At 71.4% G+C, this 46,253-nt stretch carries 41 protein-coding genes and 1 pseudogene; 26 read left to right on the forward strand and 16 right to left on the reverse strand.

The genetic code is table 11. The features are described 5' to 3' along the window. Positions 1-181: 181 nt before the first annotated feature. The 3 genes from AB0F10_RS18110 to AB0F10_RS18120 all read left to right on the forward strand — a co-directional run bounded on the left by AB0F10_RS18110 (position 182) and on the right by AB0F10_RS18120 (position 6,696). Entirely contained in the window at positions 182-2,422 is a 2,241-nt protein-coding gene (locus AB0F10_RS18110; RefSeq protein ID WP_360625694.1) for an ATP-binding protein, read from the forward strand. After that, complete coding sequence (locus AB0F10_RS18115; RefSeq protein ID WP_360625697.1) at positions 2,403-3,254, forward strand: ATP-binding protein; 852 nt, start codon at positions 2,403-2,405, stop codon at positions 3,252-3,254. Before AB0F10_RS18110 ends, AB0F10_RS18115 begins: the two co-directional genes overlap by 20 nt. Positions 3,255-3,381: 127 nt before the next feature. Beyond that, positions 3,382-6,696 (forward strand): fibronectin type III domain-containing protein, encoded by a 3,315-nt coding sequence (locus tag AB0F10_RS18120; RefSeq protein WP_360625700.1) that lies wholly within the window; start codon positions 3,382-3,384, stop codon positions 6,694-6,696. A gap of 62 nt (positions 6,697-6,758) precedes the next feature. On the opposite strand, the gene AB0F10_RS18125 is transcribed toward AB0F10_RS18120, so the two are convergent. Both AB0F10_RS18125 and AB0F10_RS18130 read right to left on the reverse strand, forming a co-directional pair. After that, positions 6,759-8,129: a glutamate decarboxylase gene (locus AB0F10_RS18125; protein WP_360625703.1), complete on the reverse strand. Its 1,371-nt coding sequence runs from the start codon at positions 8,127-8,129 to the stop codon at positions 6,759-6,761. Continuing rightward, positions 8,126-8,842: a hypothetical protein gene (locus tag AB0F10_RS18130; protein ID WP_360625706.1), complete on the reverse strand. Its 717-nt coding sequence runs from the start codon at positions 8,840-8,842 to the stop codon at positions 8,126-8,128. Before AB0F10_RS18130 ends, AB0F10_RS18125 begins: the two co-directional genes overlap by 4 nt. 295 nt (positions 8,843-9,137) lie before the next feature. Between AB0F10_RS18130 and AB0F10_RS18135 the strand changes: the two genes are divergently transcribed. From AB0F10_RS18135 to AB0F10_RS18145, 3 genes are all read left to right on the forward strand, one after another. Next, on the forward strand, positions 9,138-9,584 hold the full coding sequence (locus tag AB0F10_RS18135) for a hypothetical protein (protein ID WP_360625709.1): 447 nt from the start codon (positions 9,138-9,140) through the stop codon (positions 9,582-9,584). Between the two features lie 147 nt (positions 9,585-9,731). After that, positions 9,732-10,283 carry a PadR family transcriptional regulator gene (locus AB0F10_RS18140; RefSeq protein ID WP_360625712.1) on the forward strand — a complete coding sequence of 184 codons (552 nt, stop codon included), beginning with the start codon at positions 9,732-9,734 and terminating at the stop codon, positions 10,281-10,283. Positions 10,284-10,326: 43 nt separating this feature from the next. Continuing rightward, on the forward strand, positions 10,327-12,048 hold the full coding sequence (locus AB0F10_RS18145) for an acyl-CoA dehydrogenase family protein (protein WP_360625715.1): 1,722 nt from the start codon (positions 10,327-10,329) through the stop codon (positions 12,046-12,048). A 30-nt stretch (positions 12,049-12,078) separates the two neighbouring features. Here the strand turns inward: AB0F10_RS18145 and AB0F10_RS18150 are convergent, their stop codons facing one another. After that, positions 12,079-13,653, reverse strand: coding sequence for a methyl-accepting chemotaxis protein (locus tag AB0F10_RS18150; protein ID WP_360625718.1), 1,575 nt, complete (start codon positions 13,651-13,653; stop codon positions 12,079-12,081). Between the two features lie 111 nt (positions 13,654-13,764). Here AB0F10_RS18150 and AB0F10_RS18155 point away from each other — a divergent pair, with 111 nt between their 5' ends. Together AB0F10_RS18155 and AB0F10_RS18160 are read left to right on the forward strand one after the other, a co-directional pair. Then, a complete protein-coding gene (locus AB0F10_RS18155; protein WP_360625721.1) occupies positions 13,765-14,613 on the forward strand; it encodes a transporter substrate-binding domain-containing protein in 849 nt (282 codons plus the stop codon). A gap of 31 nt (positions 14,614-14,644) precedes the next feature. After that, on the forward strand, positions 14,645-16,978 hold the full coding sequence (locus tag AB0F10_RS18160; RefSeq protein ID WP_360625724.1) for a right-handed parallel beta-helix repeat-containing protein: 2,334 nt from the start codon (positions 14,645-14,647) through the stop codon (positions 16,976-16,978). Between the two features lie 43 nt (positions 16,979-17,021). Here AB0F10_RS18160 and AB0F10_RS18165 read toward each other — a convergent pair whose 3' ends face one another. Next, positions 17,022-18,689 carry a cellulose binding domain-containing protein gene (locus tag AB0F10_RS18165; RefSeq protein WP_360625727.1) on the reverse strand — a complete coding sequence of 556 codons (1,668 nt, stop codon included), beginning with the start codon at positions 18,687-18,689 and terminating at the stop codon, positions 17,022-17,024. A gap of 306 nt (positions 18,690-18,995) precedes the next feature. Here AB0F10_RS18165 and AB0F10_RS18170 point away from each other — a divergent pair, with 306 nt between their 5' ends. Then, on the forward strand, positions 18,996-19,181 hold the full coding sequence (locus tag AB0F10_RS18170; protein ID WP_360625730.1) for a hypothetical protein: 186 nt from the start codon (positions 18,996-18,998) through the stop codon (positions 19,179-19,181). 45 nt (positions 19,182-19,226) lie between these two features. On the opposite strand, the gene AB0F10_RS18175 is transcribed toward AB0F10_RS18170, so the two are convergent. After that, a complete protein-coding gene (locus tag AB0F10_RS18175) occupies positions 19,227-20,093 on the reverse strand; it encodes a hypothetical protein (RefSeq protein ID WP_360625733.1) in 867 nt (288 codons plus the stop codon). A gap of 168 nt (positions 20,094-20,261) precedes the next feature. On the opposite strand from AB0F10_RS18175, the gene AB0F10_RS18180 reads away from it, so the two are divergent. The 3 genes and pseudogenes from AB0F10_RS18180 to AB0F10_RS18190 all read left to right on the forward strand — a co-directional run. Further along, entirely contained in the window at positions 20,262-20,999 is a 738-nt protein-coding gene (locus tag AB0F10_RS18180; protein ID WP_360625736.1) for a phosphodiesterase, read from the forward strand. A 4-nt stretch (positions 21,000-21,003) separates the two neighbouring features. Then, the gene (locus tag AB0F10_RS18185) at positions 21,004-22,257 is read left to right on the forward strand and encodes a low temperature requirement protein A (RefSeq protein WP_360625739.1); all 1,254 of its coding nucleotides are present in this window, start codon (positions 21,004-21,006) and stop codon (positions 22,255-22,257) included. An 87-nt stretch (positions 22,258-22,344) separates the two neighbouring features. After that, a pseudogene (locus AB0F10_RS18190) lies at positions 22,345-22,587 on the forward strand (helix-turn-helix transcriptional regulator); the annotation flags it as partial. 126 nt (positions 22,588-22,713) lie between these two features. Here the strand turns inward: AB0F10_RS18190 and AB0F10_RS18195 are convergent. Together AB0F10_RS18195 and AB0F10_RS18200 are read right to left on the reverse strand one after the other, a co-directional pair. Further along, positions 22,714-23,331, reverse strand: coding sequence for an ATP-dependent Clp protease proteolytic subunit (locus tag AB0F10_RS18195; protein ID WP_360625742.1), 618 nt, complete (start codon positions 23,329-23,331; stop codon positions 22,714-22,716). Continuing rightward, positions 23,328-23,948, reverse strand: coding sequence for an ATP-dependent Clp protease proteolytic subunit (locus AB0F10_RS18200; protein WP_360625745.1), 621 nt, complete (start codon positions 23,946-23,948; stop codon positions 23,328-23,330). Before AB0F10_RS18200 ends, AB0F10_RS18195 begins: the two co-directional genes overlap by 4 nt. Before the next feature lie 323 nt (positions 23,949-24,271). On the opposite strand from AB0F10_RS18200, the gene AB0F10_RS18205 reads away from it, so the two are divergent. After that, positions 24,272-24,670: a hypothetical protein gene (locus tag AB0F10_RS18205; protein ID WP_360625748.1), complete on the forward strand. Its 399-nt coding sequence runs from the start codon at positions 24,272-24,274 to the stop codon at positions 24,668-24,670. Further along, positions 24,667-26,928: an FxSxx-COOH system tetratricopeptide repeat protein gene (gene fxsT / locus AB0F10_RS18210; RefSeq protein WP_360625751.1), complete on the forward strand. Its 2,262-nt coding sequence runs from the start codon at positions 24,667-24,669 to the stop codon at positions 26,926-26,928. The genes AB0F10_RS18205 and fxsT overlap by 4 nt, the downstream gene beginning before the upstream one ends. 49 nt (positions 26,929-26,977) lie before the next feature. Here the strand turns inward: fxsT and AB0F10_RS18215 are convergent, their stop codons facing one another. Then, positions 26,978-27,877, reverse strand: coding sequence for a LysR family transcriptional regulator (locus tag AB0F10_RS18215; RefSeq protein ID WP_360625754.1), 900 nt, complete (start codon positions 27,875-27,877; stop codon positions 26,978-26,980). A gap of 141 nt (positions 27,878-28,018) precedes the next feature. On the opposite strand from AB0F10_RS18215, the gene AB0F10_RS18220 reads away from it, so the two are divergent. Continuing rightward, positions 28,019-28,705 carry an SCO6745 family protein gene (locus AB0F10_RS18220; protein ID WP_360625757.1) on the forward strand — a complete coding sequence of 229 codons (687 nt, stop codon included), beginning with the start codon at positions 28,019-28,021 and terminating at the stop codon, positions 28,703-28,705. Between the two features lie 16 nt (positions 28,706-28,721). Here the strand turns inward: AB0F10_RS18220 and AB0F10_RS18225 are convergent, their stop codons facing one another. From AB0F10_RS18225 to AB0F10_RS18255, 7 genes are all read right to left on the reverse strand, one after another. After that, positions 28,722-29,876 (reverse strand): GAF domain-containing sensor histidine kinase, encoded by a 1,155-nt coding sequence (locus AB0F10_RS18225; protein WP_360625760.1) that lies wholly within the window; start codon positions 29,874-29,876, stop codon positions 28,722-28,724. Beyond that, positions 29,873-30,550: a response regulator transcription factor gene (locus tag AB0F10_RS18230; protein WP_360625763.1), complete on the reverse strand. Its 678-nt coding sequence runs from the start codon at positions 30,548-30,550 to the stop codon at positions 29,873-29,875. Before AB0F10_RS18230 ends, AB0F10_RS18225 begins: the two co-directional genes overlap by 4 nt. A gap of 128 nt (positions 30,551-30,678) precedes the next feature. Continuing rightward, complete coding sequence (locus AB0F10_RS18235) at positions 30,679-31,437, reverse strand: HAD-IA family hydrolase (protein WP_360625766.1); 759 nt, start codon at positions 31,435-31,437, stop codon at positions 30,679-30,681. Then, positions 31,434-32,363: a phosphoribulokinase gene (locus AB0F10_RS18240; protein WP_360625769.1), complete on the reverse strand. Its 930-nt coding sequence runs from the start codon at positions 32,361-32,363 to the stop codon at positions 31,434-31,436. Before AB0F10_RS18240 ends, AB0F10_RS18235 begins: the two co-directional genes overlap by 4 nt. Beyond that, complete coding sequence (locus AB0F10_RS18245; RefSeq protein WP_360625772.1) at positions 32,360-33,232, reverse strand: phosphoribulokinase; 873 nt, start codon at positions 33,230-33,232, stop codon at positions 32,360-32,362. Before AB0F10_RS18245 ends, AB0F10_RS18240 begins: the two co-directional genes overlap by 4 nt. Next, the gene (locus AB0F10_RS18250) at positions 33,232-34,305 is read right to left on the reverse strand and encodes a class 1 fructose-bisphosphatase (RefSeq protein WP_360625775.1); all 1,074 of its coding nucleotides are present in this window, start codon (positions 34,303-34,305) and stop codon (positions 33,232-33,234) included. The genes AB0F10_RS18245 and AB0F10_RS18250 overlap by 1 nt, the downstream gene beginning before the upstream one ends. 74 nt (positions 34,306-34,379) lie before the next feature. After that, positions 34,380-35,279: a LysR substrate-binding domain-containing protein gene (locus tag AB0F10_RS18255; protein WP_360625778.1), complete on the reverse strand. Its 900-nt coding sequence runs from the start codon at positions 35,277-35,279 to the stop codon at positions 34,380-34,382. 87 nt (positions 35,280-35,366) lie between these two features. On the opposite strand from AB0F10_RS18255, the gene AB0F10_RS18260 reads away from it, so the two are divergent. The 5 genes from AB0F10_RS18260 to AB0F10_RS18280 all read left to right on the forward strand — a co-directional run bounded on the left by AB0F10_RS18260 (position 35,367) and on the right by AB0F10_RS18280 (position 39,304). Then, the gene (locus AB0F10_RS18260; protein ID WP_360625780.1) at positions 35,367-36,800 is read left to right on the forward strand and encodes a ribulose-bisphosphate carboxylase large subunit; all 1,434 of its coding nucleotides are present in this window, start codon (positions 35,367-35,369) and stop codon (positions 36,798-36,800) included. A gap of 11 nt (positions 36,801-36,811) precedes the next feature. Continuing rightward, the gene (locus AB0F10_RS18265; RefSeq protein WP_360625783.1) at positions 36,812-37,237 is read left to right on the forward strand and encodes a ribulose bisphosphate carboxylase small subunit; all 426 of its coding nucleotides are present in this window, start codon (positions 36,812-36,814) and stop codon (positions 37,235-37,237) included. 14 nt (positions 37,238-37,251) lie between these two features. Then, complete coding sequence (locus AB0F10_RS18270; RefSeq protein ID WP_360625786.1) at positions 37,252-38,166, forward strand: AAA family ATPase; 915 nt, start codon at positions 37,252-37,254, stop codon at positions 38,164-38,166. A gap of 279 nt (positions 38,167-38,445) precedes the next feature. Further along, the gene (locus AB0F10_RS18275; RefSeq protein WP_360625789.1) at positions 38,446-38,853 is read left to right on the forward strand and encodes an SSI family serine proteinase inhibitor; all 408 of its coding nucleotides are present in this window, start codon (positions 38,446-38,448) and stop codon (positions 38,851-38,853) included. Positions 38,854-38,896: 43 nt separating this feature from the next. Beyond that, a complete protein-coding gene (locus AB0F10_RS18280) occupies positions 38,897-39,304 on the forward strand; it encodes a hypothetical protein (protein WP_360625792.1) in 408 nt (135 codons plus the stop codon). 86 nt (positions 39,305-39,390) lie between these two features. Here the strand turns inward: AB0F10_RS18280 and AB0F10_RS18285 are convergent, their stop codons facing one another. Next, entirely contained in the window at positions 39,391-39,861 is a 471-nt protein-coding gene (locus AB0F10_RS18285) for a hypothetical protein (RefSeq protein ID WP_360625795.1), read from the reverse strand. 609 nt (positions 39,862-40,470) lie between these two features. Between AB0F10_RS18285 and AB0F10_RS18290 the strand changes: the two genes are divergently transcribed. The 6 genes from AB0F10_RS18290 to AB0F10_RS18315 all read left to right on the forward strand — a co-directional run bounded on the left by AB0F10_RS18290 (position 40,471) and on the right by AB0F10_RS18315 (position 46,221). Further along, complete coding sequence (locus AB0F10_RS18290) at positions 40,471-40,716, forward strand: hypothetical protein (protein ID WP_360625798.1); 246 nt, start codon at positions 40,471-40,473, stop codon at positions 40,714-40,716. Between the two features lie 491 nt (positions 40,717-41,207). Further along, positions 41,208-42,230 carry an ABC transporter substrate-binding protein gene (locus tag AB0F10_RS18295; RefSeq protein ID WP_360625801.1) on the forward strand — a complete coding sequence of 341 codons (1,023 nt, stop codon included), beginning with the start codon at positions 41,208-41,210 and terminating at the stop codon, positions 42,228-42,230. Further along, positions 42,227-43,057, forward strand: coding sequence for an ABC transporter ATP-binding protein (locus AB0F10_RS18300; protein WP_360625804.1), 831 nt, complete (start codon positions 42,227-42,229; stop codon positions 43,055-43,057). The genes AB0F10_RS18295 and AB0F10_RS18300 overlap by 4 nt, the downstream gene beginning before the upstream one ends. Continuing rightward, on the forward strand, positions 43,050-43,937 hold the full coding sequence (locus AB0F10_RS18305) for an ABC transporter permease (protein WP_360625807.1): 888 nt from the start codon (positions 43,050-43,052) through the stop codon (positions 43,935-43,937). Before AB0F10_RS18300 ends, AB0F10_RS18305 begins: the two co-directional genes overlap by 8 nt. Before the next feature lie 14 nt (positions 43,938-43,951). Then, a complete protein-coding gene (locus AB0F10_RS18310; RefSeq protein WP_360625810.1) occupies positions 43,952-44,866 on the forward strand; it encodes a TauD/TfdA family dioxygenase in 915 nt (304 codons plus the stop codon). Continuing rightward, positions 44,863-46,221 (forward strand): LLM class flavin-dependent oxidoreductase, encoded by a 1,359-nt coding sequence (locus AB0F10_RS18315; RefSeq protein ID WP_360625813.1) that lies wholly within the window; start codon positions 44,863-44,865, stop codon positions 46,219-46,221. Before AB0F10_RS18310 ends, AB0F10_RS18315 begins: the two co-directional genes overlap by 4 nt. Positions 46,222-46,253: the final 32 nt, after the last annotated feature.

Genomic DNA, 46,253 nt, shown 5'->3' on the forward strand with positions numbered 1-46,253 from the left:
GGGCGACCTTGGCGACGCGGGGCGCCCGGCGCGACCTCCGCGGCCTGCGGCTCGCCTGATCCCACGCCCGGCACGCTGATACCGATCCGCACCCCGACGCTCACCGGTTTGCCCTCCGCTACCCGCAGCATTGCCGAGTGGACCTCACCCCCCGGGTCCCGCTCCTGCGAAAGGTCAGCGCATGGGATTTGCGGCGCGCACGCTCGTCGACGCCTTACCCGGTCCGGCGGCGATCGTGGACTCGGACGGCCGCGTCCTGGTCGCCAACGGTCGCTGGCGGCCGGACGGCGACGACGGGTATCCCCACGAGGGCGCCCTGCTGACAGACGGCGAGCACGACTGCCCGGCACACGACCGGATGCTGTCCGCCGCCCTGCTGCTGACCCCCCGGTCGTCGCCGGCCGTGCTGGCCTGCCGGTGCGACTCGCCGGGCGGGGACGGCGTGCGGATCACCCACCTCGAGAGCGACTGCGGCGCGCACCGGCGGCTGGTCACGGTCGAGCACGCCGCGGCCCCGGCCGGCGCCGCCGCGCAGGACGACGGCGCGGCGCAGGCCAAGTCGCAGTTCCTGGCCCTGCTCGGGCACGAGATCCGGACGCCGGTCACCACCGTCGTCGCCGCGGTCGAGCTGCTGCGCGCCCAGCCGCTGAAGCAGGAGGTCCGGGAGGTCGTCGACAGCGTGCACCGTTCCGTGCACGCGCTCAAGGCCCTGACCGACGACCTGCTCGACCTGGCCCGGCTGGAGACCGGCGTGCTGCGGGTGGAGCAGGAGCCGGTGGCGATGCGCCCGGTGCTGGAATCGATCGTCGAGCCGCTGCAGCAGCAGGCCCGCCGCAAGGGCATCCTGCTGCTGGCGGCGCCAGCCCCGGACCTGCCCCCGACGGTGCTCGGCGACGTGCACCGGCTGCGCCAGGTGCTGACCTGCGTGGTCGGCAACGCGATCAAGTTCACCGAGGCCGGCGAGGTCGTCGTCACGGCCGCGCCCGACGGCGACGACGCGTACCAGATCATCGTCTCCGACACCGGGCCCGGCATCGCCGGGCCCGACCGGGCGCGCATCTTCGCCCCGTTCGTGCAGGCGGACTCCTCCGCCGCGCGCCGGCACGAGGGCGCCGGCCTCGGCCTGGCGCTGGCCGCCCGGCTGGTGGAATGCATGGGCGGCACCATCGAGGTGCGGTCGCAGCCCGGCGAGGGCTCACAGTTCCTGATCCGGCTGCCGCTGCGGGCCGCGCCGCAGCCGCCGGGCACGCAGGCGCCGCCGCCGCTGACCCACCGCCGGGTCGCGGTCGTCGCGCCGTCGCCGCGCTCGGTGCTGGCCCTGTCCTGGCTGCTCACGAGCGCGGGCGCCGAACCGGTACCGATGCGCTTCGAGAACCTCGCCGAGCGGGTCCGCGACGTCGACACGGTGCTGTGGTGCGACGACTCGCACGACCCGGAGGCCGTGCGCCGCGCCGACACCGTCATCGAGCTCCTCGGCCCCACCGGCCGGGCCCAGATGATCAGCACCACGGACCCGCGTACCGGCATCGTCCGCAAGCCCGACGTGCTGACCGCCCCGCTGGTGCTGCGCCGCCTGGTCGCCGCGCTGAACCAGGAGCGCACCGGCGTGCGCGGCGCGCCGATCACGGTGCCGCCGCTGAACGGGGGCAGGGTGCTGCTCGCCGAGGACAACGACGTCAACCGGACCGTCTTCCGCCGCATGATCGAGCTGCTGGGCGTCGAGTGCGACACCGCGGCCGACGGTTCCGCCGCGGTGAGCGCGCTGCTCGGCGAGACCTCGTACGACGTGGTGCTGATGGACGTGCAGATGCCGCGCACCGACGGGCTGGAGGCCACCCGGCAGGTCCGTGCGGCCGGCTGCGACACGCCGATCCTGGCCCTGACGGCGACGGCGCTGCGCGGCGACCGGGAACGCTGCCTGCAGGCCGGGATGAACGGGCACCTCAGCAAGCCGATCACGCTGCCCGAGCTGCGTGCCGCGCTGGAGCCGTACCTGACCGCACCCGCGGAGCCCGCGGAGCCGGAACCCGGGCCGGGGCAGGACTTCCCCGCGCCGGACCTGAGCAAGCTGCGCGACCTGGAGGAGCAGCTCGAGGACCGGGCGCTGGTCGTGACCACCGTCAACATGTTCCTCTCGCAGCTCGACGGGCGCCGGTCGGCGCTGGCCGAGGCCCTGCGCAGCCAGGACCACGACAGGCTGCGGGCCACCGCGCACACGCTCAAGTCGTCGAGCGCGCTGCTCGGCGCCGACCCGCTCGCCGAGGCGTGCGCCCAGGTCGAGCGCAACGCGATCGCCGGCACCAGCGCACAGGACCTGACCGCGCTGGTCGCCGACGTGGAGAGCGCCGTCGCCGGCGCGATCCGGGTGATGGCCGGCTATCTCAGCGACGACGAAAGGGCCGATGGTGCGGTACGACGCTGACTCCCCCGGCCCCGACCTGTACGCCGAACTCGAGCGCGAGCGCCTGCGCAACGCCGAGCTGGAGCGCCGGGTCGGCGAGCTGAGCCGTTCGGTGCGGGACCTCGAGGCGTTCGCCCGGGAGATCAGCCACGATCTCAAGGCGCCGCTCGCGGGCATCTGCGGTTACGCGCAGCTGCTCACCTACCTCGACGTCGGCCACCCCCGCCCGGCGGACTACGACGACTTCGTGGCGGAGATCAACCGGGGTACCGACCGGATGAGCCGCCTGATCGACGACGTGCTCGCCTACTCGACGGTCAGCGGCGCGAGCCTGCACCTGACGACCATCGACCTGGCCGCCCTCGTCGACGACGTGGTGGCGGATCACGCCGTGGTACAGCTGCAGCCCAGCGCGTCGGCCCGGCCGGCGCCCCAGATCACCTGGGACTTCCTGCCCGCGGTCCGCGGCGACCACGGCATGCTGCGCCGGTTGCTGGAGAACCTGCTCGGCAACGCGATCAAGTACGTCCGGCCCGGCGAGCCGGCCCGGGTGCACATCGCCGCGCGTACCGGCGACGACGGGTTCGTCATGGTCGAGGTGACCGACGAGGGCGTCGGCGTGCCCGACGGGCAGCACGAGGCGATCTTCGGCGAGCTGCACCGGGCGCACGCGGACGCCTACCCCGGCACCGGGCTGGGCCTGACCATCTGCCGCCGCATCGTGCAGCGGCTCGGCGGCTCCATCGGCGCCGACCCGCACCTGCGCCGTGGCGCGCGGATCTGGTTCACCCTGCCCGCCGCCGGCCCCACACCTGCGGGTCAGGTGTCGGTCGCGGCCGACATGACCCGCTGAACCACCGAGAACCAGCCCGCCGGCCACCGGCCGGCGGGCTTGACCCTAAACAGAGACGCGCTTGAGATCGGCTTGAGGTTTCCCTCCGATCTGACCGCTGAACAGTTCGAATTCGAGAAGAGGCCAGATGAACGCGAGGCGAATGCTCACCAAGGTGAGCTACGGATTGCTCGGAGCGGCGGTGACCATCGTCGGCACGCCGACTGCGGTGTACGCGGCCGCACCGGAGGCCCCGAAGAGCTTTACGGCCGCCCGCGCGGCGAGCGACATGAAGAAGATCAACCTGGCGTGGAAGGCGGTGCCGGGCGCCGACCACTACGTGATCGAAACCGTCGCCGGGAACGTCGAGTCGGTCGTCAACGTGCCGGCGTCTTCGCTCAGCTACACGGTCGACGCGTCCGACATCTGCACCTCGTACAAGATCCGGGTGGGTGCCGCCGACGCCGCCGGGAACACCACGAGCACCACCTACTGGACCCTGAAGTCGCTCGCACCGACCTACATCTCCGGCGTGACCAACGGCCGCGAGGACGACGGCACCACCATCTGGGAGTCGTGGAAGGCGCCCGCGTGGGCCGGCGAGTCCCCGCTGACCGGTTACCACGTCGTGTTCTCCCGCGTGTCGGACGGCGGCGTGATGGCCGACGAGGTCGTCACCGACACCACGTACCGCTACAAGGGCGTCGACCCGGCCCGCGCGTACAACGTCTCGGTCACCACGATGAACGCCTACGGCGAGTGCTCGCCGGCGAAGTCGACAGTCGACCGCTACCGTCCCGCCGACGTCACCAACCTGACCGTGCAGCGCCGCGCGGACGCGCCCGGCACCGTCGAGGTGCTGTGGAAGCCCGCCGCCGGCGGCCTGACGCCGGACTACTACCTGGTCAGCTACGGCCAGGACAAGATGCTCAAGTCGGTGCGGATCGACGCGCCGGCCACCCAGGCCATGCTGAGCCTCGACATCGCCAAGCCGTGGACCATCGAGGTCAAGGCGTACAACGCCAACGGCGGCAGCAACGCGGTGACCGGCTCGGTGCCGGTCTGGACCCCCGCCCCGGTGACCCCGCCGACGAGCGAGCCGGCCCCGGTCGACCCGTCGGCCACCCCGGGCGAGCCCGGCGGTGACTCGTCGACGACCTCGACGACGGTGAACACCGGTTCGGACCGTACGCCCCCGACGATCACCACGTCGCTGTCCACCACGCCGAAGAACGGCTGGTTCCGCTCGGCCGTCACGATCCACTTCACCTGCTCCGACAGCGGCAGCGCGATCGCGACCTGCCCGGCCGACCTCGTCGCCGACAAGGACGGGTACGCCGCGAAGTACTCCGGCACCGCCGTCGACAACGCGGGCAACACCACCACCATCACGCAGCCGCTGAGCATCGACCAGACGCCGCCGACGGTCACCGCCAAGGTCACCGGCGACAAGAACGCCGACGGCTGGTACACCGCCGCCCCGACGGTCCACTACACCTGCACCGACACCGTCTCGGGCTACAACACCCTCAACGTCTGCCCCACCGACATCACGGTCACCGCGGACGGCGCGAACCAGAAGATCACCGGCACCGCGTGGGACAAGGCGGGCAACACCGCCCCCGAGAGCGTGATCGTCAGCCTCGACCGGACCGCGCCGGTGATCAAGGCCACCGTCATCGGCGCCACCCCGAACGCCGAGGGCTGGTACACCACCGCCCCGACCGTTCACTTCACCTGCTCCGACACGACCTCCGGCATCGTCAGCTGCCCCGCGGACATCAAGGTCACCAAGGACGGCCTCGGCCAGGAGTTCACCGGCGCCACCTCCGACAAGGCGGGCAACAGCTCGACCGCGACGGCGAAGGTCAACCTCGACCGCCAGATCCCCGGGTTCACCGCCGACATCATCGGTGACGCCAACGCCGAGGGCTGGTACCGCACCAATCCCACCCTGCACATCGACTGCTTCGACGCGGTCTCCGGCATCGCCAGCTGCAGCCCGGACCAGAAGTTCGAGGGCGAGGGCTCGAGCCGGGAACTCGCGATCATCGCGGTCGACAAGGCCGGAAACCGCGCCGAGGCGGCCACGTTCGCCGACGTGGACACCGTCGCCCCGTCGATCACCGCCTCGGTGATCGGCACGGCCAGCGCCGACGGCTGGTACAACACCGCGCCGACCGTCCACTTCACCTGCGCCGACACGACCTCCGGCATCGCCACCTGCCCCGCCGACATCGTGGTCACCAAGGACGGCGCGCAGACGCTGACCGGCGTGGCCGTGGACGTGGCCGGCAACTCCGCCGAGGCCTCGGTGACGCTCAACGTCGACACCGGTGCGCCGCAGGTCAAGGCCGACATCGTCGGTGTCGCGAACGCCGACGGCTGGTACAACACCGCGCCGACCGTCCACTTCACCTGCACCGACGCGTTCTCCGGCGTGGCCACCTGCCCCGCCGACGCGAAGGTCGCGCTGGACGGCACCCAGAAGGTCGTCATGGGTACCGCGTTCGACAAGGCCGGTAACTCCGGCACCGCGTCGATCACGCTGAACCTCGACCAGACCGCCCCGGCGATCCTGGCCACGCTCGTGGAGCAGGCGAACGCCACCGGCTGGTACCGCACCGCACCGACCGTCCACTTCACCTGCACCGACACCGGCTCCGGCATCGCCACCTGCCCGGCGGACGCGAAGGTGACGACGAACGGCGCCGGCCAGAAGGTCACCGGCACGGCCGTCGACAAGGCCGGCAACACCGCCACCGCCACCGCCACGGTCAACGTCGACCTGCTGGCCCCCGAGGTCACCCCGACGGTGGAAGGCACGAAGAACGCCGCCGGCTGGTACCGCACCACGCCGACCGTCCGTTACGACTGCAAGGACACGGTCTCGGCCGTTGCCACCTGCCCCGTCGCGAAGACGGTCACCGCCGAGGGCACCGACGTCAGCGTGGCCGGCACGGCCAGTGACAAGGCCGGCAACACCACCGCCAGCACGCTGAGCCTCAACATCGACAAGACCGCCCCGGTGGCCTCGGTGCTCGGCGTGACCAACGGCGCCACGTACGACGCCGACAAGGAGCCGACGGTTTCCTGCGGCACCACGGACCTGGGCTCGGGCGTCGCCACCAACGCGACGGTCACCAGCGACACGGCCGACTCGGGCGTGCACACGGTGGTCTGCTCGGGCGGCGTCGACAAGGCGGGCAACACCGCCGCGCCGGTGAGCGTGAGCTACACCGTCAAGGCGACCAACGCCTGGCTGCTCAACCTGACCCGTCAGTACCTCGGCACCGCCGGCGCCTCGGCGATGAAGGACTTCGAGGCCGCCCTGGCCAAGGACAACTACTCGAACTACCGGGCCAAGGTGACCGCCTACTCCAACGGCAAGAACCCGCTGCTCAGCCCGGACGAGGCCGTGACGCTGACCTTCTGGTCCTACCTGCTGGACCTGAAGCACTGATCGAACGGAACGGATGAATCGCACGGGCCGGGGCTCTACACGAGTCCCGGCCCGCGCGCGTTTCAGTGCCCGGGACCCGTGACGATCCTGCGCCGCTCGGACTCGTGCGCGCCGCCCTTCTTCGCGAGGGTGGCGCACGCCTGCGCGATGTCCCGGGCGAGCGTGTCGACGTGCTCGCGGGACATCGTCTCCTTGACCAGCGCCCGCATGATCGTCACCTCCTGCGCGTCCGGCGGCATGGTGTACGCGGGCACCATCCAGCCGCGCTCGGCCGACAGCTGCCAGGCGACGTCGAACTCGTCGTAGCCGTTGTCGGCGGCGAGCCGGAACGCCACCAGCGGCAGCTGCTCGTCGTGCGCGCCGATCAGCTCGAACAGGCCCATCTCCGTCAGCTTGTCGCCGAGCACCCGGGCGTTCGCCTGCATGTTCCTCATGATGTAGGTGTAGCCGGCCCGGCCGTACCGCACGAGGTTGTAGTACTGGGCCAGCACCATCGACGAGCCGGTGGAGAAGTTCAGGGTGAACGTCGAGTCGGTCCTGCCCAGGTAGTTCTCCTTGAAGACGAGGTCCTCGGCCAGGTCGGACCGCTCGCGGAAGATCAGCCAGCCGATGCCCGGGTAGACGAGTCCGAACTTGTGCCCGGAGACGTTGATCGAGCGGACCTGCTCGAGGCGGAAGTCCCAGGCGGAGTCGGGATAGAGGAAGGGCCACACGAACCCTCCGCTGGCCGCGTCCACGTGCAGCGGCACGTCGAGGCCGCGCTCGCCGCGGATCCGCAGCAGCAGGTCATTGATGCCGACGATGTCGTCCTTGTGCCCGGTGAAGGTCGTGCCGAGCACGGCCGCGACGCCGATGGTGTTCTCGTCGATGTGATCAGCCACATCGTCCGGACCGATCGTGTACCTGTCCGGCCGCAGCGGCACGATCCGCGGCTCGACGTCGAAGTAGCGGCAGAACTTCTCCCAGACCACGTGCACGTCACCACCGAACACGAGGTTGGGACTCGCCGTCGCGGCGCCCGCACCCTTGCGGCGCTTGGCCCAGTTCCACTTGAGCGAGAGCCCGCCGAGCATGATCGCCTCGGAGGAGCCCTGGGTGCGCGCGCCGGTGGTCTCGCCCGGCGCGTGGAACAGGTCGGCGATCATCCGGATGCAGCGCTGCTCGATCTCGGCGGTGCGCGGATACTCCGCGTGGTCGATGAAGTTCCGGTGCAGGTTCTCGGCGATGATCCGCTGCGCCTCGGGCTCCATCCAGGTCGTGACGAAGGTCGCCAGGTTCCGGGTCGGATCGCCCTCGAGCGCCAGATCCTCGGCGACGAGACGCATCGCGTCCTGTGCGGTCATGCCCGTCTGCGGGAACTGCCGCGACGGTACCTCGCTGGTGACGAACCGGTTGCCGAACAGCGCGGCGTCGGCGTCGGAAATGGCGGTCATTCGCTCTCCTGGTTTCGATCGCGGGGTTCCGGCAGTGGGACGGCCGGGCGAACGGCCCGCCGCCATGCCGGGAACATCAATGCGGCTCCGGCCCCGAAGCACAGCGCGCCGAGCAGGGTGCCGGCGACGGCGACCCGCTCGTTGATCGCATCACCGGAGCCCGGTAGCACGAAGCCGGCCAGGGCCGACGCCATGAACAGGACGGATCCGATCAGGTTCAGCCAGGCGATCACCCAGGGAAGCGACCGCGGCCGCCACGCCCGGAAGCCGCCGACCGCGAGAACGGCGAAGGCGCTCGACGCCAGGAAGAAGGTCGATCCCACGACGTCGGGCCGCCACACGTGCCGATCCTGTTCGTGCACCGAGGCGTTCTGGAACAGGGCGCCCAGGGTGCTCGCGTTGAAGTACAGCGTCCCCGCGAACTGCGTGACCGCCGCGAGCCAGCCTCGGTCCTCCGGCAGCCAGCGCCAGGTCGTCACGGGCTCCGGCGTGTGCTGCCGGCTCTCGTCGACATCGGTCATCGCCGGGGTCTGAGCCTGCAACAGCTGCAGGTACGACGCCGAGGTGAAGAAGATCGAGCCGACGAAGTAGGTGACGGCGTCGGCGAGCCCACCGACCGCGTCGCTGTACGCCGGCACCGATCCCAGCACGAAGCACGACGAGCCCACGACGAACAGGCCCGCGGTCGCCGCGTTGAGACGTACCGGCCGCATCCTCATGCCGCTCCTCCGGTAGGGCCAGAACCCCCAGCGTCGCCCGGTGACCCGATCCCGCGAATCACCCGCTCGGGATGAATCCCGCTCGGCCGGACCGGATCTGTGATAGCGATACGTTTCCGGCTCGACCAACGTGCCCGCTGGTGCCAGTGTTAAAGGCCATTCGAACATATTTCTGAATGCGACTTTCATTGAAAAAATGGTCGAGAATCATTCCGGGAAAACGGCGGACAGGGGGTGGCGGCCCATGGTCCGATATCCGGGCAATAGCGTCCATCGCACAAGGGGTGACATGAACAAGGCAACGCGGATTACGGTGGTCGGCCTGGGCCTGCTCGCCGGCGCGACGCTCGGCATGGGTCCGGCGCAGGCTTCGAGCTCGACCGGGCAGGCGGCCGCGAGCAGCTCAGTCGTGAGCCAGCAGGGCGACCGCTACTTCGACGACGACGGAGTCGTCGGCTACTACCGGGGCATCCGGCCCTGCCGGGGTGCGGGCTTCTACGGTGAGCGCGTCGGGGCGTGGTCGAATTTCGAATGCCAGTTCGTGCGCTGGGGTATTCGGCGCGGCGCGTGGGCCCTGGTCGTCGATGACAATTACTGGGACAACGGCTGGGAAGACCGCTGGCGTCCGGGCACCTGGCCGGGATCCTGGCCGAACGATCCGGTCTGGCGGCCTAACAGCGGCGACTACGGCGGCGGCGGCGGTTTCCAGCAACACGCGCCGATCAACGGGCACTGAATAGCAATATGAATCGATTGCGGGTCACACCCACTCGGGTGTGGCCCGCAATTGATTGTCCGCACCGGAGCCGGCCCGGGACCGCCGCCCCGGTGATACTTCTCGCCCGGCGTTGCTATGCAACGAGTTGCATAGCAGGATGCCCCCATGGCCCTGGAGCACGCGATTCTGGTCTCCCTGCTGGAGCAGCCCGGGTCCGGATACGAGCTGGCCCGGCGCTTCGAGCGGTCCATCGGCCGCTTCTGGACCGCGACGCACCAGCAGATCTACCACGTCCTCAAGCGGATGGAGACCGACGGCTGGGTCACCGCCGAGGCGATCGGCCAGGGCGGGCGCCCCGACAAGCGGTCCTACTCCGTGGCCGCGACGGGCCGGGCCGTGCTCACCACGTGGCTGCGGGCCCCCGTGCAGCCGGAGGCGGTCCGGCACGAACTCGCCGTCAAGATCCGCGGGGCCGCGTTCGACGACGCCGACGGGCGCGCGGCGCTGATCACCGAGGTCGAGCGCTATCGCGCCACCCACGAGTCGACGCTCGAGCGCTACCTGACCGGCGAGCGCCGCGACTTCCCCGGCACCGGCCCGCTCGACACCCGGCAGCGCCTGCAGCACGTGGTGCTGCGCGGCGGCATCGCGTACGAGCGGATGGTGCTCGACTGGCTCGACGACGTCCTCGCCACGCTCCGCGGCCTCGACCGCTGACTCTCGCCCACCCGTCACCGTCCGGAGGAAGGGGAACGCCGCCATGGCGAACTCGCTGCTGTTCAACCCGCACACCTACGATCCCGCGCACCTCGACGCCGAGACGCGCAGGCTGCTGCGCGCCACCATCGACTTCTTCGAGAACCGCGGCAGGAAGGTGCTGCTCGACAGCTACATCGACCGGGCCTGGTACGGCGACTTCCTGGACTTCGCCGCGAAGGAGGGCCTCTTCGCGACGTTCCTGACCCCGGCCGCCGACGGCGGCGACGACCCAGCCCGGCGCTGGGACACCGCCCGCAACGCGGCCCTCAGCGAGATCCTCGGCTTCTACGGCCTCGGATACTGGTACACCTGGCAGGTGACCGTCCTCGGCCTCGGGCCGGTCTGGCAGAGCGCCAACCAGATCGCCCGCGGCCACGCGGCGCGGCTGCTCACCGACGGGCACGTGATGGCGTTCGGGCTGTCCGAGCGGGGCCACGGCGCCGACATCTACGCCACCGACATGATCCTCACCCCGGACTCCTCCGGCGGCTTCCGGGCGACCGGCACCAAGTACTACATCGGCAACGGCAACGTCGCCGGGCTCGTGTCGGTCTTCGGCCGTCGCGCCGACGTCGACGGCCCGGACGGCTACGTCTTCTTCGCCGCCGACAGCCGGCATCCCGCGTACCACCTGGTGCGGAACGTCGTGAACGCCCAGATGTACGTGAGCGAGTTCCGGCTCGAGGACTACCCGGTACGCGAGCAGGACGTGCTGCACACCGGCCGCGCCGCGTTCGACGCCGCGCTCAACACCGTCAACGTCGGCAAGTTCAACCTGTGCACCGCCGCCATCGGCATCAGCGAGCACGCCATGTACGAGGCGGTCACCCACGCGCACCGGCGGATGCTCTACGGCAAGCCGGTCACCGACTTCCCGCACGTGCGCCGCGAGCTCGTCGACTCCTACGCCCGGCTGGTCGCGATGAAGCTGTTCAGCGACCGCGCCGTCGACTACTTCCGGTCCGCGGGCCCCGACGACCGCCGGTACCTGCTGTTCAACCCGATGACCAAGATGAAGGTCACCACCGAGGGCGAGAAGGTCATCGACCTGCTCTGGGACGTGATCGCCGCGAAGGGCTTCGAGGCGGACACCTACTTCGACAAGGCGGCCAAGGACATCCGCGGCCTGCCGAAGCTCGAGGGCACCGTGCACGTCAACCTGGCGCTGATCCTGAAGTTCATGCCCAGCTACCTGTTCGACCCGGCCGAGTTCGCGCCCGTGCCGCCGCGGTACGACGCCGCCGACGACGAGTTCCTGTTCCGGCAGGGCCCGGCCCGCGGACTTTCCGCGATCCGCTTCCACGACTGGCGCATCGCGTACGACGCGCACGCCGACCTGCCGAACGTCGCGCGCTTCCGGGAGCAGGCCGACGGGCTGTGCGGCCTGCTGCGCGACGACGCGCCCGACGAGGCACAGCAGGGCGACCTGGACTTCCTGCTGGCGATCGGGCAGCTCTTCGCGCTCGTCGTCTACGGCCAGCTCATCCTGGAGCAGGCCGAGCTGAACGGCCTCGACCGGCACCTGCTCGACGAGATCTTCGCGATTCTGGTCCAGGACTTCTCCGCGTACGCGATCGAGCTGCACGGCAAGGCCGCCACGACCGCGCGGCAGGCCGAGTGGGCGCTGGCGCACGTGCGCCGCCCGGCGGCCGATGCCACCCGCGCCGCCGCGCTGTGGGAGCAGGTCGTCGCGCTCTGCGGCGCGTACGAGATGCGGCCCTAGGGTCGGCGGCGCGGCCGGGCCGCGGCTGTCTCAGTGCCGGAACTTGTCCGACACCATGTGCAGCTGATGGGAGAGCTGGGACAGCTCGGCCGCGGCCGCCTCGGTCTGGTTCGCCGCCTCGTGGGTCAGGCTCGTCGTGTCCGCCACCCGGGCGATCGAGTCGGACACCCCGGACGCCGACGCCACCGCCGACGAGATGCTCGCGACGATCTGCTCGGTCGCGCTCGTCTGCGCGTCCACCGCCGTGGAGATCGAGCGCTGAAGCTCGTCGATCCGGTCGATCACCGCGCTGATCCTGGTGATCGCCTCGAAGGCCTGCGCGGTGTCGGTCTGCATCGCCGTCACCTTCGCCGCGATGTCACCCGTGGCCGACGCCGTCTCCCGGGACAGGTCCTTCACCTCGCCGGCCACCACGGCGAAGCCCTTGCCCTGCTCGCCGGCCCGGGCGGCCTCGATCGTCGCGTTCAGGGCCAGCAGGTTCGTCTGCTCGGCGATGGCGGTGATGATGCTGACCACCGCGGAGACCTCCTCGCTCGAGCTGCGCAGCCGTTCGATGGTGCGGTTGGTGGTGACCGCCAGCCCCACCGCCTCCTTGGCCACCGTGTCGGCCTCGGTCACGGCCGACGTGATGTCCTGGATCGAGCCTTCGAGGCCCCGGGCCGACGCCGTCGTCTGGTCGACGCTCGCCGTCACCATGCCGATGTCGCGGCTCGCCGCCGCCGCCTCCGACGAGGCCGTGCCGGCGCCCTCGGACAGCTGCCGGCTGGTCGCGGTCAGCTCCTCGGAGGCCGCCGCCACCGAACCGGCGTTGCCGGCGATGTCGATCAGCGCGGCGCGCAGCGAGGCGACGATCTCGTTCAGGCTCGCGCCGAGCTGGGCCAGCTCGTCGCCGCCCGTCAGCGAGGCGTCGACGGTCAGGTCGTAGGCCGCGATGGACTGGGCCGCCGTCAGGCAGTGCTCCATCCGGCGCGCGATCCGGCGGCCGAGCAGCAGCGCGGCGCCGCCCAGGACCAGCGCGGCCAGCAGGCCGACGACGACGGTGAGCAGCTTCGCCCGGTCGGCGACCGCGTTGGCCTCGTCGTATGACTCCTTGACCCGCTGGGTGATGTCGGACCTCAGCGCGTCCAGGCTCTGCTGGAGCTTCTTGTCGACCTCGTCGTAGGCGGGGCGGGCCGCCAGCGCCGCGGAGCGGGTCGGGTCCGAGGCGACCCGGCTGGCCAGCGTCACGATCCGCTGCCCGGAGGCGATCAGCTCGTCCAGGATCGGCAGCTGCGCGTCGGCCTGCGGCCGCAGCTCGGGCTCGTAGCGGATCACGTCGTCGATGCCGGCCCGGGCCTGCTTGACGTTCTCGCCCATGCCGTCCAGAACGGTCTGACGTTCGGTGGCATTGTTGGTGACCAGCGCGTTCAGCACGTTGCCCCGGTACAGCGCCCTGGCCAGGTCCACGGACTGCACCGCCTGCAGCGCCGCCGCCGAGTTCCGCGCCGCCGCCTGCTGGTCGGCCAGCGCCGAGGTGCCCCGATAGCCGATCGCCCCGGCGACGATCACCAGGATGAACCCGACCACGGCAAGGCCGGCGATCTGGCGCCGGATGGTGAACGTCACGAGGACCTCCCTGGACGAAGATTATCTGGAAAGCGCGCATATCGGGCTCCTTCCGCTCAGGTCCGTACGCCGAGGGCCGAACAGGTCGGATAGGTACCCAGGAGGTTTCTCATGAAGATCGTTCCCCTGCTGCTGGGCGTCGTGGTGACGCTGGCGACCGCCGCCGGCTGCGCCGGCCAGGACGAGCCCGAGACCGGCACGCCGGTCGACCGCCTCGCCGAGGCCCGGGCCGCCCTGCCCGACGAGATCAAACAGTCCGGGGTAATCAAGGGCGGCACCGACCCGAGCTTCGAACCGATGACCTTCATGAAGGGATCCACCTTCTCCGGCCTCGACGCCACCCTCGGCAACGCGATCGCCGAACGGCTCGGGCTCAAGGTGCAGTGGCAGAACGTCGGCTTCGGCGACCTGCTCGACCAGGTTGAGGGCCACAAGCTCGATTTCTCGATGTCGTCGATGTTCGACCGCGCGGAGCGGCAGAAGAAGGTCGACTTCATCAACTACCTGAACGCCGGCACGTCGATCGTGGTGCCCAAGGGCCAGGGCGACATCGGCGGCATGCCCGGGCTCTGCGGGCGCCGGGTCGCCGCCCAGCCGGACACCGTCTTCGTCGAGATGGCCGAGGCGCAGAAGAAGAACTGCGGCAGCAAGACGATGACCGTCGTGCTGTCCAGTACCCCGTCCGCGTTCGTGCGCGACGGCAAGGCCGATGCGGCGCTCAACGACTTCCCCATCGCCGCGCTCGACGTCGAGAAGATGCCGACGCTCGAGCTCTCCGGCCCCCAGATCGAGGCCATCCCGTACGGCATCGGCGTGGCCAAGGACCGCCGGGACCTCACCATGGCCGTGCAGGCCGCGCTGTATTCGCTGATCAACGACGGCACGTACGACAAGCTGCTGGCCGAGTGGAAGGTCAAGGAGGGCGCCCTCCGCACCGGCGCCATCAACGGCGGCGCCTGATCCGATGCGGCCCCCGCGCCCTCTCCTCCGCGTGCTCGCGGTGGTGCTGCCGCTGCTCGGCCTTTCGGCATGCACCCGAGCGAGCACGCCGGAGCCGCGGGCCGCGTACACGCTCGCGCCGACGGTCAGCCCGGCGCCGCTGACCGCCGCCGGCTGCGCCGCAGACCCGCTCTGCGCGCCGGCGCCCGCACCGGTCGCCGGCGACAACCACCCCGCGCTGAAGACCGCCATCGCGGCCGCCGCCACGCGGGCGGTACCCGCCGTCGTCGACGCGGGCGGCACCGTGCTCACCCCGCCCCGGCCGGCCACGGTCCTGCTGGCACCCGGGAACTACGCGCTCGGCGACGGCCTGCGCCTGCCGCCGAACGTCGACCTGCGCGGCAGCGGCCTCACCGCCACCACCCTGTCGATGATCACGTCCAGCTGGGCGAACTTCAACTACGGCTTCCTCGTACGCCCGCAGGACGACCGGGTCGCCCGGCCGTCGCCCGGCAGCACCAACCTCGTCGCGGACCTGACGGTGAACGGCAACTGCCGGGAGGGCGCCGGGGCGCCGGTGCAGGCGGACCTGCCCGCCCGCCCGGGTGAGCTCTGCGACTTCCGCGCCCGCACCGGCGCGGGCACCAACGCCGGCGGCGGCATCACGGTCGCGGCCCGGTGGACGGTCCGGCAGGTGCGCTTCACGAACCTGGAGTACTTCAAGCTCTGGCTGCACGACGCCGAGGACGTGCACATCGTCGACAACCGCTTCGACAACTGGGGCGGCGCCGAGTCCGGCGACGAGGACAACATCGGCGGCGGCGGGCGCCACGACGGCGCGGTGATCGAATACAACCAGTTCGACAGGACGATCCGCGGCAACGGCATCGACTTCACCAACGCCATCCGCCCCGTCATCCGGGCGAATGCCGTCTACGCCGACCGGGCCGTCGCGGCGGCCCGCGGGGTCACCGGGTACGGCGACATGTACCTCGAGGGCGTGCCGGAGGCCACCGTCACCGGCAACGTCATGCACGGCGGCCACATCATCCTGCAGTCGAACTCCAAGTACGCACACACCGGTACGAACAAGGACGTCACCAACCCGCGCGACTCGACGGTGAGCGACAACCGCCTCCTCGACTCGTTCGGTGCAGGCCTGACGATCGTCTACGACGACTACGCCGACGCCGACGGCACCTTCGGCACGGCCGGCGCCTGGGCCACCACCAGCACCGACCCGAAGGACCACGTCGTGCGGCCGGGCGGCGGCAACATCGTCCGGAACAACGTCATCGTCCGGCCGGCCGAGTCCGGCGTCCTGGTCGCCGGCGTCATGGACCGGGTCAAGACCGCCGCCGACACCGTCACCGGCAACTCGATCGTCGACGCCGGCAGCGGCGGCTCGACCGCGATGTCGACAGGCGCCGGCACGTTCGAGACCAGCGGCGTCGGCGTGTCCATCGGCGACGGCGACAGGATCTACGGCAACTCGGTCACCGACGACCAGCCCGCACCCACCACGTGGTACGGCATCCACCTCGGCGCCCGCAACGCGAGGTCCACCGTGAAGAACACCGTGCTCACCGGCCCGGCCGGGGAGCCCAACACCGCCGCCGGCGTGATCGGGGTCCTCCTGCGCCACGCCGCCGCCGCGGCGCTCGCCCCGGGGTCGCCGACCGTCGACGGCCCGGTCCTGACCTGGGCCGAGTCCGTCCCGGCCGGCAACGCGGCCATCGCCGGCTACCGGGTGTACCGCGCCGGCCGCCCGGTCGCCGACCTGCCGGTCGGCAGCCCCGCGATCCCGGCCAACCTGGTGGCCGAGGCCGACGCCGGGGTGGAGGCGGACGCCGCCGGCTGGACCGCGGGCTCCAACACGACCGTGGCCCACTACGCCGGCGCCGGCGCCCTCGGCTCCGGCTCGTTGTCCCTGACCGCCGTCGCCGCCGGATCCGTGTACGCCACCGGGCGGCTGCTGCCGATCACGGCGGGACAGCGACACACCGCCGTCTCCTCGTACCGGGTCCTGGTGGGGTCGGGGCAGCGGTCGCGGGCCGGCATCGAGTACTACGACGCCGGCGGGGTCAGGATCAGCCGGCTGCACACGCAGAACTACGCCTCGGTCGACAACGCCGGCAACTGGATCACCAGCAGCCTCACCAGCACCGCGCCGCCGAACGCCGCGTACGCGAAGGCGTTCGTCCTGGTGGACAACGCGGCGGCCGGGGACGTGCACCTCGTCGACCGGATCGGCATCGTCGCCGGAACCGCCACCGAGCAGTGGACCGACCCCGCCGCAGCCGCGGCCGGGACCGCCTACCGGGTGCTGGCCTACCGGCAGGGCGACGGCCAGCCGGGCTGGATGTCGAGCGCGACGGCACCCTGACGACGCCCCGCCGGGCCGGGCGGCCTGACGGGGCGTGGACGGGTCAGGTGGAACTGCAGGCCGGCGTCAGGCCGGCGCTGGAACCGGTGGCCTGGAAGCCGAACTCGGTGTAGCCCCCGGCGGGGATCTGCCCGTTGTAGTTGACGTTGGTGAACTGGACCGCGCCGCTGTTGCCGCTGCGGTTGACGTTCCAGGCGTTGCTGATGGTGGCGCCCGAGGGCAGCGTCAGGCCGACGTTCCAGCCGGTGACCGCCGACGAACCGGCGCTGACCCGTACCGTCGCCACGAAGCCGCCGGTCCACGCGTTGACCGACACCGCCGCCGTGCAGCCGGAAACCGGCGGCGGAGTGGTCGGCGGGCTGGTCGGCGGCGTGGTCGGCGGGCTGGTCGGCGGGCTGGTCGGCGGGCTGGTCGGCGGGCTGGTCGGCGGGCTGGTCGGCGGGCTGGAGCCGAGGACCGGGGTCTGCCAGTCCCGCCACTCGGCCAGGTTGCCGGCCGCCTTGCTGGAGATCCTCATCGCGCCGGCCGCGTTGCCCGTGCCCAGCAGGAACTTCTGGATGTTCTGCTGCAGCGGGGTCCGCCACTCGGCCCGGTTGGCGCAGTGGTTGCCGTCCTGGATGTCCGACCAGTAGGTGATGTTGGCGCCGGCCCCGAGCGCCCGGTAGACCTCGGAGCCGCCCAGCGCGGCCACGCTGGCGGACCTCGGCCCCAGGTTCGCGATGTGCGGGTTGTCCATGATGAACAGTCCGCGCGGCGCGAACATCGCCACCATCTCGTGGGTGTCCACGGGCAGCCGGTTCGGGCTGCCGGTGAACGAGCCGAACGCGTCGCCGAGCCAGGGCTGCTCCCCGTACGCGCTGCTCAGGCTCTGCGCGCCCTCCCCCGGGATCCCCCGGAAGATGGGTGCGCCGGCGCTGCCCGACTCGATCGGCATGGTCAGGGCGATGCGCTGGTCGAAGGCCCCGATGACGAAGGCGCCCTTGCCGAACCGGGAGCATCCGGTGACGCCTGTCGCGTTCGCCCGCAGGACGGTGCCGTTCGACTGCTCGATGACGTCGATGATGCGGCTGACGCCCCAGGCCCACGCCATCAGCAGCCCCGTGCTGCTGGTGGAGCCGTAGATGCTGTAGAACGCGCCCTGCTTGTTGTTGCGCGGCGTGCCCTCCTTGCCGACCGCGTAGGGGTCGTAGTTGATGACGGCCGCGCCGGCGGCCTTGATGGCGGCCGTGTCGGCCCCGAAGCCGCCGAGGACGACGACGGCCGGGAACGGCCCGGTGCCGCTGGGCAACTCGACCGTGGCGGAGAAGCTGGAACTCCTGCCCTGGTGTGTCACGTTCACGGTGATGGCGGTGCTGGTGACCGTTCCGGTGACGCTCGCGGGCCTCGCGGGCTTCTCGCCGTACACGAACTTCTCCGCCAGCTTCTTGATCTCCGTCCGGCGGCACCGCCACTCGGACGTGCTGGTGATGCGCGCGCCGTTCAGCTTCGTGAAGGGATCAGGAAGCTTGGCGTTGGTGGGCAGGGAACCCGCGTCGGGCAGGGCGGGGACCGCGCAGTCGGCGCCCTCGTCCTCCACGCCGGCCGCGAGCGCGGCGGCCCGGGCGGGCGTGGATCTCGGTAGGAACGTAGCCGCTCCGGCGAGCGTGAGCGCCGTTACCGCTAGCGCGACGACCGTCGAACGGATCCTGAAGCGGCCCAAGCTGGTGGTCACCGGGGCCCTCCTTCCGTGGCTGTTCGGAAGCGACGGACATCAACCCGGCAGGCCCGGAACTTTCGGCGAGCGGACCGTGGACGCGCTTCCATGCTGGAGGCGTCCAGTGTTGAGCAATACATTGAAGAATGTCAATTACATCTTGTCCAGGCGGGCGTATTTGACCAGGTGAACGCGACACCGCCCGCCGAGCTCCAGCGATTTTCGCCATGTCGGCGCGTCGACGTACCACCGAAAGTTGACTCTGTGTTTATGGAAGTTTCGGTGCGTAAGATCCGCTGTGGCACGGCCCGCTAACTTCGGGGCATGACCAAGTTCCTGTTGTTCGCGGCCATCGCGGTCCTCTTCGCGGCCGGCGCGGTGATCATCGTCAACCGGCGTAACCGATCCGGCGCCGCGCCCGCCGACCGGGCGGGCCACCTGGCGGCGAACGCGAAGCTGGGCCTGGAGCCGCACAGCAGGCGCGACGACGGCACCGGCGGCGCGTTCTGAGACCACCGCCGCGGCCGGCCGCGCCGCGCGATGACCACGAACGGTTCAGGCGCCGCCGCGGTGGTGCTTCTTCACGAAGGTGTAGCCCGGCGCCAGACCGGCGGCGACCTGCGCGTTCTCGACGGCCTGCTCGTGCAGCGTCAGCTGCTTCTCCGACGGCTGGGCGCCCGGCGGAAGCCGGCGGACGAAGCCGTTGACCAGGTGGTCGCGGCGGTCGGCGCCCTCGGCGCCGGGCTCGCCCGGGTACGGCGCCGGCTCCACCAGCGGCGAGTAGAACAGCATCTCGGCGCCCTTCTGGCCGTCGATGGCCGGGTAGCCGGGGTATCCCGCCGCGTCGACGCTGCCGGGCACGCGGGTCAGATAGCCCTCGCGGATCAGCTGGTCGACGGCGTTGCGGAGCAGGAACGACCCCCGGGCGCCGCGGCCGAGCCCGCAGCTCGCGGCGAGCCCCGACTCGGCGAACACGGCGCTGCCGTCGGAGTAGACCCGGCCCAGCCGGCGCACCGCGTGCATCACCTGTCCCCGGTTCGAGTCGCCGGCGCTGAACTCGCGGGTGACGACCCTCGGGTCGTACTCGTGGAAGTAGTCGACGCCGTCGACCCGCAGCGGCTCCTCCAGGGCGACGGTGCGCACCCGGACCTCGTCCTTGGCGGCCTGCCAGGAGACCGTGACGAGCACGCCGGGCCGCAGGTCCTGCGGCCACTCCAGGTCACCGAACTGCCACTCGACGTCCTCGCGCAACGAGGTCTCGAAGACCCGGGTCCTGGGCGTGATGCCGTGCTCGCGGTGCTCGAGCACGAGCGGGATGCGCTCCCGGCCGCGCAGCGCCTCGACGCACTCCTCCGGCACGGCGCAGACACCGCCGTCGAGATCCGCCTGCCAGAGCGCGAATCGACGGGTCACCTTCACCATGATCCACCCTCCGTGTACCCGTGCGCACCGAAGATACCTCGCCGCCCCGCGGCACGAAACCGCAGGTCAGTACGGGCCGGGCGAGCGGAGCCCCGGGACGGCCGGCGCGGGCCCGCCCAGGGCGGCGGCCGCCCCCACCGGCCGATGTGGACGGATTACGATGCCGGGATGACCGTGATCGCGCACCTCAGCGACGTGCACATAGATGGCGACGAGCGCAGCGCCGAACGCACGCTCCGGGTCGTGCGCCACCTCGCCGGATTGCGGGAACAGATCGACGTCGTCCTGGTGACCGGGGACATCGCCGACCACGGCACCGAGGCGGAGTACGACCGCGCGCGCCGGCTGATCGACCTGCCGGTGCCGGTGCTGTTCTGCCCCGGCAACCACGACGCCCGCGAGCCGTTCAGCAAGGTGCTGCTGCGCGAGCCGCCCAGCGGGGCGCCGGTCAACCGGGCGCATCGGATCGGCGGGGTGCTGTTCGCGATGTGCGACTCGAGCATTCCGGGCCGCAACGAGGGCGTACTGACCGACGAGACGCTCGACTGGCTCGACGCGGAGCTGACCGCCGCGGCGGACCTGCCGGCGTTCGTGTGCTTCCACCATCCGCCGGTGGAGCTCGGGCTGCCGTTCGTGGACGGCATCCGGCAGTTCGCCACCGAACGGCTGTCCGAACTGGTCGCCCGCCACCGCAACGTGGTCGCCACCCTGTGCGGGCACGCACACACCCCGGCCGCCGGCACCTTCGCGGGCAGGCCGCTGCTGGTCGCGCCGGGAGTGGTCTCCACCGCGCTGCTGCCGTTCGAGAGCGATGAACTACTCGACAAGGGGCTCCCGCCGATGCTGGCATTCCACGTCCTGCACCCGGATCGTCGCCTGACGACCCACTACCGCGTCGTTGCCTGAGCGCATGCCGTCACCCGCCGTCGCGGAACGGCACGCCACCTGGCTGGAGCTCTTCTTCGACCTGGTCATCGTCGTGGCCGTCGCCCAGCTCTCGGATCTCCTGCACGACGGCCCGGGGCCGCACGAGGTGTTCCTCTTCATCGTGTGCTACTACGCGATGTGGAGCGTGTGGACGTCGTTCACCCTCTACGCCAACGTCTCCGGCGATCTGACCCGGGTCCGGTCCATGCTCCTGGCGATGTTCGGCATCGCCATCATGGCGGCGGCCGTGCCGCACGTGGTGCGCGGCGAGCCGGCCTGGTTCATCGCCGCGTACGTGTACTGCCGCCTGATGGGTGCCGGGTCGTGGAAACGCACCAGCCGCGTCATGACCGAGTGGCCGGGCGTCCAGCAGGCGGCCGGCGTGATCCCCTGGATCGCGTCGCTGGGCTTCGAGCCGCCGGTGCGCTACTACCTGTGGGCGGCCGGCATCGTGCTCGACGTCGTGGTGTCACTGGTCCGTTCCCGGCACCCGGAACGGCTGCTCGCCGAGGAGCAGCGCGAACGCGAGGACGCCCAGCGCAACCGCGAGCGGCGCAACCGGATGCTGCGCCGCCTCTACCGGTACACGCCGCCCGCCGACCCGGCCCCGCCGCCGCTGCGGGCGGCCCGCCCCGACCGGCCACACCTCGGCGAACGGCTCGGCCTCTTCGTGATCATCGTGCTCGGCGAGGCGGTGGCGCAGTTGCTCGACGCCACGTCCGACGTCGAGCATTGGGAGCGGCCCCTGATGGCGTCGCTGGTGGCGGGCTTCGGACTCCTGGTCGCCCTGTGGTGGCTGACCCTCCGGTACGGCGCGGGCGGCGCACCGACGTACGGCACCCGGGTGTTCACGCTGCGCCTGACCATGCCGGCGCACTACCTGATGACCGGGTCCATCGTGCTGATCGCCGCCGGGCTCGGCGTGCTGGCCGGTCACGCCGCCGAGCCGCTGCCCGAGGCCAACCGGTGGGTGCTCTGCGGCGGCGCGGCGCTCTACTTCCTGACCGTCAGCCTGCTCGGCGCCCGCGGCGGCGCGTCGACGACCTGGCTCGCCGGCTGGGGGCTGCCCGCGGTCCTGGCCTCGCTGCTGCTCGGCCTGCTCGGCGGGTCGCTCGACGGCTGGGCGCTCGCCGCGATCCTGCTCGCGGTCGCGGTGTGGCACGTGCTCTACCGCCCCCGCGCCGGCCAGGCGCCGGCCGAGCCTGCGGCGCAGGCCGACGCCGTCGAGTCACTCTGAACGCGGGCCGCTACGCTGCTGGCGGAACCGGGGCCCGGCGGGTATCGGCGGCGCCCCGCCGATGGGTACCGTGACCGCATGTCGGACATGGCGCACCTCGGTCCCGGCGAGCGGCCGCGGCCCCGGCCGCTGCTGCGCACGTTCGTCGGCGACGTCCTGCGCCGCCACCGGCTCGAGCAACGCCGCACGCTGGCCGAGGTGGCCCGCGAGGCCTGCGTCTCGGTGCAATACCTCTCCGAGGTCGAACGCGGCCGCAAGGAGCCCAGCTCCGAGATCCTCGCCGCCGTCTGCGACTCGCTGCGGATCGAGCTGTCGGACCTGCTCGCCGAGGTGGGACGCGACCTGACCAGAGATCGCGCCCCCGTGATCCGCCTGGGCAGCGCCTTGCGCCACCAGCACCTCGCAACCCGCCCCCAGCACCCCGGCAGCGGCAACGTCATGCTCCTGGCCGCGTGATCAGCTCGCGCCCGCGAGGCGGAACGGGCGCGCCGCCCGCGCGGTGATCACCTGGTCGGCGAGGCCGTACGACACCGCCTGTGCCGCGGTCAGGGTCATGCTCCGGTCGGTGTCGGCCCGGATCCGCGCGGCGGTCTGCCCGGTGTGCCCGGCGAGGATCTCGTCCATCTCGGCCCGCACCTTCGCCACCTCCTTGGCCTCGACCGCCAGGTCCGGCAGCGTGCCGCGGGCCTGGCTCGACGGCTGGTGCAGCGTCACCTTCGCGTGCCGCAGCACCGAGCGCTTCCCCGGCGTACCGGCCGCCAGCAGCGCCGCCGCCGCGGACGCCGCCTGCCCTACGCAGATGGTGGCGATCTCACACCGTACGAAATTCATGGTGTCGTAGATCGCGGTCAGCGCGCTGAAGGAACCGCCCGGCGAGTTGAGGTACAGCCCGATCTCCCCCTCGCCCGCGGACTCCAGGTGGATCAGCTGGGCGATCACCACGTTGGCGACCCCGTCGTCGATCTCCGTGCCGAGGAAGATGATCCGGTCCGACAGCAGCCGCGAGTAGATGTCGTACGCCCGCTCCCCGTTGGGCGTCTTCTCCACCACCGTGGGAATCGTGTACTGACTCATGTGCTCAGCCCCATCGGGTGCCGGGTCATCGCCGGGCGCACGTCGTCCACGCTCTCCAGGATGTGGTCGATCAGCCCGTACGCGAGGGCCTCCTCGGCGGTGAACCAGCGATCGCGCCGGCTGTCGCGCTCCACCGTCTCGATCGGCTGTCCGGTGTGCTCCGCGGTCAGCCGCAGCAGCGTCGCGCCGACCCGCTCAAGCTGATCGGCGTAGATCTCGACATCCGCGGCGGTGCCGCCGAACCCGGCCGAGCCCTGATGCATGAGGATCTGCGCGTGCGGAAGGCTGAACCGCTTCCCCGGCGCGCCCGCCGAGAGCAGGAACTGCCCCATGCTGCCGGCCAGCCCCATCGCCAGCGTGCTCACGTCGTTGGGAATCAGCCGCATCGTGTCGTAGATGGCCAGGCCGGCACTGACCGAGCCGCCCGGCGAGTTGATGTAGAGGCTGATCACACCGTACGGATCCTCGGCCGACAGCAGCAGCAACTGTCCGCACAGCCGGTTCGCGACCGGATCGTCGACCTCCGTCCCGAGCACGATGATGCGCTGATGAAGCAGCCGGGCGGCCAACTGGTCGTCGATCGAGCCCGCGTGCGGCGGCGCCGTGGCAAGTTGCATGACGTTCTCCTCATAATCGGCCGGCAGCTACTCGATCCACCATGGGACCGCCGCGGTCCCCGAACCAAGCCGATCTGCTGTCAGCAGACGAGCAACCGGCCGGCCTCTCAGCCACCCGCCGGCCGAGCACGAAGCGCCGGCGCCACCGTGCCGCGCCGATCCGGAGTCGCCGACAGCAGATGGTGATTCCACGATCGATCGCCGGTAGCCGGCACCCGTCACGGCTGGCCGACCGCCGGGTCCGCCGATATCCTCGGCACTGTCAGTGCCAGATCATTGACACCGCGTGATGACGCCGGTCGGCCAGGGTGAGGTAGCGGGCAATGGTGGACGTGATCGTGGCCGCGTTGGCGGCCGGGGCGAGCGCCGGGTTGTCCGGCACCGCCGGTGAGGCGGTCGGTGACGGTTACCGGCTGTTGAAGGCGTTGCTCCGGCGCCGGTTCAGCGGCCGGCCGGAGGCCAGGCAGGCGCTGGAGGCCGACGAGACCGAGCCGGGCGTGTGGCAGGCCCGCATCGGTCCGGATCTGCTGGACTCCGGCGCCGCCGACGATGAACAGATCCTGGCCGCAGCCCGGGAGTTGCTGTCCGCGGCCGACCCCCATCGGACCGCACGCTTCGTGGTCCGAGCCGACCGGAACGAGGGCGCCATCGGCGAGTTCCACGATCGGGTGATCTTCGATCGGCGGACGCAACTCCCCCCGACCCCGCCGGCAGCCGGGTGACGGCGACGGCTGCCGGTAGGACCGCCGTACCCGACCTGATCGCCCGGGACGTCTTCGGCGCGATGGGGATATTCCACGGGCCGGTCACGGTCGACGGCCGTGCCGCCGAGGTCTGGCCGCGGCGGGTGGGCGTGGTGCCTCCGCTCGCAGTCGGCCGCCAGTCCCGTCCCGCCGATCAGGAGCTTGCCGCGGGCGCCGGGTCGACAGCCGTGGTCTGTCAGGTCGTGGCCGGCCTGGGTGGGGTCGGGAAGACCCAGCTGGCCGCACACCTGGCCGAGCGTCTCTGGGCCGGCGGACAGTTGGAGCTGCTGGTCTGGATCACCGCCACCTCCCGCACCAGCGTCCTGTCCGGATACTCCCTGGTGGCCGAGGAGGTGATCGGCGCGGACGACGCCGATCCCGGACGGGCGGCTGTCCGGCTGTTGTCGTGGCTGGCCACCACCGACCGGCGGTGGCTGGTGGTGCTGGACGACGTCACCGACCCGGGAGGCCTGACCGGCCTTTGGCCGCCGGACACCCCGCGCGGCCGGACGGTGATCACCACCCGGCGCCGCGACGCCGCGCTGCTCGCCGGCCGCAAACTGGTCGACGTCGGCGTGTTCACCCCTGACCAGGCGGTGGCCTACCTGACCCGGCTGCTCGGCGACCGTCCCAGCCGCCTCGACCAGGCGGACCGGCTCGCCGCCGACCTCGGCCACCTGCCGCTGGCGCTGGCCCAGGCCGCCGCGTACATGCGCGATCAGGACCTGTCCTGCGCCGCCTACCGGGACCGGCTCACCCGCCGCCCCCTCGCCCGGCTGCGGCCGGAGGTGCTGCCCGATCAGCAGCACCTCCCGGTCGCCCGGGCCTGGTCCCTGTCCGTCCAGGCCGCGGATGCCTCCTCCGGCGGCCTGGCCACCCTCGCCCTGCAGCTAGCCGCCTACCTCGACCCCAACGGCATTCCCACCGCTCTCTTCACCACCCCGTCCGCCCTTGGCTTCTACCGGGAACGACTGGGCCTGGAGGTGGACGCCGACCTGGTACACGACACTCTGAGCGTGCTGTACCGGCTCAGCCTCGCGGAAACCACGCCGGACGCCGTCGACGGGACCAGCGCCCTACGGGTCCACGCGCTGATCCAGCGGACCACCTGGGAGAACCTTCCCGCGGAGGAGGCGCACCGGCTCGTGATCGCCGCCGCGGACGCCATGACCGACCTGTGGCCGGCCGCCGAACGGAACCCCGTCACCAGCCGGCTCGGGCATCGGCTCCGGGCGAACACCACCGCCCTGATCAGCGCGGCCGGTCCGCTGCTGTGGCGCACTCGCGACGGCGGCAACGCCGCCCATCCGGTGCTGTTCCGCGCGGGAACCAGCCTGGGCGAGGTCGGACTGGTCGCCGCCGCTCGCGACCTCTACCAGGAGCTGCACTCCGCCGCCGTCGGCCAGCTCGACCCCGGTCACCCCGATATCCTGCGCCTCCGCCACCACCTCGCCTGCTGGCAGGGCGAAGCCGGGGATCCGGCCGGCGCCGCCGGCGCGTTGAGCCAGGTGCTCGCCGACCGGCTGCGGATCCTCGGCCCCGACCATCCCGACACCCTGGACACCCGCCACAACCTTGCCCTGTGGCGACGCCAGGCCGGCGACCCGGCGGGTGCCGCGGCCGAGTTCGAGCGGCTGCTCGCCGACCGGCTCCGGATCACCGGACCGGACCACCCCAGCACCCTCAGCATCCGCCACAACCTGGCGCTGTGGCGCGGCCAGACCGGCGACCCGGCAGGCGCCGCGGCCGAATTCGAGCGGCTGCTCGCCGACCGGCTCCGGGTCCTCGGACCGGATCATCCGGACACCCTGAGCGCCCGCCACAACATCGCCTACTGGCGGGGCCAGGCCGGGGACGTGGCAGGTGCCGTGGCCGCGTTCGACCTGCTCCTCGCCGACCGGCTGCGACTGCTCGGACCCGACCACCCGGACACCCTGATCACCCGCCACAACGTGGCACTGTGGCAGGGCGAGGCCGGGGATCCGGTCGGCGCGGCGGCCAACTTCGGACTGCTGCTCGCCGACTACCGGCGGGTCCTCGGGCCCGACCATCCGGAGACCCTGATGACCCGCGGCAACATCGCCGGCCTGCAGGGCCGGAACGGGGACCCGGCCGGTGCCGCCGCCGCCTTCGACCAGCTCCTCGCCGACTATCTGCGGGTCCTCGGCCCCGACCACCCGGACACCCGGAGAACCCGCGACGCCCGCGCCCACTGGCAGCGCGAGGCAGGGCGCTGACTGCCGGACCTTGCCGGGACGATCCGCCCCACAGATCCACGGTCCCGGTTCAGTTGATTGTGGTCGGGTGTGCCGCTGTGCGCAGGGCGGCGGTCAATGCGTCGATGGTCGGGTGCCGGGCGTCGGTGTGACGGGTCGCGGTGTACAGCTGTCGGTGGATGGGGTTTCCGGCGATGGGTGTCGTGCTCAGGCCGATGGTCGTCTCGATGGCCATGGCCGGTACGAGGGCGGTGGCCAGGCCGGCGCGGGCGAGGGTGAGTTGCGCGGTGATGTCGGCGGTGAGGTAGGGGCTGTCGGGGGTGAAGCCGGCCTGGCGGCAGGCGTACAGGACGGCCTGTCCGCAGTCGGTGTCCGGCGGCGCCAGGGCGAGACGGTGGGTGGCCAGATCCGCCAGCGGTACCGGGGAACGAGGGGCGTGTGCGGGCGCGGTGACGACCAGGATGGGGTCGTCGAGCAGCGGCTGAGTGCGGACGTCGGCGTCGGAGGGGCGCGGCATGTGGTGGTATCGCTGGGCCAGGATCACGTCGACGGAGCCCAGGCGTAGTTCGCTCTGCTGGGCGGCGTCGCCGATCAGGCATCGGACGGTGAGCTGCGGGTGGTCCAGGGTCAGGGCGTGCAGGGCGGGGGCGACGATCCGCGCCGCGGTGGACGGCAGGGCGGCGAGGGTCACGGAGGTGCCCACGGTGCCGGTGGTTGCCGCGACGGCGGATTCCGCCTCGCTGATCGCGGCGAGGATCCGGTCGGCGTGGGCGACCAGGACCCGGCCGGCGTCGGTCAGGGTCACGGTACGTCCATCGGGGCGAAGCAGGTCGACGCCGAGATCGCGGCGCAGCGCGCTGAGCTGCTGCGACACGGCTCCAGGGGTCAGGCCGAGGGACTGCGCCGCGGCGGTGATGGAGCCGCGCGCGGCGACGGTGGTCAGCAGGTGCAGGCGGCGTACGTCCAGCATGACTGTTGAGGATAGCTAAAGGGTTTCCGCTGCAATGACGGCCTTGACCTGAGCAGTGACAGCCTTGATCGTCTCGGTATGCAGATTGACGCGTGTATCGCCGCGGTGGCCCGGCCGCTCCATGACTTCGGTGACGAGTTCATGTCAGACCCCCTGACGGCCGAGCTCGGCACGCGGGCGGGGTTCCCGCCGGGGCGCGGTTTCTACTGCCGCGGCCGGTTCGGCGTGCTGGGCGAGGTTCCGTCGGCGGTGGTGCAGGCGGTGCAGGGATTCCTGGGACCGGACCTGGTGGGACCGGGCTGGCGGGCGGGTCGCCCGGTGATGCCGGCAGCGGAGGCGGTGACCTGGTACCGCCAGGCGCTCGGGCGGTGGGGACGGGCACACATCAGCCGCGACATCGACGTCGAGCATTTCAACCGTCTCGCACGACAGCTCATCGAGGCCGCCGACGGCGCCGGGCTACCGCTGTTCGCCGGCTGGCGCGCCCAGCCGTGCACCGGTGATCCGGTCGCCGAGGCAATGCAGCGCGTGCACGTGCTTCGTGAGCACCGAGGCGCCTGCCACCTGGTGGCGGTACGCGCCTGCGGCCTCAGCGCCCGCGACGCGATGCTGGTGAATCTGGGCGTCGAGCAGGCCACCGGCTACGGCTGGCAGGCGCCCTATCCCGCGGTGTCCGGGCTGGCACACCGGTGGCACCGGGCCGAGGAGCTGACCAACGAGCTCCAGGCGCCGTTGTACAGCGCACTGACCGCAGGACAACGCGCCGAGTTCGCCGCCCTGGTCACCGCCATGACCAGGGGCGCCGCGGTCGTCGCGGTCGGGGGGTGATCCAGCGGCGCCCGGATCAGCAGACGTCGGGTATCCGTACCTCGATCGTCGTTCCCTCTCCGGGCCGCGAACGGACCCGGAAGTCGCCGCCCAGCAGGCGGACCCGCTCGGCCATGCCGCGCAGCCCGCGCGGCGCCCCGGTGTGGTGCACCCGGCGAAGCTCCTGTTCGGTCGGTGCGAAGCCGCGGCCGTCGTCGGTGACGGTCAGCATGACCGTCCGCCCGTGCCGGCCCAGCCGAACCACCGCGCCGCCGGCGTCCGCGTGCCTGACGATGTTGTGTATCGCCTCCTGGGCCACCCGGAACAGCGACATGGTGACGTGGTCCGGCAGCGCCAGATCCTGCGCGTCCACTCGGATGGCGATGTTGGGCACGTTGCGGGCCAGGCTGGCCAGGCCTGCGGAGAGGCCGAGATCGTCGAGGATCGGGCTGCTGAGCCCGGTGATGGCGCTGCGGGTCTCGCCGAAGGCGAGGTCGGCCAGGGACCGGGCCGCGTCGACCTGCTTGCCGACGTCGGCGATGTCGCCGTCGTGCAGGGCCGCCTTCGCGGCCGACAGGTGGAAGCTGAGGCTGGCGATCGCCTGAGTCACGCCGTCGTGCAGGTCGCCGGCGATCCGGCGGCGCTCGGCCTCCTGCATCGCGACGGTGTTCGCGATCGCGGTGTCGCGCAGGTTCCGGTATCCGTCGAGGCTCGTCGACAGCGCGGCCAGGTGCACCCGCAGGGCGACGAGGTCGGCCACGGCCTGCGCGATCTCGACCTCGTCGGCCGCGAACGCCCGGCGCCGCCTGCTGAACACCGCGAGCACGGCCACGCCGGCGCCGCCCGGCACCCGCGCCGGCACGCACAGCCGGGACACCGGCTGGCCGGCGCCGAGTCCCAGCAACTCCCGGTGGCGTGGGTTGCGCGGGTGGTCGTCGACGAGGACGACCGGGATCCCGTCGGCCGCCACCCGCCCGGTCACGCCGAAGCCGCGCGGCAGCCGCAGGTCGGATTCGCCCGGCGCGGGATGGCCGGCGCTGAGCACGAGTTCGCCGTCGTCGGCGACCCGGAACACGAGGCATCCGTCGGCGGCCAGCGCGTCGGTCAGGGCGACGGACACCCGGCCGAGCACCGCCGGCAGCGACGGTTCGCGGGTCACCCAGCCGCGGACCTGGCCGAGGAGGTCGGTCAATGGAAGAGGCTCTCGCGCAGCGCGACCGCGACGGCCGAGCCGCGGTCGTTGACCTCGAGTTTGCGGTACAGGCCGCGCAGGTGAGTCTTGACGGTGTCGTCGCTGACCACCAGGCGCGCCGCTATCGCCTTGTTGGACAGCCCGCCGACGAGCAGCGCCAGCACCTCGCTCTCGCGCTGGGTCAGGCCCAGCCGCGCGCCGGGCCAGAATTCGCCGTGGCGCAGGTGCGCGGCGGCGGTCGCGACCCGCCCGGCGAGGCCGGGGTCGATGACGATGTCGCCCAACTGGACGTTCTCGAGGTGGCGCAGCAGTTCGTGGCCGTCGATCCGCTTGAGCAGGTATCCGGAAGCGCCGGCGCGCAACGCCTGGTAGAGGTGCTGCTCGTCGTCGTAGACGGTGAGGAAGACGACCCGGGTGGCCGGCTCGGCGGCCCGCATCGCGCGGCACACGTCCAGCCCGCTGTCGCGGCGCAGCCGGATGTCGCAGAGCACCACGTCGGGCCGGTGCGCGGTGACGGCCCGGACCGCGCCGGCCTCGTCGCCGGCCGACCCGACCACCTCGACCGCGTCCGGGAACCGGGCCAGCATGGCCCGCAGCCCCTGGAGCACCATCTCGTGGTCGTCGACGAGCAGCACCCGGATCGGCCTGGTGTGCACGGGTAGCGGGCTGCTCACGATGAACTCCTCCAGCGAGCCGATTCCTCGGTGGTGAGGTCGAACATGGGCGACGGCCCGAACCTGCCGCATTTGCAGGGAATAGTACGGGTAACGCTAATCGATGTCGAGGGTCACCGAACGTATCGTCATCCGGTCCGCGCCGCCGCATGCAGTCGCCGCAACGCGTCCGCCGTGACCCCGCCGGCGAAGATGCCGGGAACGGCCACATCGGACAGGTCGGCCGCCCGGTAGCCGGGCACCACCGCCGTCGCGCCGGGGAACTGCATTCTCCGGTGGTATTCCGACGCCACCACCAGGCACGGGATCCCGGCCGCGATCGCGGCGGCCAGCCCGGGCGGGGAGTCCTCGACGGCCACGGCGTCCCGGGCCTCGATGCCGAGGCCGGACAGGACCCGCTGGTACGCCTCCGGGTCCGGCTTGAGCTCCGCCACGTCGTCGCCGGTGACGACGGCGGCGAACCCGATGTCGTCGAACAGCCGCCGGAGCAGGATGGCCACCCATTCCCGGCGGCCGGTCGTGGCGATCGCGACGGGTACGCCGGAGTCGCGGAGCTCGATCAGCAGCTCGTGCACGCCGGGCCGCGGGCACAGCGCGCCGGTGCGCAGCCAGGCGGCGAAGTGCGCGGTCTTGGTCCGGTGCAGGACCCGCGCCGACCCGGCCGGGTCGCTCAGGCCCTGCTCCGCGAGGTACCACGCCAGCCGGTACCGGCCGCCGGTCACCGCCAGCAGCCGCCCGTACTCGGCGACGTCCCAGTGGAACGGCAGGCCGTGGTCGCGGAACGCCAGGTTGAACGCGCGGCGGTGCCCGTCGCGCTCGGTTTCGGCGAGGGTGCCGTCGACGTCGAAGACGACCGCGCGCAGCCGGCGCGGCCCGCGTGGGCTCACCGTTGATACACCTCCTGCATGAGATGGAACAGCAGCATCTCCTGGGTGATCGCGAGCGGCTCGCTGTGTGCGCCGTCGGCCAGCCGGCCGAGCCCGCGGGGTATCTCCCGGCCGGAGCCCGCCGAGTCCCAGAGCCCCCTCGCCAGCAGCCGGGCCTGCTCGGCGCCGGCCCGCCCGTGCACCCGCACGCAGTCGACCGGGGTGCCGTCTTCGTCGCGGACGACGTTCAGGTCCAGGGCCGCGCCGGCGGTGAGCAGGTGGGTCAGCGGCGGATGCCGAACGGTCGGGCGCAGCAGCAGCTCGGCGGTGGAGGGCGCGCCCGGCGGGTCGAAGCCGTCGAGGGCCGGCGCGAACCGCACGACGATGTCGGCGAAGCGGCGCTGCGGGCGGATGTACGCGGCCGAGTCGGGCTCGCGCCGGGCAAGCTCGCGGCGCACCTCGGCCTCGGTGTATCCCCGGCTGGTGGTGTCGCGGTGGATCTTCCACCGGTGCCGGAGCTCCTCCGGCGGGTCGGCGAAGACGGTGACGTCGAAGCAGGCCCGGGACAGCTTGGAGAAGAGTGGGAAAAGCCCCTCGACGATGACGAACCGCCGGGGCCGCAGGTATTCGGGCCGGGCGAAGGTGCCGCCGCGGTGGTCGTAGACCGGCTTGAGGATCGGCTGGCCGATGGCGAGCAGCTGCAGGTGCTGTTCCATGATGTCGAGGTAATTGGCGTCCGGCGACAGCGCGGTCATCCCCAGCGCCGCCCGCCGCGCCCGGTCGTACCGGTGGTAGTCGTCCACGGAGATCGACGTGCACCGGCGCGGGCCGATCGCCTCGGCCAGCCCCCGGGCGAGGGTCGTCTTGCCGGAGCCGCTGTCGCCGCCGACCGCGAGCATGACCGGGCGCGCGCCGAACGCCGCGCCCCCGGCGCGCGCCGCGGTCATACCCGGATCCGTCGTCTCATCAGGCGCAGGATCATCGGGGTGAAGATCAGCTGCATGGCGAGCTCCATCTTGCCGCCGGGCGCGACGATCACGTTCGGCCGCGACATGAAGGAGTCGTGCAGCATCGACAGCAGGTACGGGAAGTCGATGCCCTTCGGGTCGGCGAAGCGGATGACCAGGAAGCTCTCGTCGGCGGTCGGGATGGTACGGGCGATGAACGGGTTCGAGGTGTCCACCGTGGGCACCCGCTGGAAGTTGATGTGGGTCTGGGAGAACTGCGGGCAGATGTGGTGCACGTAGTCCGGCAGCCGGCGCAGGATGGTGTCCATCACCGCCTCCTCGGAGTAGCCGCGCTGGGTCCGGTCCCGGTGCAGCTTCTGTATCCATTCGAGGTTGATGATCGGCACGACGCCGATGCGCAGGTCGGCGTGGCGTGCCACGTCGGCGTCCGGTGTGACGATCGCGCCGTGCAGCCCCTCGTAGAAGAGCAGGTCGGTGCCGGGCGGGATGCTCTCCCACGGCGTGAAGGTGCCGGCGTCCTGCCCGAAGGGCGCGGCCTCCTCGTCGTCGTGCAGGTAGCGGCGCAGTCGCCCGGTGCCGGTCTTCCCGTACTCCTCGAAGAGCCCGGCGAGCTCCGGCAGCAGGTTCGCCTCGGGCCCGAAGTGGCAGAAGTTCGGGTTGCCCGTCGCCGCGGCGGCGGCCGTTGCCCGCTTCATCTCCTCCCGGTCGTACCGGTGGAAGGAGTCGCCCTCGACGATGGCGGCGGTGAGTCCCTCCCGGCGGAAGATGTGCTGGAAGGTCCGGGTGACCGAGGTGGTGCCGGCGCCGGAGGACCCGGTGATGGCCACGACGGGGTGTTCGGCCGACATCAGCCGGCCCGGAACATCGAGCGGACGTTGAACAGCGAGGTGTCGAAGCTGTCGCCGTCGGGCTCGCGGTGGTAGCGCTCGATGCGCTCGACCTCGGCCCGCGAGCCGAACACCAGCGGCGCGCCCTGGTCCAGCCGGGAGGGCACGAGTTCCATCGTCCGGCTGCGGCCGGTGCTGGCCAGCCCGCCGGCCTGCTCGATGAGGAAGGCGATCGGGTTGCACCCGTACAGCAGGCGCGGGTCTCCGGGCCGGCCGGGGTTGCTGTCGGCCGGGTAGAGCACGACACCGCCGCGGGTGAGGATGCGGAACGCGTCACCCACCAGCGACGCCACCCAGTGCATGGTGAAGTCGTGTTCCCGGGGCCCGCCGCTGCCGGCCAGGCACTCCCCGATGTATCGCCGCACCGGCGCCTCCCAGTAGCGTGCGTTGGCGCTGTTGATGGCGAACTCCCGGGTGTGCCCCGGGACCCGCATCCTCGGGTGGGTGAGCACGAACGCCCCGATGTCGCGGTCCAGGGTGAAGCCGTCCACGCCGTCGCCGGTGGTCAGGATGAGCATGGTGGCCGGCCCGTACAGGGCGAACCCCGCGCAGACCTGTTCCGTGCCGGGTTGCAGGAAGTCCTCGGCCCGCGGGTCGGCGCCCGGGCGCGGCGTGCGCAGCACGGAGAAGATCGTCCCCACGGACTGGTTCACGTCGACGTCGTCGGCGCCGTCGAGCGGCGCGAACGACAGCAGGTACTTGCCCCTGGCGTACGGCGCGGGGATCGGCAGGATCCCGGTCGTCGCCGCGGACGCCATGGCGGCCAGGTGGCCGCCCCACAGGGTCTCCGCCGCCATCACCTCGTTGCCGGCGAGGGCGAGGTGCTGCAGCACCTTGCCGGGCGCGGTCGTCTCTCCCCCGGGCTCGGCGGGTGCCGCGAGCTCGCCCCGGTTGACCTGGTTGGCGATGATCTTCACGGCGGTCGCGATCGCGTTGAGCAGGCCGGAGAAGTCGCCGGTCGAGTCGAGGTGCCGGTGCTCCTGCTCGATGGTGTGCCGGGTCAGGGTGATGCGCCGTTCGTTCAGGTTGGGCACGATGGTTTCCCGACGTCGGGCCGCGGCGGCGGCGTGGGCTGCGCCGACCGTACGGGCGCGGCGGCCGGCCCGCCTCACCCGCGCGGGCGGGTGGGCGGATGAGATCGGGCCACCCGGAACACGAACTCGCCGGCGTGCCGGGCGTCGGTGAGGTGGCGCAGGAACAGCTCGGTGGTGGCGGTCGGCGCGGCCGTGGTGACCGCGTGCCAGGGCCTGCTCAGCGGGGTACCGGGCGCCGGTATCCGGCGCAGCGTGCCGGCGCGCAGGTGCGCCTCCACGGCGTCGGTGGAGACCAGGGTGACGCCCAGGCCCAGGGCCGCCGACGACACCACCGCGCCGACCGAGCCGAGCGTCAGCAGCGGCGGCTCGATCTGCAGCCGCTGCAGCAGCGCGAGGGTCGCGTCCCGGGTGCCCGAGCCGGCCTCGCGCAGCAGCCAGTTCACCGAGCCCAGGTCCGGCTCCGGGCCCGGCGCTGCGACGACCACCATCGAGTTGGCCCGGGTGGCCCGGGTGACCTGGCCCGCGCCGGGCCGGCCGCCGATGACGACGTCGAGGCGATGATCGGCGAGCAGCGCCGAGACCCGGTCCCGGACGCCGATGTCGAGGGTCACCGCGACCCGCGGACAGCGCTGCCTGAACGAGGCCAGCAGGCCCGGGATGAGCGCCTCGCCGGCGGTGGTGACCGCACCGATCCGCAGCCGCCCGCGCTCCGCGTCCACGCCGCGGCGTGCGGCGGCGACGCTCTCGTCGAGCAGGCCGAGGATGCGCCGCGCGTACCCGGCGAACACCTCGCCGGCCTCGGTCAGCCGCAGCCCGCGCCCGCTGCGCTCGAGCAGCACGACGCCGACCTCGCGGTGCAGCGCGGCCAGCGCGGCCGAGACCGCCGACTCGGTGACCGACAGGCGCTGGGCGGCGGCGCGCGCGGAGCCGCACTCGACGATCGCCAGGAAGGTCTGCAGCCGGACCGGTGTCATCGACCCACAATAGACAAGCGATCGTTCAAGTGAGCGCGGCGAAAGCTCGCTGGACGCCTGGAGTGTCCAGGCGGCAGGGTCGATCGCATGACCAGTGAAGACCGGTGGAGCCCCGGAGTACGCAGCTACGCGAGCATGGGTTACTACGACGCCGACTACGTACCCAAGGACACCGACGTGCTGGCGGTGTTCCGGGTGACGCCGCAGCCCGGTGTCGACCCGGTGGAGGCGGCGGCCGCGGTGGCCGGCGAGTCGTCGACCGCCACCTGGACGGTGGTGTGGACCGATCGCCTGACCGCGAACACCCACTACCAGGCCAAGGCGTACCGGGTCGATCCGGTGCCCGGCCGCCCCGGCGAGTACTTCGCGCACGTCGCCTACGACCTCGACCTGTTCGAGGAGGGCTCGATCGCCAACCTGACCTCGTCCATCATCGGCAACGTGTTCGGCTTCAAGCCGCTGCTCGCCCTGCGGCTGGAGGACATGCGGATTCCGGTGGCGTACGTGAAGACCTTCCAGGGTCCGGCGCACGGCATCGTGATGGAACGCGAGATGCTCAACAAGTACGGCCGGCCCCTGCTCGGCGCGACCGTGAAGCCCAAGCTCGGGCTGTCGGCCCGCAACTACGGCCGGGTGGTCTTCGAGGCGTGCCGCGGCGGTCTCGACTTCACCAAGGACGACGAGAACATCAACTCGCAGCCGTTCATGCGCTGGCGGGACCGCTTCCTCTACTGCATGGAGGGGGTGAACCGGGCGATGGCGGAGACCGGGGAGATCAAGGGCCACTACCTGAACGTCACCGCCGCGACCATCGAGGAGATGTACGAGCGGGCCGAGTTCGCCAAGGAACTGGGCAGCGTCGTCATCATGATCGACCTCACCATCGGCTACTCCGCCATGCAGTCCATGGCCCACTGGGCCCGCCGCAACGGCATCCTGCTGCACCTGCACCGGGCCGGCCATTCCACGTACACCCGGCAGAAGACGCACGGCGTGAGCTTCCGGGTCATCGCCAAGTGGTGCCGGCTGATCGGCGTCGACCACGTGCACGCCGGCACCGTGGTGGGCAAGCTCGAGGGCGACCCGGCGACCACCCGCGGCTTCTACGACACGCTGCGCCTGGACAGCGTCCCGGCGAACCCCGCGCACGGCCTCCACGTCGACCAGGAGTGGGCGAGCCTGCCCGGCGTCATGCCGGTCGCCTCGGGCGGCATCCACGCCGGGCAGATGCACCAGCTCGTCGAGCTGCTCGGCGAGGACGTCATCCTGCAGTTCGGCGGCGGCACGATCGGGCACCCGATGGGCATCGCGGCGGGCGCCGAGGCGAACCGGGTGGCGCTCGAGGCCGTCATCAAGGCCCGCAACGAGGGCAAGGACCTGCTCCGGGAGGGCCCCGGGGTGCTGCGCGCCGCGGCGCAGCGGTGCGGGCCGCTCGACGCCGCGCTCTCCACCTGGGGCGACGTCACGTTCGACTACGCCGCCACCGACGCGCCCGACGTCATCGTCACCGCCAGCCGATAGGGGTCACCGCCATGTACCTGCGTCACGGAGCCTTCTCCTACCTGCCCGAGCTGACCGACGACGAGGTGGCCGCGCAGATCCGGTACGCCCTCGACAACGGCTGGCCCGTCTCGATCGAGTACACCGACGACCCGCACCCGCGCAACGTCTACTGGGAGATGTGGGGCCTGCCCCTGTTCGACCTGACCGAGCCCGACGCGGTGCTGCACGAGCTCCACGACTGCCGCGCGGCGTTCCCGCGGCACTACGTGAGGCTGCTCGCGTACGACGCTCGGCTCGGCCGGCAGACCACGGCGCTGAGCTTCCTGGTGCAGCGGCCGCCGCACGAGCCGGGCTTCCGGCTGGTGCGCACCGAGGCCACCGACCGGGTGCAGCGCTACTCGCTGCAGCCGTACGCGACGGCGGCGCCCGCGGGTGCGCGCTACGCGCCCGAATGACCGGGGGATTCTCGATGCGTCCCGCCCCGGCGGCGCAGGAGCAGCAGCTCCTGGGCGAGGACGCGCAGATCGATCTCAACGCCGACGAGGCGGCCGCGCAGGCCCGGGCGGTGCTGGCCCAGTTCGACGCCGAGACCATCGGGCTCACCGGGGTCAAGCGGCGCCTCGCGGAGATCGCGGCGCTGCTGCTGGTGAGCCGGGCCCGGGCCCGGTTCGGCCTGTCGGCCAGCAGCCCGTCGCTGCACATGAGCTTCACCGGGGCGCCCGGCACGGGCAAGACCACCGTGGCAATGCGGATCGCCGAGCTGCTGCACGGGCTCGGCTACCTGCGTACGCCCCGGGTGGTGGCGGTGACCCGCGACGACCTGGTCGGGCAGTTCATCGGGCACACCGCGCCGAAGACCAAGGAGGCGATCGCCCGGGCGGCCGGCGGGGTGCTGTTCATCGACGAGGCGTACTACCTGCACCGCCCCGAGAACGAGCGCGACTACGGCCAGGAGGCGGTCGAGATCCTGCTGCAGGAGATGGAGTCCGGGCGCGGCTCCCTGGTGGTCGTCTTCGCCGGGTACGCGGACCGGATGGAGAAGTTCCTGTCGTCGAATCCGGGGCTCAGCTCGCGGGTGGCCCACCACATCCGCTTCGACGACTACGGCCACGACGAGCTGGTCCGGATCGCCGAGCTGATGCTGGCGCGCGACAGCTACCGGTTCACCCCGGAGGCGCGCACGGCGTTCGAGGCGTACGTCGAGTTGCGGATGGCCATGCCGCGGTTCGCCAACGCGCGCAGCATCCGCAACGCGCTCGAGCGGTGCCGGCTGCGGCAGGCCATCCGGCTGGCCGCCCTGGGCGGGCCGCTCGGCCTCGCCGAGCTGACCGAGCTGACCGCGACCGACGTACGCGGAAGCAGCGTGTTCGCCCAGGCAGGTTAGTCCGTTTCCGCGCGATATCGCCCGTTGTGCCGGAGTGTTCGGCGCAACGGGCGATCTCGCGCGATGTGACGTTTCTTTGAACCCGCCGGCCGTCCGCACTGCGCCGACGCAATCGTGATATTAAATAGTCGCAATTAATTCACGATTATAAAGCGGGCCGAGTTGACGCATTCCCGGGAAAAGCATAACGTGTGGTCGATCCATTCGAGCGAATCGCGGGCGTGCCCTCCACAAGAAGGATGCGCCCCGTTTCGCCGCGCCTTCCACAAGGAGGAATTCGTGATCCCCATCCACCACATCGGCGTCGTGGCAACCGGGCTGTCCGCCACCGCCGCGCTGCTGGCCTCGGCCGCACCCGCCGCGGCTGCGGCCCCGTCACCCGGCGGAAACCTGGTGCTGGCCGTGATCCCGGCCGGGCAGAGCAGCGGGCCGCTGCGCCTGGCCACCCTCAAGTGCGACCCCGACGGCGGCAGTCACGCCGCCGCGTCCTCGGCCTGCGCCGAGCTGCACCTGGTCGACGGCGACCTCTCCGCGCTCGCCGACAACGGCGGCATCTGCACCCGGGAATACCGTCCGGTGACCGCCATTGCGGCGGGCACCTGGCAGGGAGATCCCGTCGCCTACCGGGCGACCTTTCCGAACCATTGCGTCCTGCTCGGCGCCACGGGCGAGATATTCGATTTCTAAACGCCCGCCCGTGAGATTCCATGCGTGAGATAAGGACGATGCAATGAAGCAGCTATTCCGCACGCTCGCCGTCACGACCGCCGCGGTGACCGCCCTGATCGCCGCCGACCCGGCCGCCGCGGCGACCGCGCCGCGCACCGAGTCCGTCTCGATCACCCGGTCCGGCGGCTTCGCCGGCCGCACCGAGTGGTTCGCGGTCGACTCGACCAACCGCGACGAACCCGCAACGGACGCGCTGAGCGTGGCCGCCGAGCCCCGGTTCCGCGCGCTGCGGCCCGCGTACCTGCCCGCGAACCCCTGCTGCGACCGCTACCGGTACGAGGTTGTCGCGAGCTACAGCGACGGCACCGTCAAGACCGTCGTCACGATGGATGGCGTGCCCGGCACGCCGGACGCGCTGGTGGAGGTCATCGACCTCGTCATGACCTCCGCGGCCCTCGCACCGGCGTAGACCTGCGACGACGCCGGCGAGGCTCGGCAGCCGACGGTCCGCGGGTCACCGCTCGCGGGCCGTCGCGCCGGTTGGCTCGGGCACCCCTAGGGCGACCTTCGCCGCGAGATCCGCCAGCTCGCCGCGATGGAGGCCACGACGATCAACACGCCCGCGCCCACGCCGACCTCGGCCAGGTGGAGCTGCTCGGGGTGCCCCTCCAGCACGGCGGTCTCGGCCAGGCTCTCGCTGTGCCAGATGACCGCCGTACCGATCCCCGAGCCGCCCAGGAACACCACGAGCGGCTCACGGCCGATGACGCCGACGGTCCACTTCTTCGTCTCGGGGTCGTACGTCGCCCCGATGGACCCCCGCACCTCGGCCCGATCCGGGTGCAGCTCCTCGCCGGGGATCAGCCGCAGGTCCTCGCCCGGGCCGGGGTCGGCCTCGAGGTCGTCGTCGATCAGGTACCGAGTGTCGTCGTCCGGGGGTCGCCGGACCGTGACTCGTCGCGTCGGTTCAGGCTCCTGCTGTATTCGGCGACCGGCCGTCCCCCACAGCTTGCGCAGTTGCCACACAGGCCTTCTCCCTCGGTCAGCTACCAAGGATCGAATCCCCATCCTTGGCCGAAAATGTCTGTCGAATGACCTCGTGAAACCCATCACTATCTGCTATTAAATGTAGATAGACCAGGGTCTGCGCGGCAACAGGGAGTGTCTGTGGAATGGCGAATGAGGGCGAGAAAAACGGACACACGGAACACAGTGGTTGTCCAGACTTTTCCGAGCCTGCGCGAAAGAGGTACACGAGCACTCCGTTGCGCGGTTCCGGCCCGGGTTTCGCCTCCGGTGGGACACCGAACTTACGCCCCCGGTGTCGCTTTCCCAGGTCAACGGGCACCCGTAGGGAGTTCTGTCGGAGGATGTACGTTCCTTGAACCGCGCCGGAACTGGGGGCTACAGTGACCGAGGAGCCGCGAAACACAGGTACCTAAGACCAGTAGTTGTGGCAACGGAAACCAAACGATCACCGCGAAGTGACCGGGCGGGCATTGAATACCTCGACCCTCCAGGCGGAGGATGAGCAGGTGCCTTTCACAGGGGCCGATAGGCGTCCCTTGACAGGACGTCCGCACGGTTAAGGGGTCATTAGTGGGCGTCAGCCCGCTCAAAGAGCAGGAGAGACGCATGTCGAGCGCGGATGTGGAAGAGCGAGCAGAAACCGGCACCACATTGACGAAGTTCACGATCAACCTGGTCCGGCGCGCCGTTCGCGCACTGGAGATCGCCACCCAGGTGACCGGCGACAACCGGACCGACACGTTCAACCGGGCGATCCAGGTCTACGCGTACATCGTCAAGGCCGAGGAAGAGGGCAAGTCCGTCTTCATCGTGGGGCCGGACGGCACCAAGGAACGCCTGCTCCTCACCTGACGAGTTGGTCGCGAGGGTGGGGTGCCGCCACAGCCGCTGCGCCCTCCACCAACTCTCCGCGAACTTCCCCGCTCGACCGGGCGACCGCCGAGGACCACACCGGCCCGCGCCCCCGCTCCCCCGCCCCACGCGCCGCGGCCAGGCCGCGAGAAGCCCCTGGGTGCGGTGGGAGCCATATCCCACCCAACCTATGGGAATAATATGTGTCCTGGGTCACAAAGTGGCTGACGCCGGTGGCTCCGGGCACTTAGGTTGCTCACATGAATCGAAGCAAGCGTCTGACGCGCCGCCGCTTCGTCGACTACCTCCGGGTGTGTACCTGCTCCTGTTGAGTTCGGCGGTGCACCGCTCAGCAGTCACCTGACCAACCGCCGTCACCTCTGACTACGCCGCTCGCACTGACGCACGCGGCGCGATGAAACCTGCCCTGCACCCGACCGACGATCCATACCGGCCGGTCGATGACACGTACCCAGCGCAAGGAGCGTTCCATGAAGACATCCAGATTCGCCGTGGTGGCCGCGTTGGCCGGCGCGCTGCTTGCCACCTCCACGCTCTCCGCCTGCGGTAAGTCCGACGACGCCGGCGGCCAGACCAAGGAGCTGCGCTACCAGGGCTGGGTGGGCCAGGTGACCCCGGCCGAGCTGGCCGAGGACCTCGGCTACCTCGGCGACGTGAAGCTCAAGTGGATCGGCAACACCATCAGCGGCCCGCAGGACATCCAGGCGGCGACCACCGGGGACATCGACTTCGGCGGCGCGTTCAACGGCGCGATCGTCAAGCTCAAGGCGTCCAAGGCGCCGATCACCGCGGTGATCGGCTACTACGGGTCCGACAAGGACAGCTACAACGGCTTCTTCGTGCTCGACGGCAGTCCGATCAGGACACCCCGGGACCTGATCGGCAAGAAGATCGGCGTCAACACGCTGGGCGCGCACTCCGAGGCGATCACCAAGACCTACCTGAAGCGCAACGGCCTGACGCCCGAGGAGATCAAGCAGGTCGAGCTGGTCGTGGTGCCACCGGTCAACACCGAGCAGTCGCTGCGACAGGGGCAGATCGACGTCGCCTCGCTCAGCGGCGCGCTGCGGGACAAGGCGCTCGATCGCGGCGGCCTCCGGGCGCTGTACACCGACTTCGAGCTGCTCGGCGCGTTCACCGGCGGCAGCTACGTGCTGCGCAACGACTTCCTCAAGAAGAACCCCGACACGGTACACACGTTCGTCACCGGCACCGCCAAGGCGATCGAGTGGGCCCGCACCCAGCCCCGGGAGACCGTGATCGAGCGGTTCCGGACGATCATCGCCAAGCGCGGCCGCAACGAGGACGACAGCCAGCTCAAGTTCTTCAAGAGCTGGGGCATCGCCGGCAAGGGCGGCACGATCACCGACACCGACTTCAGCACCTGGATCGACTGGCTGGACAGCATCGGCGAGCTCAAGAACGACAAGCTCAAGCCCTCCGACATCTACACCAACAAGTACAACGAGCTGGCCACGGGCGGCGCACAGTGAGCGCCCCGAAGATCCGGTTCGAGGGCGTCGGCAAGGTCTTCCAGGCCCGCGGCACCACCGTCACCGCGCTGCAGGACATCAACCTCGACGTACGCGACGGCGAGTTCCTGGTCATCGTCGGCCCCAGCGGCTGCGGCAAGTCGACCCTGCTCGACCTGCTCGGCGGCCTGACGAAGCCGTCCAGCGGCCGGATCCTGGTCGACGACCGGCCGATCACCGGCCCCGGACTGGACCGCGGCGTCGTCTTCCAGCAGTACGCCCTGCTGCCGTGGCGGACGGCGCTGGCCAACGTCCAGTTCGGCCTGGAGGCCAAGCACGTGCCCCGCCGCGAGCGCGCCGACCGGGCCCGCGAGTACCTCGACCTGGTCGGGCTCTCCGGCTTCCACGACCGGTACCCGCACGAGCTCTCCGGCGGCATGAAGCAGCGGGTGGCGATCGCCCGCAGCCTCGCCTTCGACCCGGACGTGCTGCTGATGGACGAGCCGTTCGCGGCGCTCGACGCGCAGACCCGCGACGGCCTGCAGGACGAGCTGCTGCGGATCTGGGAGAAGACCGGCAAGACCGTCGTCTTCATCACGCACGGCATCGAGGAGGCGGTCTACCTCGGCCAGCGGGTCGCGGTGATGACCTCCCGTCCCGGCCGCATCAAGCAGGTCGTGGACATTCCGCTCACCGCGCGTTCCTCCGCCGAGGACCTGCGCTCCGACCCGCAGTTCGCCCGCTACCGGCGCGAGATCTGGACCCTGCTCCGCGACGAGGTGAACAAGGCCCGCAGCGAGGAGCTGGGCCCGGACAACGCCAAGAAGAAGGAGCCGGCCAGTGTCTAGCCTCACCGAATCCCCGGTCGCGGTCCGCCAGGCCCCGGCGCCCGCACCCGTACCCACACCCACGCCGTCCTACGCCGTGGCCGCGCCGGCGGCCGGCTACCCCCGTACCCGCCGGCTCCTGCGCGGCGCCGGTTCCGTCGCCACCCGGGTGGCCGCGGTGGCCGTCCTGGCGGTGATCTGGGAGGTGTTCCCCCGGCTCGGGGTGGTCGACGCGACCTTCCTGCCGCCGCTGTCCGAGGTGCTCGGCGCCTGGTGGCAGCTGGTGCTCTCGGGCGAGTTGATCGAACACGCCCAGGCGAGCCTGAGCCGCTCGCTCGCCGGTTTCGGCCTGGCGGTCGTCGCGGCCATCCCGCTCGGCCTGCTGATCGGCTGGTACAAACCGGCGGCGACCCTGCTCAACCCGCTGCTCGAGGTGTTCCGCAACACCGCGGCGCTGGCCCTGCTGCCGGTCTTCGTGCTGGTCCTCGGCCTCGGCGAGACGTCCAAGATCGCGATCATCTTCTACGCCTGCTCGTGGCCGATCCTGCTGAACACGGTCAGCGGCGTGCGCACCGTCGACCCGCTGCTGATCAAGTCCGCCCGGTCGCTGGGGCTCGGCCCGCTGCGGCTGTTCCAGAAGGTGGTGCTGCCCGCCGCGGTGCCCACCATCTTCACCGGGATCCGGTTGGCCGGCGCCTACTCGATCCTCATCCTGATCGCCGCCGAGATGGTCGGCGCCAAGGCCGGGCTCGGCTACCTCATCAACTACGCCCAGTACAACTTCGCCGTGCCCGACATGTACGCGGGAATCATCACGATCTCCGCGATCGGCCTCGTCGTGAACCAGCTTCTGATCATCGCCGAGCGCCACTTCTCCACGTGGCGCACCACCAGCAGCTAGGAAGGAAACACATCATGACGATCGCTCCCACCACCCCGGACGTCCGCCGCATCGGCGGCCGCATCGGCGCCGAGATCGTCGGGGTCGACCTGTCCCTGCCGATCGACGCGGCCCTCGCGGACCGGCTCGGCGGCGCCCTGGTCGAGCACAAGGTGCTCGTCTTCCGCGACCAGCACCTGGACGACGAGGCGCACCTGCGGTTCGCGAGCGCCTTCGGCCCGCTGACCACCGCGCATCCGACCGTCCCGTCGATCGACGGCAACGCGAACATCCTCGCCGTGCAGGGCGGCGAGGGCGCCCGCGCCAACGCCTGGCACACGGACGTGACCTTCGTGGTCGCGCCGCCCAAGGCGACCACGCTGCGCAGCCTGGTGATCCCGCCGTACGGCGGTGACACCCTCTTCGCGAACACCGCCGCCGCGTACGCCGACCTGCCGGAGCACCTGCGGCTGCTCGCCGACCGGCTGTGGGCGGTGCACACCAACGACCACGACTACGCCGAACACCCGCAGTTCCGCACCAGCGAGGCCGAGCAGTACCACCAGGTCTTCGTCGCGCAGCGCTACCGCACCGCGCACCCGGTGGTCCGCATCCACCCCGAGTCCGGCACCCCCAACCTGTTCATCGGCGGATTCGCCACCAGCATCATCGGGCTCTCCGGCACCGAGTCCCGCGACCTGCTGCGCCTGCTGCAGGCGTACGTGACCCGGCCGGAGAACACCCTGCGGCACCACTGGGCGGTCGGCGACGTGGTCGTCTTCGACAACCGGACCACCCAGCACTACGCCGCCGACGACTACGGCGACCTGCCCCGCAAGCTGCACCGCATCACCGTGGCCGGCGACGTGCCGGTCGGCGCCGACGGTGGCAGGAGCCGCGTGATCGAGGGCGACGAGGCCACCCACTACACCCCTGAGGATGCCCGATGAGCCGCCGGCCTGGACAACTGCACCTGAACGCGTTCCTGATGGGGGTCGGGCATCACGAGGCCGCCTGGCGGCTGCCGGAGAGCGACCCGCACGCCGACGTGGACGTCGAGCACTACAAGAACCTGGCCCGCATCGCCGAGCGGGGCAGGCTCGACTCGCTCTTCCTCGCCGACGGGCCCGTGCTCTGGGACCAGGTCGGGCGCCGCCCGTCCGGGACGCTCGAGCCGACCGTCCTGCTCACCGCGCTCGCCGGGGCCACCGAGCGGATCGGCCTGATCGCCACCGCGTCGACCACCTACAACGACCCCTACAACCTGGCGCGCCGGTTCGCCTCGCTGGACATCGTCAGCGGCGGCCGGGCCGGCTGGAACATCGTCACCACGGCCGCCCTCGACGCCGCCCGCAACTTCAACCTGGAACAGCTCCCGACGCACCGGGAGCGCTACGAGCGGGCCGCCGAGTTCGTCGACGTCTCGCTCAAGCTCTGGGACTCCTGGGACGACGACGTGGTGCTCGCCGACAAGGACAGCGGCGTCTGGGGCGACCAGGAGAAGATCTATCCGCCCGAGCACCGCGGCGCGCACTTCCAGGTGGCCGGCGCCCTCAACGTGCCGCGCACCCCGCAGGGCCACCCCCTGCTGGTGCAGGCCGGCTCCTCGGAGAACGGGCGCAACTTCGCCGCCCGATACGCCGAGGCGATCTTCACCGCGCACCAGACCCTTGCCGACGCGCAGGAGTTCTACGACGACCTCAAGCGGCGCGCCGCCGAGCACGGCCGCGACCCGGACCACGTCAAGATCCTGCCGGGCATCGTGCCCCTGATCGGCGACACCGAGGCCGAGGCGAGGCAGCTCGAGGCCGAGCTCAACCGGCTGATCCGCACCGAGTTCGCGCTGCCCATCCTGGCCGAGCTCCTCGGCGTGCAGGTCACCGACCTGCGCCTCGACGAGGAGCTGCCGGCGAACCTGCCGGCCGAGGAGGAGATCGAGGGCGCGAAGAGCCGCCGCACCCTGGTGGTCAACCTCGGCCGCCGGGAGCGGCTCACGGTCCGGGAGATCCTGGCCCGCCTCGGCGGCGGGCGCGGACATCTCACCTTCGCCGGTACGCCCGTACAGGTCGCCGACCAGATCGAGTCCTGGTACGACAACGGCGCGGCGGACGGCTTCAACATCATGCCGCCGGTGCTGCCGTCCTCGCTGGAACGCTTCGTCGACCAGGTGGTGCCGATCCTGCAGGAGCGCGGCCGATTCCGTACCGAATACACCGGGCGCACGCTGCGGGAGCACTACGGCCTGCCGCGGCCCGCCAACCGCAACACGGTCACCGCCGCGCAACCCGCGGCAGTGCGATCTTGACCGACGCCCCGGTCCTCGGCGGCGGCCCGGCG

Source organism: Actinoplanes sp. NPDC026623 (assembly GCF_040638275.1).
Lineage (GTDB): Bacteria > Actinomycetota > Actinomycetes > Mycobacteriales > Micromonosporaceae > Actinoplanes.

What these genes read in the sequence shown, in the direction of transcription:
- AB0F10_RS18145 (WP_360625715.1), top strand. Translation starts at nt 10,327, where the DNA reads ATGGCGAACTCGCTGCTGTTCAACCCGCACACCTACGATCCCGCGCAC.
- AB0F10_RS18125 (WP_360625703.1), bottom strand. Translation starts at nt 8,129, where the DNA reads ATGACCGCCATTTCCGACGCCGACGCCGCGCTGTTCGGCAACCGGTTC.
- AB0F10_RS18175 (WP_360625733.1), bottom strand. Translation starts at nt 20,093, where the DNA reads ATGGTGAAGGTGACCCGTCGATTCGCGCTCTGGCAGGCGGATCTCGAC.
- AB0F10_RS18120 (WP_360625700.1), top strand. Translation starts at nt 3,382, where the DNA reads ATGAACGCGAGGCGAATGCTCACCAAGGTGAGCTACGGATTGCTCGGA.
- AB0F10_RS18110 (WP_360625694.1), top strand. Translation starts at nt 182, where the DNA reads ATGGGATTTGCGGCGCGCACGCTCGTCGACGCCTTACCCGGTCCGGCG.
- AB0F10_RS18135 (WP_360625709.1), top strand. Translation starts at nt 9,138, where the DNA reads ATGAACAAGGCAACGCGGATTACGGTGGTCGGCCTGGGCCTGCTCGCC.
- AB0F10_RS18205 (WP_360625748.1), top strand. Translation starts at nt 24,272, where the DNA reads ATGGTGGACGTGATCGTGGCCGCGTTGGCGGCCGGGGCGAGCGCCGGG.
- AB0F10_RS18215 (WP_360625754.1), bottom strand. Translation starts at nt 27,877, where the DNA reads ATGCTGGACGTACGCCGCCTGCACCTGCTGACCACCGTCGCCGCGCGC.
- AB0F10_RS18170 (WP_360625730.1), top strand. Translation starts at nt 18,996, where the DNA reads ATGACCAAGTTCCTGTTGTTCGCGGCCATCGCGGTCCTCTTCGCGGCC.
- AB0F10_RS18200 (WP_360625745.1), bottom strand. Translation starts at nt 23,948, where the DNA reads ATGCAACTTGCCACGGCGCCGCCGCACGCGGGCTCGATCGACGACCAG.
- AB0F10_RS18295 (WP_360625801.1), top strand. Translation starts at nt 41,208, where the DNA reads ATGAAGACATCCAGATTCGCCGTGGTGGCCGCGTTGGCCGGCGCGCTG.
- AB0F10_RS18310 (WP_360625810.1), top strand. Translation starts at nt 43,952, where the DNA reads ATGACGATCGCTCCCACCACCCCGGACGTCCGCCGCATCGGCGGCCGC.
- AB0F10_RS18265 (WP_360625783.1), top strand. Translation starts at nt 36,812, where the DNA reads ATGTACCTGCGTCACGGAGCCTTCTCCTACCTGCCCGAGCTGACCGAC.
- AB0F10_RS18290 (WP_360625798.1), top strand. Translation starts at nt 40,471, where the DNA reads ATGTCGAGCGCGGATGTGGAAGAGCGAGCAGAAACCGGCACCACATTG.
- AB0F10_RS18180 (WP_360625736.1), top strand. Translation starts at nt 20,262, where the DNA reads ATGACCGTGATCGCGCACCTCAGCGACGTGCACATAGATGGCGACGAG.
- AB0F10_RS18195 (WP_360625742.1), bottom strand. Translation starts at nt 23,331, where the DNA reads ATGAGTCAGTACACGATTCCCACGGTGGTGGAGAAGACGCCCAACGGG.
- AB0F10_RS18280 (WP_360625792.1), top strand. Translation starts at nt 38,897, where the DNA reads ATGAAGCAGCTATTCCGCACGCTCGCCGTCACGACCGCCGCGGTGACC.
- AB0F10_RS18255 (WP_360625778.1), bottom strand. Translation starts at nt 35,279, where the DNA reads ATGACACCGGTCCGGCTGCAGACCTTCCTGGCGATCGTCGAGTGCGGC.
- AB0F10_RS18220 (WP_360625757.1), top strand. Translation starts at nt 28,019, where the DNA reads ATGTCAGACCCCCTGACGGCCGAGCTCGGCACGCGGGCGGGGTTCCCG.
- AB0F10_RS18270 (WP_360625786.1), top strand. Translation starts at nt 37,252, where the DNA reads ATGCGTCCCGCCCCGGCGGCGCAGGAGCAGCAGCTCCTGGGCGAGGAC.
- AB0F10_RS18245 (WP_360625772.1), bottom strand. Translation starts at nt 33,232, where the DNA reads ATGTCGGCCGAACACCCCGTCGTGGCCATCACCGGGTCCTCCGGCGCC.
- AB0F10_RS18140 (WP_360625712.1), top strand. Translation starts at nt 9,732, where the DNA reads ATGGCCCTGGAGCACGCGATTCTGGTCTCCCTGCTGGAGCAGCCCGGG.
- AB0F10_RS18155 (WP_360625721.1), top strand. Translation starts at nt 13,765, where the DNA reads ATGAAGATCGTTCCCCTGCTGCTGGGCGTCGTGGTGACGCTGGCGACC.
- AB0F10_RS18130 (WP_360625706.1), bottom strand. Translation starts at nt 8,842, where the DNA reads ATGCGGCCGGTACGTCTCAACGCGGCGACCGCGGGCCTGTTCGTCGTG.
- AB0F10_RS18185 (WP_360625739.1), top strand. Translation starts at nt 21,004, where the DNA reads ATGCCGTCACCCGCCGTCGCGGAACGGCACGCCACCTGGCTGGAGCTC.
- AB0F10_RS18260 (WP_360625780.1), top strand. Translation starts at nt 35,367, where the DNA reads ATGACCAGTGAAGACCGGTGGAGCCCCGGAGTACGCAGCTACGCGAGC.
- AB0F10_RS18315 (WP_360625813.1), top strand. Translation starts at nt 44,863, where the DNA reads ATGAGCCGCCGGCCTGGACAACTGCACCTGAACGCGTTCCTGATGGGG.
- AB0F10_RS18115 (WP_360625697.1), top strand. Translation starts at nt 2,403, where the DNA reads ATGGTGCGGTACGACGCTGACTCCCCCGGCCCCGACCTGTACGCCGAA.
- AB0F10_RS18240 (WP_360625769.1), bottom strand. Translation starts at nt 32,363, where the DNA reads ATGACCGCGGCGCGCGCCGGGGGCGCGGCGTTCGGCGCGCGCCCGGTC.